Origin of the sequence: Micromonospora sp. NPDC049366 (assembly GCF_044466625.1) — a bacterium.
Taxonomy (GTDB): Bacteria; Actinomycetota; Actinomycetes; order Mycobacteriales; family Micromonosporaceae; genus Micromonospora.
This window is the reverse complement of the sequence record NZ_JBITMV010000011.1, coordinates 115,344-171,699: the sequence shown is the minus strand read 5'-3', so window position 1 is coordinate 171,699 and position 56,356 is coordinate 115,344. Positions and strand designations below refer to the sequence as shown.

Here is a 56,356-nt window from a genome sequence, read left to right as displayed (position 1 = left end):
GGGGAGACTTTCGGATCACAAGCGCTGGATGCGGAACGACCGGAAGGAACCGCGGTGGAGTACACATCCGGCGCCGCCTCCTGGCAGAAGGTGCTGCGACGCGCCGTCGCCGGGCTGGTGCCCCGCCGCAAGGGGCTCCGGCGACCCGGCTGGTCGGTCGGCGTGCCGCTCATCGCCGCCGCGGCCGGCCTGCTCTTCACCACCACCGCCACCACGGCCGGTGGCACCGCCCTGCGCGAGGACCGGCGCCCGCAGCTGAACCAGCTGATCGAGGAACGCCGGGAGCAGGTGGCCGCGAGCGAGCAGCGGGCCGCGACGCTCCGCCACGACCTGGAGGAGCGGACCAGCACCCTCGCCGAGCAGGACGGGCCGATCCGGGCCCAGCAGGGTCGCGCCCTGGCCGTCCGGGAGGCGGCCGGCTTCACCAGGCTGACCGGCCCCGGTGTGACCGTCGAGCTGAACGACGCGCCCGGCCGCGGCGACGGGCGACTGCCCGAAGGGGTGAGCAATGACGACCTGGTCGTCCACCAGGGGGACGTCCAGGCGGTGGTCAACGCGCTGTGGGCCGGCGGCGCCGAGGCAATGTCAATCATGAACGTCCGCGTGCTCGCCACGAGCGCGGTACGCTGCGTCGGTAACACCCTGCTGCTGCACGGCCGGGTGTACTCCCCGCCTTTCAAGATCGTAGCAATCGGCGATCCTGCCGCCCTGCAGGCGGCCCTCGCCGCATCTGAGGGAGTCCGGTGGTTCAAGGACGCGGTCGATCACTACCAGCTCGGCTACCAGGAGCGGGTCTCCACGGTGACCGTGCCGGCGTTCGAGGACTCGACCGCCCTACGTTCCGCGAAGGTGCCTGAATGAGCGCGGACGACCAGCCCGACGGCCGACACCGGGATCGCAGCGACGACCGGACGAGCTTCCTACCGAAGGTCGACCGACCCGAGGCCGCGCCGACCCGCGAGTCGGCGCCGCACCGCCCCGAATCCGCACCACCCCGCGAGTCGGCGACACGCCGCCCCGAGGGCTCGTCCCCCCGCGAGTCGGCGCCGCACCGCCCCGAGTCGCCGGCGCAACGGCCCGGCCGCAACGCCTGGCCCGATCCGGTCCTGCCGCCCCGCTCGCCGGCTCCGGCCGCGCCGGCGGTGCCGACCACGCCGCCCCCGACCGGGTTTTCCACGTACGTCTCCGGCCCGACGATCCCGGCTCCCGCAACGCCGACGGCCGCTTCCTGGCCGCCCGCGGCTGAGCCGACCTCGGCCCGGTCGGTCCCCGGCCGGGCCGGCACGAACCCCGCGCCCGCTCAACCGGGCGGTCTTGCCGAACCGGCAGGGCCCGCGAACCACGGCCGGTTCCCCGACGAACCCAACCGACCGCAGGCCACCGACCCGAGTCGCACCGCGCCGTCCACGAGCGGGGCGGCGACGAGCGGCCCCGCCACCGGCGGGCCGTCCGCACGCGACATAGCGCCCGGCAGGCTGCCCGCGAGCGGTCCGGCCACCGGTCTGCCATCGGCCAACGGTCTGCCGTCGGCCAGCGGTCCGGTGAACGCGCCGCCCCCGCCGTGGCCCGGTCTGACTGGCGCCACGCCCACGACTCCGCCCACGCCGTCCACCCGGCCCGCCCCGCCCGCGCCGCCCGCGCACCCGGCCCCGCCTGTGCACCCGGCCCGCCCGGCCGACCCGCCGGCGCCGTCAGCACCGGCTGGCGACCCGCTGGCACGCCGCGTTCGGCCGGCGGCCCCCGGCGCCGCCGCTACCGGGGGCGCGACCGGCCTTCCCGGCCCAGACGGCGCCACCGGCGCGAACGGCGCAGGCGGCACAGGCGGCCTTCCCGGCTCAGGCGGCTCCAGCGGCACAGCCGGTGCGAGCGGCACAGGCGGATTCGGCGCCCCGCTGGGTCCCCACAGCAGCCCCAGTAGCACCAGTGGCGCCAGCGGTTTCGGGGCAGCGGGCGGCGCGGCGCGCGGCCCCGCGTCCGGCACCGACGGGCTTCGCCCGCGCACGGGCGACGCCACGCCCAAGCAGCCGACGGCCACGGACGGGCCCACCGCGCTCCTTCCATCGGTCGGCCCACGAGGTGACCGGCCTTCCTCCGTCGCTGGTGCCGGACCGACCGCACCGGTCTCCCCGGCCGCCGACCCGGCAGCCACCGCCCTGATCCCGAAGGTGCCCGCCAGCGCGCCGCAGCACCCGGCGATCGACACGACCACGCTGATGGGGGCGGTGCCCCTGGCGCCCGAGAGTGACGAGCCGGCCGCCGGCGACGCCACCGAGCCGCCCCGTCCCCGGCGGGGCGAACGGGTCGTTCAGCTGCGGCCCGAGCAGACCGGCGAGGGGTACAAGAGCGTCTACTCCGAACTGACCCGGCCCTCGCTCGCCTCCCGCCTGCGCACCGGCATCCGGGTCAGCGGCGAGGTGCTGATCACCTTCGGCCTGGTGGTGCTCCTGTTCGCCGGCTACGAGGTCTGGGGCAAGTCGGCGATCGTCGACGCCCACCAGAACGACCTGAGCCAGCAGTTGGCCCAGGCGTGGGGGCCTACCGGCGACCCGACCGTCTCCGCGCCGGCCGCCGCCACCCCGTCGGCCAAGCCGTCGCCGCCGGTGCACGGCAAGCCGATCGCCGGGCTCTACATTCCGAAGCTCGACAAGAACTGGGTGGTCGTCGAGGGGGTCACGCAGGCCGACATCCGGTACGCGCCGGGCCACTACCCGAAGAGCGCGCTGCCGGGCCAGGTGGGCAACTTCTCCGTCGCCGGGCACCGTAACCGGGCCACCTTCTGGCGGCTGGACGAGCTCAACGACGGCGATGTGATCGTGGTCGAGAGCAAGACCGACTGGTACGTCTACAAGGTGTCGCAGTCCCGGATCGTCAAGCCGACCCAGGTCGAGGTGGTGGCTCCGGTCCCGGGCAAGCCGGGTGAGAAGCCCACCAAGCGGATGCTGACCCTGACCACGTGCAACCCCAAGTTCGACAATTACCAGCGCCTGATCATCCACGCCGAGCTGGAGCGCAGCCAGCCGAAGTCGGACGGTCGACCGGCGGAGCTGGGAGGCTGACCTCCGGTGTACGCGTTCATCTGGCGCAAGCTCCCGTTCGGCCTGGCCGGCAAGTTGACCGGTTCGGTGCTGCTCGGCGCCGCCACGGTGGCCCTGCTCTGGTTCGTGGTCTTCCCGTGGGCGGAGCCGCTGCTGCCCTTCGACGACGTGCAGGTCAGCCAGGACGCCGACCTGACCGACCCGGCCGGTGACGTGGTGCCGGGCAACGAACCGGGTGACGCCCCACCCGGCGACGAGCACGACCTGCCGTACGACACGGAGCGGAACAACGCCCCGCCCCCCTCTCCGAGCCGGTGAAACCATGCGCGTCCTGGTGATCGACAACTACGACTCGTTCGTCTTCAACCTCGTGCAGTACCTCGGCCAGCTCGGGGTGGACTGCGACGTACGCCGCAACGACGAGATCGACCTCGACGAGGTGGGCCGGGTCGGCGCGGCCGGCATCCTGCTCTCGCCGGGGCCCGGCAGCCCCGACCGTGCGGGCATTTGCCTGGACGTCATCCGCCGGTACGCGGGCGAGCTGCCGATCTTCGGCGTGTGCCTGGGTCACCAGGCGATCGGTGAGGCGTTCGGCGCGACCGTGGCCCGCGCCCCGGAGCTGCTGCACGGCAAGACCTCGGAGGTCCGTCACCGGTCGGTCGGCGTCCTCGCCGGCCTGCCGGACCCGTTCACCGCCACCCGCTACCACTCGCTCGCCGTCCTGCCCGAGACGCTGCCGGACGAGCTCGAGGTCACCGGCTGGACCGGGTCGGGGGTGGTGATGGCGATGCGACACCGCACCCTCCCGATCGAGGGCGTGCAGTTCCACCCCGAGTCGGTGCTGACCGAGGGTGGGCATCTGATGCTCGCGAACTGGCTGGCCGCCTGCGGTCACCCGGAGGCGCTGGACCGGGCGCCGGCCCTGGCCGCCGAGGTCGACGCCCGCCGCCAAGCCGCCTTCGTCACCACCTGACCCCATCACCCTCCCGCGCTACCCCTGGCGCCACCCGTTCGGCGATCTTGCACTTTTTGCCCGGGAATAAGGGGAAATTCGCCCGCGCGCAGGGCGGAACTGCAAGATCGACGCGCCGGGGAGGGGCAGGCGCGGGGCGACGAAGGGTTGTTACTCCTCGCCCGGGAGCCAGATGGGGGGCGTGCCGGGGGGAAGCGGCAGGCCGCTGCCACCGCCACCACCGTTGCCGGGCGTGCTCGGCGTCGTGCTCGGCGTCGGCGGGGGCGTGCCGGTCGGCGGCGCCTCCGGCTCGGGGATGCCGATCTCGATCGTCACCTGCCGGCCCTCGGGCAGCTCGGTGCCGGACTTCGGGTTCTGCCGCTGGACCCGGCCGGCCTGAGCCGCGGGCACCTCGTCACCGTCGATCACCCGCACGGTGTAGCCGGCGTCCTCGAGCTCCTTGCGAGCCTGTTCCTCCGTCGAGCCCTCCACGTTGGGGACCTTGCCGACGTTGCCCTTCGAGATGGTCAGGGTCACCTCGGTGCCCTCGGCCACCTGCTTGCCGACGGCCGGGGACACCCCGATGACGGTCCCCTTCTCCTTCGGGCTGTCCTTCTCGATCGGCTTGGCGACCCGGAACCCCTGGCTCTCGAGGAGACTCTTCGCCGTCTCGAACGGGGAGCCGTCCACGTTGGGGATGGCCTTCACGTTGGGGCCACCGCAGACCTGGACGGTCACCGTCCGGGTCGGCTCCAACCGGGTGTTCGGTTGCGGGTCCTGCCCGACGACCTTGCCCTTCTCACAGGTGGCGTTGAGGACCTGGTCACCGGCGCGCGGGACCAGGTTGGCCCGCTCGATCTCCGCGAACGCCTCCTGCTGGGTCAGCCCCGTCACCGTCGGGACACTCACCTGCTTGTCGCCCTGTCGGCTCCACAACAGCGCCGCGACCAGCGCGATCACCGCCAGGACGCCGACCGCGGCGAACGTGGCGATCAACCAGGACGACGCCTTGCGGCGGCGCGGGTCGCCGACCCGAGCCGGGATCTGCCGGGTGGACGTTGCAGCCCCACCCCCGGCGGGGTAGCCGGCCGCGCCCGCGGCGGGAGCCATCGGCATGGTCTCCTGCTCGCGCATCACCGGAGTGGCCAGGACCGGCCGCCCGGCGGCGGCGCGGAGCAGGTCGGCCCGCATCTCGCCGGCGCTCTGGTAGCGGTTGAGCGGGTTCTTCGACAACGCCTTCAGCACGATGGCGTCGATCGCCGGCGTGACCTCGGGGTTGATGTCGCTGGGCGTCGGCGGCGCCTCGCGTACGTGCTGGTAGGCGACGCTGACCGGGCTGTCGCCGACGAACGGCGGGTGACCGCAGAGCAGCTCGAAGAGCACGCAGCCGGCGGCGTAGACGTCGGAGCGGGCGTCGACCGCCTCGCCCCGGGCCTGCTCGGGCGAGAGGTACTGAGCCGTGCCGATCACCGCGCTGGTCTGCGTCATGGTGGTGGCGCCGCTGGCCAGGGCCCGCGCGATGCCGAAGTCCATGACCTTGACCTGGCCGGTCTGGGTCAGCATCACGTTGCCGGGCTTGATGTCCCGGTGGATGATGCCGTGCCGGTGGCTGAACTCCAGGGCCGCGCACATGTCGGCGCAGATCTCCAGGGCACGCCGGGGCTGGAGGCGTCCCTCGGCCCCGAGCACCTCCTTGAGGGTCCGCCCGTTCACGAACTCCATGACGATGAACGGCAGCGTCTCACCGGTCGGCGCGGTCTCCTCGCCGGTGTCGTAGACGGCCACGATCGCCGGGTGGTTCAGCGACGCCGCATTCTGCGCCTCACGGCGGAACCGCATCTGGAAGGTCGCGTCGCGGGCCAGGTCCGTCCGGAGCATCTTGATCGCGACGTCCCGACCGAGCCGGAGGTCGCGACCGCGGTGCACCTCGGCCATGCCGCCGTAGCCGAGCAGCTCGCCGACCTGGTACCTGCCACCGAGCAGGCGGGCCTGCGCTGTCATCGCGTTTGTCGTCCTTCGCTCGTCGTCGTCTCGCCGCTGGCCGGTTGGAGCCGTTCCTCCCGACGGTACGACGTCTGGGTCAGATCGTCGCGTCCGTCGGGCCGCAGCGCGCCGGACGTCACGGTCCGCGGGGCGGTCGCTCCGGGTTGACCGGACGACTGCGCCTTCCGCAGGTTGTAGGAAATCACGCCGGAGCAGAGCAGTACCAGTACCGCCAACAGGATGGCCACGAGCACCATCCCGGGCCGGGACCGGCCGGGGGCCGCCGGCGGCGGGCCGGGCTGGGGAGCGTACGCCGGTGCCGGGTCGTGCCGGGTCGGAGCCGGCGGCACGGGCGCGGCGCCGCGCGGGTAGCTGGCCGGTGTTGCCGGCGGCCGGGGCTGGGCCACGGCCGGGGCGACCGCGGTCGGGCGGTGCGGTGGGGCCGGCGCCACCGGGGCGGGCCGGGCAGCGTTGGCGGGCGGGTGGTGCGGGGCGGCCCGCGGACGGGACTGCTGGGCGGGCGGCACCTGGGCGCGACCCGGGGCGGCCGGTGAGGCCGGCACGCCGGAGATCGGGCGGGTTTGCCCGCCGGCTCGCGCCTGCTGGGAGAGCGCCGCCTTCAGCTGACGGGCCACCCCGGCGAGCGCGGCCGCGCTCGGCCACCGGGCCGCCGGGTCCTTGGCCATGGCCCGCTCGACCACGGCCCGGACCTGCGGCGGGATGTCCGCCGGCAGCGGGCGGGGGGCCTCCTGGACGTGCCGCATCGCGATCTCGAGGGGATTGTCACCCTCGAAGGGGCGTCGGCCGGCGAGGCACTGGTACGCGACCACGCCCAGCGCGTAGACGTCGGAGGCGGGTGACGCGACGCTGCCCATGGCCTGCTCGGGCGAGATGTACGAGGCGGTGCCGAGCACCGACCCGGCGGCGGTGAGCTGGCCCACCAGGTCCGAGCGGGCGATGCCGAAGTCGGTCAGCACCAGCGTGCCGTTGGGTCGGACGAGCAGGTTGCCCGGCTTGACGTCCCGGTGCACGATGCCCTTCTCGTGGGCGGCGTGCAGGGCGTCGGCGGCCTGGGCGACCAGGGCCATCGTGCGGGCCGGGGTGAGCCGGCCGACCCGGCTGAGCGTCGCCGACAGCGCGTCGCCCTCGACGTACTCCATCACGAGGAAGGCGATCTGCTGGTCGTTGCCGAAGTCGTAGACGTCGACGACGCCCGGGTGGTTGATGGTGGCCATCGTCCGGGCCTCACCGCGGAATCGCTCGGCGAAGCCCGGCTCGTCCAGCAGTGCCGGGAGCAGGCTCTTGACCGCGACCGTCCGACCGAGCACCTGGTCGGTGCCGCGCCACACGTCGCCCATGCCGCCGCTGGCGATCCGCTCGTCGAGACGGTAGCGGTTGCCGAGCTGGACACCGGGGCTGAGCATGTCAGCGGCCTCCCGGGTCGGCGATGGCGGCCCGCATGATCTGGCCGGCGATGCGCGCGGCCTCGGCGCTGCCGCCCGGCCCGGCCTGCTCCAGCTCGACGCAGACCGCCGAGACGGCGTTGCCGTTCTTGTCGATGGCGAAGCCGATGAACCAGCCGTGATCGGGCCGGTCGGGCGCGGACTGGGCGGTGCCCGTCTTGCCACCGACCGTGTAGCCGCTGATCTTGGCCCGGGTGCCGGTGCCCTTCTCGACCACGCTGACCATCATGTCGCGCAGGTCGCTGGCGACCTGCCCGCTGATCGGCTTCCGCAGCTCGCGCGGGTTGGCCGTGTAGTAGCTCGTGGTGCGGTCCGGGGCGAGCAGCTGTCGGACCAGGTACGGGCGCATCTGGCTGCCACCGTTGGCCACCGAGGCGGCGATCAGCGCGCCCTCCAGCGGGGTCATCCGGACGTTGTTCTGGCCGATGGAGGACTGCGCCAAGGCGGCCTGGTCGGTGCTGCCGTCCGGGTTCTGCATGTCCCCGGTCCGGCTGGGCACGGTGCGCAGCCCGTCCTCGCCGAGCTGGCCGACCGTCAGGTCCTCCTGCTCGAAGCCGAACTGCCGGGCCTTCTCCTTGATCGCGTCGGCGCCGAGCCGGACGCCCAGCTGCGCGAAGCCGGTGTTGCAGGACTCGGTGACCGCCTCCATCAGGGTGACCTGGGACTCGGGGCAGATCGATGCCGCGGCGTTGCGGATCGGCGTGCCCGAGGTCGGCGGCGTGTAGCTGGAGCCGGCCGGAATCTCGGTGTTCTTGCCGATCCCGTTCTCCAAGGCGGCGGCGGCCACCACGATCTTGAACGTGGAGCCCGGCGGCAGCGTCTCGGAGAGCGCCCGGTTCTTCAGCGGGCCCTCCGGGTCCTGCTCCAGCCGGCTGTACGCCGCCGCGGCCTCCCGGGTGTCGTGGCTGGCCAGCGGGTTCGGGTCGAAGCTGGGCATGGAGATCAGCGCCTGCACGGCCCCGGTCCGGGGATCGATGGCGATCGCCGCGCCCCGCTTCGCGCCGACCTGGTTGTTGCGCAGCTGGTCGTACGCCACGTCCTGGGCGCGCTTGGAGAGGGTGAGCAGCACGTTGCCGCCACCGGTCTGGTCACCGGTGAACATGTCCTTGATCCGGTCGCCGAGCAGCTGGTCGCTCGTGCCGGCGAGGAAGTCGTTCTCGGCCCGCTCGATGCCGGTGTCGCCCAGGTTGACCGGCTTGTAGCCGAGCACGTGCGCGTACTTGGGCCCGCCCGGGTAGCTGCGCAGGAACTTCAGCTTGCCGTCGGTCTCCTTGCTGAGTGCGACGGCGGTGCCGCCGGCCTCGATGTTGCCGCGCTTGCGCTCGTACTCGGCGACCTGGACCCGACCGTTGTAGTCGCTGTTGCGGTATTCGTCCGCCTTGTAGGCCTGGATCCAGTTGAGGTTCGCGAAGAGCAGGCCGAACAGGACGATCACGACGACGCCGACGCGGCGCAGCGGTGCGTTCACGGCTTGATCACCTCCGTGGGGGCACCGTGCAACTGCTCCGGGGGCCCGCTCGCCGGCCGCGCGGCCTTGCCGCCGCCCCCGGCCACCGGCCGCCGCGCGGCGTCCGAGACCCGGAGCAGCACGGCGATGAGCAGCCAGTTCGCCATCAGCGACGAGCCGCCGGCGGAGAGGAACGGGGTGGTCTGCCCGGTCAGCGGAATGAGCTTGCTGATCCCGCCGACGATCACGAACACCTGGAGGCCGAGGGTGAAGGCGAGGCCGCCCGCGAGCAGCTTGCCGAACGAGTCCCGGACGGCCAACGCGGCGCGCAGGCCCCGCTCCACGATGAGCAGGTAGACCACCAGCAGCGCGGAGAGCCCGAAGAGGCCGATCTCCTCACCGATGCCGGCGAAGATGAAGTCGTTCTGCACCTCGGGCAGGATGTCCGGCTGGCCGCCGCCCGGCCCGGCGCCGAAGAGCCCGCCGGTGCCCAGCGCGAGCAGGCCCTGCACCAACTGGTAGCCCTTGTCGGTCGGGTCGGCGAACGGGTCCAACCAGATCTGTGCCCGCAGGTAGAAGTTGGCGAAGGGCCCGCCGACCATCTCGCCGAGGAAGTAGGCGAGGTAGGCGCCGCCGAAGAACAGCACGAGACCGATGAGCAGCCAACTGACCCGCTCGGTGGCGATGTAGAGCGTCACCACGAACATGCCGAAGTAGAGCAGCGACGTGCCCAGGTCCTTCTCGAAGATCAGGACCAGGAGGCTGATCAGCCACACCACGACGACCGGACCGAGGTCGCGCCCGCGGGGGAAGTCGATGCCGAGGAACCGCCGACTGGCCAGCGAGAGCACCTCGCGCTTGCGGACCAGGTAGTAGGCGAAGAAGACCAGCAGCGCCAGCTTGGCGAACTCGCCGGGCTGGATCGAGAACGTGTCGCCGAACTTGATCCACAGCTTGGCGCCGTTGATCTCCGAGAAGCGGCGAGGCAGCACCGCCGGGATCATCACCAGCACGATGCCGCCGAGGCCCAGCGTGTACGCGTACCGGGAGACCGAACGATGGTCCCGCATGATCGCGAGCAGGGCGGCAGCGAGGATCACCGAGACCAGCGTCCAGGCCAGCTGCCGCCCGCCGATGCCGGCGAAGATGGCCAGGTCCTCCCGGTCCACCGGCAGCGCCTCGCCCAGGTCGATCCGGCGCAGGAAGCCCACCCCGAGGCCGTTGAGCAGCGCCACCGCCGGCAGCAGGGCCGGGTCGGCGAACGGGGCGAGGAACCGGATGACCAGGTGGAGGCCGAGGAAGACCGCGCCGAGCGCGGCGGCGGGCAGCCAGAAGTCCGGGGTGACCGTGTCCAGCATGTTCGCCTCGACGGTCGCCCCGTACGCGGCCACCAGCACCATGGCGAGCAGCAGCAGCGACAGCTCCGCGTTACGCCGGGACCGGGCGAGGCGTACGCCGGACTGCTCGCCCGCGATGGCGGGCGAGGCTGCCGGTGTGGCCGCTGCGGTCACGAAAGGGTCCTCGGAGTCGGGCCGGCGCTCACTCGGGCGACCGGCAGCCGGCCGGGTCGAGCGCCGGCGGAGCCGAGTCGGAGGGCGGGGCGTCGGGCGTGGCGGTCGGCTCACCGACTGCCACGCTGCTGCTCGGGCTGGGGTTGGCGACCGGGGTGCGGCTGCCGGTGGCCGGAGCGCCGGCCGTGGGGGTGGCGTCCACCCCGGGCGACGTCGCGACACCGCTCGGCGTCGGCGTGGGTGTGCCCGTCTCCGTGCCCGGCGACAGGCTCGGCGGGCAGATCGGCTTCAGGTTGGGGTTGGTCGGGCTGTCGCTGGTCAGCTCGGCCAGCCGCCGCGCGGCGTCGGGCTCACTCTTGGCGGGGATCCCCTGCTTGACCTGCTCCTGAGCGGCCAGGGTCAGGTCGTCCAGATCGGCGGGGCTGCGGGAGTGGACGCTGGAGAGGTCCATGCCGGCGATCTGGCCCTGTATCCCCCGGAACACGGCCACCTGGCCGTCCTCCGTGGCACCGACGTAGTACTGCCGCTGGGTGTAGCTCCAGCCGCCGAAGAGTCCGCCGCCGAGGATCACCAACAGGGCCACCGCCATGGCCGCGGCTCGGACCGGCCGGTGGCGGCGCCGCTCCGGCTCGTCGTCCGCCGATGCGGCGGGCTCCTCCGGCGCGGGGGGTCGGGGCGCGGAGAGCGCGGAGGCCCGGGCCGCCGGGGTGGAGTCGTCGGCCGCGGTGGCCATGCCCCGGTCCCGGGCGGCGGCGCCGCCCACGATCGGGGACGCCTCGACGATGTCCTGGTCGGTGGCGTCGGCGATGATCACCGTGATGTTGTCCGGGCCGCCGCCGCGCAGCGCGAGCTGCACCAGCCGCTCGACGCACTGCTGCGGGTCGGCGTAATCCCGCATGGTCTCGGCGATGGTGTCCGCGCTGACCACGCCGGAGAGCCCGTCGCTGCAGATCAGGTAGCGGTCGCCGGGCAGGACCTGGCGGACGGAGTATTCCGGGTCGATGTCCCGGCCGTCGAGCGCTCGGGTGAGCAGCGACCGCTGCGGGTGGCTGCTCGCCTCCTCGGCGCTGATGCGGCCCTCGTCGACCAGCATCTGGACGTACGTGTCGTCCTTGGTGATCTGCGCGAACTCACCTCCGCGCAGCAGGTAGGCCCGCGAGTCACCGATGTGCACCATGCCGATCTTGCTGCCACTGAAGAGCGTGGCGGTCAGCGTCGTGCCCATGCCCTCGAGCTGAGGGTTGGCGTCCACGGTCTCGCGGAGTTGTTGGTTGGCGGTGCCCACGGCCGAACGCAGCGCGTCGACGAGGGCGTCACCGGGGACGTCCTCGTCGAGCGGTGCCATGGCACCGATGACGATGTTGCTGGCGACGTCACCGGCGGCCATGCCGCCCATGCCGTCGGCAACGGCGAGTAGCCGCGGTCCGGCGTAGACGGAGTCCTGGTTACCGTCTCGGATCAGACCGCGGTCGCTGTGGGCCGCGTAGCGCAGGGTCAGAGTCATGGCCGTAATTCGAGGGAAGTGCGGCCGATCCGGATCGGCACGCCGAGGGGAACGGGGGTCGGTCCGGTGACCTTAGCGCGATCCAGATAGGTGCCGTTAGTCGAACCGAGGTCCTCGACGAACCACTGCCCGTCGCGCGGCACGAGCCGGGCGTGTCGCGCGGAGGCATAGTCGTCGGTGATCACGAGGGTGGAGTCCTCCGCCCGACCGATGGTGATCTGCGCTTCACCGAGCGTGATGCGGGTGCCGGCCAGTTGACCGGCCGTCACCACCAACTGGTGCGCCGCCCTGCCCCGCTTCACCTTCGCCGGTTTCGCGGGTTGCCCCGTCGACGCGCCGACGGCCCGGGGCGCGGCGACCAGCCGGCCCGAGCGGGCACCCGCGAAGAGGTCCCGGCGAATGACGCCGACCACTGTGAACACGAAGATCCACAGCAGGATCAGGAACCCGAACCGGGCAACGGTGATGACGAGCTCCGGCAAGGCGGATCAGCCGTCCACGCGGAAGGTCAGGGTGGTGGTGCCGAGCTGGATCATGTCGCCGGGGTTGAGCGCGACGGCGGAGACCCGCTGGCCGTTGACCATGGTGCCGTTGGTCGAGCCGAGGTCGGTCAGCACGACCTGACCGCCGTCGAAGTCCAGCCGGGCGTGGCGCCGGGAGATCCCGACGTCCGGCAGGCGCAGGTTGGCCTGGTCGCCGCGGCCGATGACCGTCGAGCCCATCTGCAGCGGGTAGGTGCGCCCGTCGCCGGAGACCAGCCGCACGTTGCGCCCGCCGCCGTGGCCGGGCGGGGGGCCGTAGCCGCCGCCCTGGTCGTACGCCGGGTAGGCGGGCGGGCCGGCGTCGTAGCCGGGGCCGGGCGCGGGGGCGACCTCGCCACCGGTGTAGACCTCGGCGGTGACCCGGAACATGCCGGTGTCCAGCCCCTCGCCGCGCTCGATCTCGACGATCACGTCGCCGTAGACCGTCCACGCCTGCTCGCCGATGAACTCCGCCTGCGACTGGGCCAGCTCCTGGGCCAGCGCGGCGGCGTACGGCGCCAGACGACTGTGGTCGTAGGGCGAGAGATCGATCACGTAGCGGTTGGGCACCAACGTGCGCCCACCGGCCAGGATGGCCTTGTGCGCCTCGGCCTCCCGCTGCATGGCGTTGAGGATCTCCACGGGGTGGACCACCCCTTTGAAGACCTTGGCGAAGGCCCCTTCGACCAGGCCTTCCAGACGCTTCTCGAAGCGTTGCAGCACGCTCACCGGCTCCTCCTCGGGTCCCGAGGACATGATGGTATCCGGCCGGCGCGCGCGCAGCTCACACGCCGCTCGGCCGCCTGCTCACGGCCCGTTCGGACGGGCCGCTTCTGTCGTGCTACTCTTTCGTCCGCCGCGAACGGTACTCGTTCGAGGCGATGACCGGGACAGCGTAATATGTTCCGGGCCCCGCCGGAGACGGCGAGGCCGGGGCGGATTACAGTGATCCGGTCGTGCCACGGGGAAGTGGCGGAATGGCAGACGCGCACGGTTCAGGTCCGTGTGCCCGAAAGGGCGTGGGGGTTCAACTCCCCCCTTCCCCACCAGAGTGAAGGGCTCCGCACATTGATGCGGGGCCCTTCCCGCATATTGGGGCATGTCGGGCGTCACGCTATGCTCCGATTCGTCTTCTGCCTCCGAGGAACCAGGAGTGGCGTGTGAGTGTCGCGTTGGTGACCGGGTCGGGCGGTCTGATCGGCTCCGAGGCGGCACGGCACTTCGCCGCCCTCGGTCTCGACGTGGTCGGCATCGACAACGACATGCGGCGGTACTTCTTCGGCGCGGACGGCTCCACTGCCTGGAGCCTGGAGCGGCTCGGCGCCGACCTCGGCGGGTCGTACACCCACTACTCGGTGGACATCCGGGACCGCGACGGCCTGGAGCAGATCTTCAAGAAGTACGGGGCCGACATCGCGGTGGTGATCCACAGCGCCGCCCAGCCGAGCCACGACTGGGCCGCCAAGGAGCCCTACACCGACTTCGACGTCAACGCCGGCGGCACGCTCAACATGCTGGAGAACACCCGCCGGCACGCCATCGACGCGCCCTTCATCCACTGCTCGACCAACAAGGTCTACGGGGACCGGCCGAACAGCCTGCCCCTCGTCGAGCTGGAGACCCGCTACGAGCTGCCCGAGGACCACCCGTTCCACGCGGGCATCACCGAGGAGATGTCGATCGACGAGTCGCTGCACTCGGTCTTCGGCGCCTCCAAGGTCGCGGCCGACGTGATGGTCCAGGAGTACGGCCGCTACTTCGACATGAAGACCGCCTGCTTCCGGGGCGGCACGCTGACCGGGCCGGCCCACTCGGCGGCCGAGCTGCACGGCTTCCTGGCCTACCTGATGCGCTGCGTGATGGAGGGCCGGACATACAACCTGTTCGGCTACAAGGGCAAGATGGTGCGCGACGCCATCCACTCCCACGACGTGCTGACCGCCTTCGAGGCGTTCTTCCGGGAGCCCCGGTCGGCGCAGGTCTACAACCTCGGCGGTGGCCGGCACTCGAACACCTCGCACATCGAGGCGTTCCGGATCGCCGAGCAGATCACCGGCCGCGAGGCCCAGATCAACTACGTCGACAAGGCGCGCACCGGCGACCACCAGTGGTACGTCAGCAGCATGGCCCGGTTCGAGGAGCACTACCCGAACTGGAAGATCACCTACGACGTGCCGATGATCCTGCGGGAGATCTACGAGGCCAACGTCGACAAGTGGGTGCCGACGGCATGAGCGGACACGGCAAGCGCAACGTCCTCGGCGTCCTGGTCGACGCCACCGACTACGCGGCCGCGACCGAGCAGGTGGTGACCGCCGCCCGTGAGCGCCGCCCGCTGGCGCTGACCGCGCTGGCCGTGCACGGGGTGATGACCGGTGTGCTCGACCCGGCCCACAACGCCCGACTCAACTCGTTCGACGTGGTCACCCCGGACGGGCAGCCGGTGCGCTGGGCGCTCAACCTGCTGCACCACGCCGGCCTGACCGACCGGGTCTACGGCCCGACCCTGACCCTGCACGTGCTGTCCCGCTTCGCCGACGAGGGCCTCCCGGTCTACCTCTACGGCTCGACCGAGGAGACCCTCGGACGGCTGATCCCGGCCCTGGAGCGGATGTTCCCGGCCCTGAAGATCGCTGGCGTGGAGCCGTCCAAGTTCCGTGCCGCCCAGCCGGGCGAAGACGCCGAGATCGCCGACCGGATCCGGGCCAGTGGGGCCCGGCTCGTCCTGGTCGGGCTCGGCTGCCCCCGCCAGGAGGTCTTCGCGTACGCCATGCGGCCCCTGCTGGACATGCCGCTGATGGCGGTCGGGGCGGCGTTCGACTACCACGCGGGGCTGCTGCACCAGCCTCCGTCGTGGATGCAGCGGGCGGGCCTGGAGTGGCTCTGGCGGCTCGGTCTGGAGCCGAAGCGGCTCTGGCGCCGGTACATCATCCTCAACCCGGCCTACCTGAGCCGACTCGCCGCCCAGAAGCTCGGCCTGTGGAAGGCCACCCCGCCGGCGCCGGCCACCGAGCGTCCCACCGGCTTCGCCGTCTGACCACGCTCCCGGCGGGCAACCGCCTCAGCCGAGCAGGGCCCGGACCTTCCGGGCCAGGTCGCGGGTGACGTCCGCGGTGTGCCTCGTCCGACGAGTCTCGCCGAAGGGCGAGCCCGGGCCGGTCACAGGGTGCGGGGCCCCTCCGATGACCGGAGAGGCCCCGCGATTCGCCTCGCTCAGAGGGTCAGGGTCCAGGTGTTGATGTAGCCGGTGTCACCGGCGTAGACGTCGCGCACCTGCAGACGCCAGGTGCCGTTCGCCGCCTCGCTCGACAGGTTGGCGGTGTAGGTGGTGTTGACGTTGTCGGCGCCGTCGAGGTAGCTGCTGTTCTTCAGCCGGTACGACGACCCGTCCGGGGCGACCAGGTCGATGACGAGGTCACCGCGGTAGGTGTGCACGATGTTCACCGCCACGGTCGACGACGACGAGGCGTTGCGGTTGCAGCCGGCGATCGCGATCGTGCTGGCCACCGTGGCGCCGGTGTCCGGGATCGCCACGTCGGTGCCGTTGGTGCCGGAGCAGCCGCCGCCACCCGAGCCGGTCACCGTCAGCGTGTACGTCGCCGTACGGGCGCCGGCCGCGCCGGTCCCGGTGATCGTGACCGGGTAGGTGCCGGCCGGGGTGCTCGCCGAGGTGGCGATGGTGAGGGTCGACGAGCCGCCGGAGGTCACCGTCGCCGGGCTGAACGACGCGGTCGCGCCGGCCGGCAGGCCGCTGGCGGAGAGGCTGACGGACTGGGCGGAGCCGGCGGTGGTGGCGGTGCCGACGGTGGCGGTCACCGAGCCGCCCGGCGCGGTGGAGCCGGAGGTCGGCGACACCGAGACCGAGAAGTCGTTGGCCGGCGGGGTCCCGTTGACCACGTAGAGCAGCTGGTTCGGGGTGCCGGTGCCCACGTTGGTCACCACGTTCGGCGTGGAGTTGCTGACCAGGTTGTCCCGTACCTGCTGCGGTGTCCAGGACGGGTTGGCCGAAAGCACGAGCGCCGCGGCCCCCGCGACGTGCGGGGACGCCATCGAGGTGCCGCTGATGGTGTTCGTCGCGCTGGCACTCGTGTACCACGCCGAGGTGATGTTCACGCCCGGCGCCAGGATGTCGACGCAGGTGCCGTAGTTGGAGAAGCTGGCGGCGGCGTCGTTGTTCTGGGTGGCGCCGACGGTGATCGCCGCCGGCACCCGGGCCGGAGAGTAGTTGCAGGCGTTCTGCCGGACACCGAGGGCGTTGCCGTTGCCGGCGGCCACTGCGTAGGTGATGCCGGAGTTGATCGAGTTGTTCACCGCCGTGTCGATCGAGCTGTTGGCGGACCCGCCGAGGCTCATGTTCGCCACCGCCGGCTTGACCGCGTTCGCGGTCACCCAGTCGATGCCGGCGACCACCTGGGCGTTGGTGCCGCTGCCCTGGCAGTTGAGCACCCGGACGCCGACGATCTGCACGCCCTTCGCCACACCGTACGCGGAGCCACCGACGGTGCCCGCGACGTGCGTGCCGTGACCGTTGCAGTCGTCGGCGGAGCCGCCGTCGACCGCGTCGTAACCGGAGACGGCGCGACCACCGAAGTCGTTGTGCCCGTAGAGCACGCCGGTGTCGATGATGTACGCGCGCACGTTGGACGCCGTGTTCGGGTAGGTGTAGGAGCTGTTCAGGGGCAGGTTCCGCTGGTCGATGCGGTCCAGGCCCCAGGACGGCGGGTTCGTCTGGGTGCCGGCGATCGAGACGGTGTGGTTCTGCTCGACGTACGCGACGGCGGGGTCGGCGGCGATCCGTGCGGCGGCCTTCGCGCCGACCCGGACCTCGAAGCCGCGCAGCGCCGCGCCGTAGGTGCGGGCGACCGTGCCGCCGTGCCGACCGACCAGCCGGCTGGCGTTGTCGCCGACCGCGTTGCGGCCGACGGCGGTGTCCTTGAAGACGACGATGTAGCTGTCGGCGACGGCCGTTTCCCCACCCGCCGCCCGGATGGTTCCCGTTGGTTCCGCGGCCAGCGCGGGTGTCGCGGCGGCCAGCATGCTCAGCGTGGCCACCCCGACGAGCACGGACCTGTGGGCAAGACCCATCTTGCTACCTCCCTCTCCGGCCGGCAGCCGCCCGAGGCGGGTCACGCTCAGATCGACGGCAGCCGATCTAGCCGAGAGTAGGTCAGGACGATGGCGAAGAGAAACATGTCGAATCTTTCATAACGCGGGAACGATGGCCCCTACGGGACGACGTCCGGGGCGAACAGGGGACACGCCCGGATTCACGGAGACCGAAATCGGGCAAGAGTGTCCAGCATGGAGAGCCACTTCGCCGTCGTCGTGCCGATCGCCGCCGTGTGGCTGGCCGCCGGCGTCCTCGCCGACGGACTCCCCGGGCTGGATCGCGCCTGCGCGCTACGTAGCCGCGCCGGATGGCTGCTCGTCCTGACCCTCACCGGCCTGACGTTGACCGCCGCCGTGCTGGGGGCCGGGCTGCTCAGCCCCGGCGGCGCCACGGCCGACCGGGCCGCGGCCGCGCTCGGCCTCGCCGCGCTGCCCGCGCTCGTGGCCGCGGCCTGCACCGTACGCCGGGTGCACCGGTTGTGGTCCGGCGCCGGCGCCTTCGCCACCGCACCGGACACGCCCGCGTCGCACGGCCTGCGTGCCGCCGCGGCGCACCCGCTGATCGGCCTGCCGCTGCAGGTCACCGGCCTGCTCACGGTGCCGGCGGTGATCACGGCGAGCGGCAGTGCCCTGTTCGCCGCACCGGGCGTCACCGGCCCGACGATCACCGTCGGGGCGGTCGCCGTCCTGGCCGTCGGGGTCCGGCACGCGCTGCGGCACAACCGGCTCGCCGAACGGGCCCGGCGGCCCGCGGCGGCGGAGCGTCGGCGTACGCCCGCAGCCCATCCGCGGCCGGCGGCGGGCCACCCGGAGCCGGCGGTTAGCCGCCCGATGCCGGCGGTGGCTCGCGCCGAGTCGCCGTCAACGCGTGCGGCCCGCGCCCTGCACGTATAGCAGTTCCAGGATGGCGCGGGTCGCCTCGAACCACCGGTCCAACCAGCCCGGAGGCGGCACGCTGCCCTTCGGCGGCAACTCCATCAGCAGGCCGCGCAGCAGCGGGTGGTCGACCAGCGACTCGCCCGGCTCGGTCGTCCAGCCGTGCGGCGGGAAGGACGGCTCGGTCAGCGGGTTCGGGTCCAGCGAGGGCAGCGAGAGCGGCGGGCCGGCCTGCTCGGGGGCCGGCGCGTCCCGCTCGTCCAGGTCGGAATCGGTCGAGATCACCTCGGTGAGGACGGTGTCCCGGCGCGCCCCGCGGTACTTGCCGCCGAACCGTTCCGGCTTCCCGGGACCGTTCGTGAGGTTGTCTGACCCGATCGTCGTCATCCGTCTCGCCTGCCTCGCTCGGTTGCGGATCCCTGCGGCGGGTTGTCGACCAGCGCCGTAACGACGGGTTCAACGAGGCGGGACGGATGTGGCGACGGGATTCCCGGCGGATCCTGGCCCGCACGGGCGACGACTGGCGGCGCGGCGCACGCGACTGATCCCCGTCCGGCAGATCCGGACGGGGATCGGTCCGTCAGTTGTCCACCCGGCGGCTCAGGCCGGGTCGAACGCGCCCTCCCGGGCGTGGGAGACGAACGCCCGCCAGTCGCCGGGCGCGAAGACCAGGGCCGGACCGGACTTGTCCTTCGAGTCCCGCACTCCGACCGCGCCGGTCACGTACGCCACCTCCACGCAGTTGTCACAGTTCGGTCCGCTCTTCGAGCTCTTGAACCACGTTGCCTGCGTCAGGTTCACGGAGAACCTCTTGGTCGCCATTTCCACAACGGCTCCTCTGCCAGTTTCGCGATGTGTGCGACGGACTCCTCCGGACGAATGGCCGCTGCTCGGATGTGATCGAAGATGAAGCTGTACTTCTGCAGTTCGTCGCTCTTCTCCAGGAAGAGCCCACCCGTGGCGTTCTCCGCGTACACGACATCCGGATCACCGGGCTCAGGGAAGCTGAGGATCGTGAAGGTCCCGTCCATGCCGGCGTGCGCCCCCACCTCGAACGGCAGGATCTGCAACGTCACGTTCGGCAGTTCGGCGACCTCGACCAGCCGCTTGAGCTGGCCACGCATCACCTCGTCCCCGCCCACCGGACGGCTCACCACCGCCTCATCGAGCACCACCCACAGATCGACCGGATCATCCTGTGTCAGCAACGACTGTCGACCGAGCCGGACACGGACACGTTGTGCGACCTGGTCCGGGGTGAAGTCCGGCCGGGCGGCCCGGATCATCGCGCTGGCGTACTCCTCGGTCTCCAGGAGACCGGGCACGACCTGCTGTTCGTACGCCCGGATGGAGCTGGCCGCCGCCTCGAGTCCGACGTACGCGCCGACCAGAACGGTGCTGTAGGGGTGCCACCAACCCTTCTGTCGGGCCTCCCGGGCGATCTGGACCAACTCGTCGCTCTCGGCGCCCACCACCCCGTAGATCCGGAGCATGTCCCGTACGTCGCGGGGGGTCGCCGTGGTGTGGCCGGTCTCGATGCGGGAGATCTTGGAAGCCGAGCACTCCAGCTGCTCGGCGACCACCTCGATGGTGATGCCCGCCGACTCGCGCTGCCGGCGCAGTTCCGCGCCGAGCCGCCGGCGCCGGATCGTCGGGCTGCGCCGTTCACTCACTGGGCCACCTCGGTCCCCACCGGCGGGCCCGGCCCGCTCTTCGTGCACTCGGGCACCTGCTGGGAACGCTGGCTGCTCGCCTCACCCGGCCTACCTCCGGTCGACGCGCCGATGCTCGCCGCCCGCCGCGGGCGCGACCCTCGACCGGCGGGCGTTTCGCGGCTTGGGGTGGTGCCGGTCCTCGACCGGCCGCGACGGGCGAAACCGGCCCTCAGTGTGCCGTCCGAACGCCAACGGCTACAAGCGCCGGTTTGCGGGACGCACTCATGTATCGGCAAAAGTCGACGTGCAACTTGCATCAAGCATGACTCTGGTGCACCCTGTCCGTATGGCACGGATTACTCACCGTCTCCACGCCAACCCGGCTGGTGATCATGCCGGTCGGGGCGGCTGGGCGACGGGGTGACCGGGCCTACGGCAACCAGAGCTGCACCGGGGTGAGACCCCGCCGCTGCACGCCAGTTGGCTGTGGCGGCGGGCGCGATACCCGGACGGCAGCATGGGTGATGGTCGGGTGGCGGCACGCCACCAGCGGGTACGGCCCGACCACCACCACCCGCATCACACCGGTCCGCGCGGCACGACCCCGTTCACCGGCCGAGACGTCCCCCGACCCGAATCGCCGGCACGTCCGCCGGCCGAACCTTTCAGGAGCCCATGTGCTTCCCCGCTCCGGTGACGTACTGCACGTGACTCGCGCGGCGAGCGTCCAGTTCCTCCGGCCCATCACGTTCCGCGTGATCAGGGTCCTCGACTGGCCGACCTACGACGGTTGGCTCTGGCTCGACGGCTACGAGTTGAACGCGGCGGGGGACGCGGTCAACCGGCGGTCGATCTTCGTACTGCGGGAGGGGCTGGAGCAACTGACCTCCGCCCCGGGGCCGCGCCCGCACACCGTGCGCCCGCGCCGGCCGCTCGCGCGTACGCCCGTTCGGGTGGGCTGAGCAGGCGAAACCGCTGCTGGCGGGCGTGCCGTCGCCATAGAATCGAGGCACGCCCACCCCGGCACGTTCCACCCCGCGCGTCAGGACCCCGACCCTGGGATGGTCATGGTCAATCTGCCCGCCGCGCGGCGGCACCACCGCTCACGTATCAGCTACGCCTTCGGCATCCTGGCGCTGTTCGGCGCCGCCACCACGCTCGCGCTCCTGGTCCGGGACCCCGCGCTCTCCTCCACCCAACTCCAGGAGCCGGTACCGGCACCGGAGATCACCGTGATCGGGGAGGGCGGCCCGCCCGAGCCCGAGGACGACGCCGGCTGGCACGGCAGCCCGGACGCCGCCGGCGGCATCGACGCGGGCTCGTCGAACGGCGCGGATGCCGGACCGGGCAGCGGCGTCACCACCGGAAACGGAGCCGGCTCGGGCTCCGACGCGCTCGCGGGCGACACCGCCCCGGCCGGCGGACCGCACTCGGCGGCGGACATTCGACGCTCGCTCTTCTGGTCCGGCGTCATCGGCCTGACCATCTCGTTGGTCGGGCTCGGCCTGGTCGGCACCCGACGACGAAGGTGGTGACCACGCCGGCCACGTCCGCAGATCGTGGAGACTGCCGGCTCCTCCGGGGGCACTGATCCTCCAAGATCCGCCCCGGCCCCCGACTGCCGGCCCCGAACGTCTCGGCGGTCAGGGCGTGGTGGTCGGCGTCGGGGTCGGCGTGGGCGCCTCCGACGAGGGGGACGGGTCTGCCTGGGAGATCAGGAGCAGGACCTCCTCGTCGTCGGCCACCAGCTCGCCCGGCCCGGGCTCACTGCTGATGACCACTCCCGGCGGCAGCTCGGACGGGCGGAACTGCACCCGGTGACGGATCCCCAGCTGATCGAGGAGGGACTCGGCCGCCTCCCTCGACAGCCCCGCCACCGGTGGCACGGGCGTTCCGGCCGCCTCGGTGGTGGGTGGCGCGCTGCTGGGCGGCTCACTCGTCGGCGCCTCCGACGTCGGCGGGGCACTCGTGCGGGCGGCCGTCGTCAGCGACGGCGACAGGGTGGGCTCGGGGCCGGGCCGATCATCGTCGGCACTGAGCACCAACCACACCGCGGTGCCGAGCAACGCGACCAGCAGCAGCGCCAGGATGCCCCAGAGGATCGGCAGCCACCAGCGACGGCCGCCCTGGTCCTCGGCGTACCACTCGGCGGCCGGATCCCGCTGGTCGGCCGGTCGGGGTGGCGGCACCTCGGCGCGCCCGGACCACGGCGCCGACCGCTCCGGCGGCAGCGGCGCGGTCCGATCCGCCGGCGGAGTGCGGTCCAGCGGCTGCGTGCGGTCGGACGGCTCCTCGGCCGGGCGAGGCAGGGGCCGGGTCTCGTCGCCGTCGTGGTCCCTGTTCGGTGGTTCCTGGCGCTCGTCGCTCATCGCACCGTCCTTCCCGAACCGGGCGGGCGCCCTGGCCCTCGACCGTCAACCTATCGGTCCACGCCACCATCGGTCGGTATCGCCTTGCCGACTTGTCCGGGACGGCACAGCGGCACGGTCGGGACGTTCGCCCCCGTCAGCGGGTCGATTTCGTCGTCGGCTCGTCGTCCGACGGGGCGCCGCACCAGATGTGAACCTCGTCGTTCCAGCGCGCCGTGCCTCCCCCCGGAGGGTCCTGCCGACTGACGGTGCCGTGCCGGCCGCTCGGGTAGCGCGGGTAGAAGCCCTCCTGGCCCAACGCCTCGGCCGCGTCGGCGCACTCCTCGCCGACGAGGTCCGGCACAGTGGTGGTCGGGGCCGGCCCGGTGACGTAGAGGGTCACCGTCGCCCCGCGCTTCACCTCGGCGCCGACCTCCGGCGAGGTCCGTTCGACCGTACGGCCGCTGCCGTCCCCGAATTCCAGGCGCCAGCCCAGCCGCCGTCCCTGCAGCTCGGACCGGGCCTTCACGAAGTCGAGGCCGATCACCGGCGGGACGGTCAGCCCGTTGCCGCTGGACGCGGAGGTCCGAGGAGCCGATGGGGCGCTCCGGGTGGCCGTGGGCCGGTGCGTGGGCCCGTCGCTGGGACCGCCGCTCGCGGTCGCCACCGCGAGCGGATTCTCCGGCGGTACGTCGTCCTCGCCGGCCAGCACCCAGCCACCGGTCGCACCGATGGCGGCGAGCAGCACCGCTGCCAGGCCGCCGCCCAGCACCAGGTGCAGCCGGTTCGAACCGGCCTCGCCGGCACCACCCGTGTTCCCGTCCGTCACACGCCACCGCCTCCGTCACCGGCGACCGTACCGGCCCCGGCCAAGCCGGCACCGCCGGCCGCCCAACCGCCCGTGCCACCACACACCGCCATGCCACCGCCACGGTCTGCCGAGCTTCCGCCGCCCTTGCCGGACAGCCGGTCGCCGATGGCTCGCCGCGCCGACGACGGGACGTTACGCTGCCCCGCATGGCCAGACGCGGCTGGGGAGGATCGATCGCGACCGCGATCGGCGTTGCTGCCGGCACCGGTGCCGCCCAACTGGGCTTCGGGTACGGCTTGGGCATCATCAACTGGGCGCCCACCGAGGCTGATGCGGCTCCGGCGGCCTGGGTGGCGAGCCTGGTCTGGGCCACCTGGATCGCGGCGACGTCGACCGTCCTCGGTGCGGTGTGCGCGCACCGGCTACACGAGCGGGCAACGGCCAGCGCCGACGCCCGAACCGGTCCCGCCACGACCGGCGCCGATGCTGCCCCGACCGGTCCCGCCACGGCCTCGGCCGGACCCGCTGGCACCGTCACGGCCGTCGTGGGCGGCGTCCCGGCCGGCTCCGGCGCGGCCTCCGCGGATTCCGCCGGCGTCCCGGCCGGTTCCGTCGAGAGGATCGCTGAGCAGCCCGCCGGAGGCGGGGCGCTGGCGCGGTTCGGTCTGGCCCTCGCCGCCGGCCTGGGTGCCCTGGTGACGGCCCTGCTGATCGCCGTTCCCGCCCGGGTCGCGGAGGCTCCGGACACGGCGACGCCGCAGCGGGTCGCCGCCGCGTACGCGATGATCGGCGTGGTGATCGGGGTGCTCTCCGCGTTCTGGGCGCTCCGGTCGCGGGCCGCCGCGAGCAACATCATCGCCACCGTGGCCTGGCTCTGGCTGCTCGCCGTGATCGCGGTCGTCGACGGAGTCCTCTCCGGTCGTGGTCTGACCACCGCGCAGCTCGGCATCTGGCAGATCAGCGCGGACCGGCCGGAGTTCTGGATCCGCGACTACCTCTACTGGCCGGGGGCCGTGTTGTCGCTCGGGTCCGCGCTGGTGATCAGTGTGCTGACCGCTCGGCGCGGGGCGCGGTCGGCCCGGCATCGCGTCGGCGCGACCGTCTCCGGTGGAGCCGGGCCGCTGCTCGTCGCGCTGGCGTACCTGCTGGCCGTGCCACGGCTCTCGGCGATCAGCCCGGAGCAGGTGTCGGCGCACCTCATCGCGCCGTACGCGGTGATCGGGGGCATCGGCGGCTCGGTGCTGATCGCGGCGCTCGCCCAGCGCGCCGACCGTCGGTCGACGGCCGCCACGGCGACGCGGACGCCGGTGGTCGAGGCCGCCCCGCCGCCCGCCCCGACCGAGCGGGCCGCGCCGACCGAGCCGGGGACGCCGACCGAGCTGGGCGCGTCGGGCGGCGTCGAGCCCGTGGCGTCCGGTCGGGCCAGGCGGGCCACCTCGGGACGCGCCCGGCGCCCGGTCACGACGCCCGAGGACGCCGCGACCGCGGCCGACGGCAGCGGATCCCCGAGCGGCGAGACCGTGGGCGTGACCGGGCCGCGGGTGCCGGCGCCCCGGGTCGGCGAGCAGGAGCAGCGGGAACCGGCCGGGGCGGACCAGGACGTGACCCCGACCAAGGGTGAGGGCCGGCGGACACGATCCCCACGCCGGTCGGACTGAGGACGGGTCAGTCCACCGGCCAGGTGTGCACCGGCTCGTTGCTGCGCTGCAGCTCGGCGTACCGCTGGACCATGTGGTGCAGGGCCGCGGCGCGGTCCATGCCCCGGTGGCGTTCGGCGGCCCAGACCGCCTCGGTCTGCCACACCGCGCCGTTGCGACCCGTCCGGCAGCGCTGCTCGATCACGCCGAGCAGCCGGTCCCGCTCGGCCGGCGCGACACCGAACCCGTCCAGCCCGGCGGCGGCCTTGGGCAGCAGGACGTCGAGGACGAGCTGGGTCACGGGCACGTCGCCGAGCCGGGGCCAGTGCAGGACGGCGTCCATGCCGCGCCGGGCGGCGGCGTGGAAGTTCTCCTCGGCGGAGCTGAAGGTGAGCTGACTCCAGATCGGCCGGTCCGCCTCGGCCAGCGCCCGCGCCAGGCCGAAGTAGAAGGCGGCGTTGGCCAGCATGTCGACCACGGTCGGGCCGGCCGGCAGCACACGGTTCTCGACCCGCAGGTGCGGGCGACCGTCCATGATGTCGTAGACCGGGCGGTTCCACCGGTAGACGGTGCCGTTGTGCAGCCGCAGCTCACCGAGCTGCGGCACGCCGCCGGCGTGCAGCACCTCCACCGGGTCCTCGTCCTCGCAGATCGGCAGCAGCGGCGGGAAGTAGCGGACGTTCTCCTCGAAGAGATCGAAGATCGACGTGATCCACCGCTCACCGAACCACACCCGGGGGCGTACGCCCTGGGCCTTCAGCTCGTCCGGGCGGGTGTCGGTCGCCTGCTCGAACAGGGCGATCCGGGTCTCCGCCCAGAGCTGCCGACCGTAGAGGAACGGCGAGTTCGCGCCGATCGCCACCTGGACGCCGGCGATGGCCTGGGACGCGTTCCAGTAGTCCGCGAAGCTGTCCGGCGCCACCTGGAGATGGAACTGGAGGCTGGTGCAGGCCGCCTCCGGCGCGATCGAGTCCGTGTGCGTCTGCAACCGCTCGACGCCCCGGATGTCGAGCTCGATGTCCTCGCCCCGGGCGCCGACGATCTGGTCGTTCAGCACCCGGTAGCGCTCGTTGGTGGAGAGGTTGTCGGCGACCAGGTGCCCCTCCGTGAGCGTGGGCAGGATGCCGACCAGCACGATCTTGGCGTCCGACTTGGCGGCCCGTTCGTCCGCGCGGGACAGGCTGCTGCGCAGGTCCTGCTCGTAGTCGGCGAAGCCCGCGCCCTCGATCAGCCGCGGCAACGCGTTCAGTTCCAGGTTGAACTGTCCCAGTTCGGTCTGGAAGAGCGGGTCGGCGATGTTGGCGAGGATCTCCTCATTGCGCATGGCCGGCTCGGCGGCCGAGTCGACCAGGTTCAGCTCGATCTCCAGCCCGGTCATCGGCCGGTCGGCGTCGAAGCCGAAGTCGTCCAGCATCAGGGCGAAGACGTCCAGACAGCGCCGGACCTTCTGCCGGTAGCGGACCCGGTCCTCGCGGGTGAAGGCGCCCTGCGAGACGTCCCTGCCCATGTGTCCTCCCGGCGCGAGGCGCGGTCGGGGCGGTGCCGCCCCGGACGCGCGTTGTCAGCCATCACGGTAGAAGCGCCCACCGCGCCAGGACCAGAGGCGGACTCGGGTATCCGGTGCGGAGACGGCCCCGGGCGGGACCCGGAGTGCGCTCCCGCCGGCATCTCTACCCCGCCTGACCTGCCCACCACCGTCCGAAGCGGCGAACTGGTCGTGACAATTCGCACGTACGACGACGCCGGGCCCGCGCCGACGTGCGGCGCGGGCCCGGCGTACGGGAGATCCGGTGGGATCAGGCCTGGCGGATGGCCTCGCCCTCGATCTCGATCTTGACCTTGCGGCTGACCAGCACGCCGCCCGTCTCCAGGGTGACGTTCCAGGTCAGGCCGAACTCCTCACGGTCGATCTCGGTGCTCGCGGAGAACCCGAAGATGTCCTGGCCGAAGGGGCTGCGGCCCACGCCCTCGAACTCGACCTCCAGCTCGACCGGCCGGGTGACGTCCTTGATGGTCAGCTCGCCGACGAGCACGAACTCGTTGCCGCTGTGGGACTTGACGCCGGTGCTGCGGAACTCCAGCGTCGGGTACTTCTCGACGTCGAGGAATTCGCCGCTGCGCAGGTGCCCGTCCCGGTCGGCCTGGTTGGTGTCGATGCTGGCGGCCTGCATGGTCGCGGTGACCGACGACTCCAGCGGGTTCTCGGCCACGGTGATCGTGGCGGTGGCGTCGGCGAACTGCCCACGGACCTTGCTCACCATCATGTGGCGCGCGACGAAGCCGACCCGCGCGTGCGCGGCGTCCAGCAGGTAGGTGCCGGGGGTGGGGATGGTGAGACCCTCCCAGTCGCGGGTGACCGACTCGGTGCTGCTGGTCATGGCGCTTCTCCTCCAGGGGGTGTTGAATGGCCCAACAACTGCCGCAGCAACTATAGTCAGAGCAATATTCCCCGTGTCAAGTACTGGTACGATGAACGGGTGAACAACGCGTTGGACGACCCTCGGATCACCGCCGTCGGTCTCCTCTACGAAGTGCACTCCGGGCTCTCCGCCCGGTTCGCCGCCCAGTTCGAGGAGCATGATCTTTCCGCGGTCGAGTTCGAGGTGCTGACCCGGCTGGCCCGGTCACCCGACAACCGGCTGCGAATGACCGACCTCGCGGCACAGACCTCCCTGTCCACCAGCGGCGTGACCCGCGTGGTCGACCGGATGGAGCGCGACGGCCTCCTGACGCGCAGCGCCTGTCCCACCGACCGGCGCAGCTCGTACGCGGTCGTCACCGCCGCCGGCATGCAACGGCTGGAGGACGTGCTCCCCGGGCACCTGCGCATCATCGAGGAGTGGTTCACCGGTCAGCTCGACCCGGAGGGCCTGCGGGCGCTGCTGGACGGGCTCCGGCGGGTGCGCGACGCGGTGCATCCCTGCGCGACCGCCGGCAGCGTCGGCCACCCGGAGGACCAGTCGGCCGCAGGCTGACCGCCGGCGGCCCGCTCAACCAGCGCCTGCCGGCGCCCGGACCGGCCGGCGGGTTCCGACCGGCAGAAAGACCGGCAGAACTGCCCGCGTCACTCGGACACATACCCCTACAACCGACAAAACCCCTCGTCACGGGTGGCTAGTGTGCGACGAGCGGGGATTCACCGGGGGGTGACGGCGCGGGCGAACAGCGAGGGGTAGCAACAGGGGGCTCTTCGCTCGCGCCACCCCGGCCCCGTGCCGTCACGCGCCCCACCCCGGCGCTCGGCCCCTCCTCCGGCCACTCGGCCCCGCCGTGACGCACGCTCAGTGGCTCGGGCCGCCCCGGGTCACGACCAGCGCATAGAGCAGGCCCTCCTCCTGCGGCAGCAGCCGGATCCCGTCCTCCCGGCACGCCCGGTCCAGACGGTCCAGGACCGCCGGGTCGCCGGTGCTGGCGGCCAGCCCGACCAGCGCCTCGACCACGTCCCGTCGGTCCTGCCCCTCCGCGCCCGCCTCGACGGCCGCCGCGAACCATTCCGCCGCCAACTCCCGGTCGCCCCGGTGCAGCGCGATGGTGCCCTCGATCAGCGCGCAGATCCCTTCCTCGGGATGTGCGCCTCCGCTCCACCCACCCGGATGGACGGTCTGCGGCGCGGCCCGCTGCCGGGGCACCCGGTTGTCCCGCCGAATCGGCCGCCCGACCGTCATCGGGCCGAACGCACGCAGCTCGGTCAGGACCTCGACGGCCTCCGCGGCGCGTCCGCCCTGGGCGAGCGCCATGCCGACCCGGCCGAGCACCCGACGCCGATGGCCAGGGTCGCCCAGCTCCGCGAGCACCGCCGCCGCACGGCGGCCCTGGTCGACGGCGTCGGCGTAGCGGCCCTCAAGGCGCGCCACCTCGGCCAGGTTGGCCCGCGTCAGCACCCGGAGCCGCTGCTCGCCGCACTGGGCGGAGAGCCGGTCGACCGCGGCGAGGCGACGGCGGGCGGCCGCGAGGTCGGCGGCCCGAAGCTCGTGCCAGGCGAGCTGGTTCTGCGCCACCGCCATGTCACGGATCCGCCCGTTGCGCGCGGCCAGCCGCAGCACCGACTCGGCCTGCTCCCGCGCCTCGTCCTGCTGCCCCACGCCGATCAGCAGGCCGCCGAGCACCGTACGCGCGGCCAGCTCGCCGGTCACGTCGCCCATCCGACGGAACACGTCGAGGGCAGCGCGCACGCCGCCCAACTCCTGCGCACCCGCCCCGTGCTCGGCGGCGAGCTGGGCCGCCCCGATCGACGCCCACGCCCGCAGCGGCGGGTCGGCGTCGGCCGTACGCGGGTCGGCCAGCAGCCGACGCAGCCACTGCCGCCCGGCCACGTCCCGGCCCCGGAACCGCCACCAGCGGGACAGCCCCGACGCCAACCGCAGGGCGGTCAACGGGTCGTCGTTGGCCGCGTGCGCCAGGGCGGAGCTGATGTCACTGCTCACCTCGTCGAGCCGGCGTACCGCCTCGCTCAGCCCGGCACCGACCAGATCCGGGGCGGTACGCCCCACCAGGCGGGCGATCACACCCGCGTGCCGTCGCCGGATGCAGGTCAACTCCCCGGCACCCGCCGCCTGCTCGGTGGCGAAGTCGCGAACGGCGTCCAGCAGACGGAACCGAGACCGCCCGGCGCCGCGTACGCCCAACAGGCCGAGCTCGGCGAGCCGGTCCAGCAACGGCACCGGGTCGACGGCGACCGTCCCCTCCGGATCGTCGTCCGCGGCGAGCATCTCCTCGGCCAGGTCGACCGACCAGCGGTTGCCGAACGCGGCCAGCCGGCGGAGGGCGGCCCGCTCGTGCGGGGCCAACAGCCGGTAGCTCGCCGCCACGGCGTCCCGCAGGGTGACCGCCACCGCCGGGCGGGACGGGTCCGCCCCGAGGGGCCGGTCCCACCCGTGGCGCGGTCCGGCGTCCCCGGGCGCGGCCAGGTCGAGGACGCGGTCGCCGTACCGGTCGAGCAGCTCGGTGACGTCGAGGATGCGGCCCCGGGCGGCCATCAGCTCGATGGCGAGCGGCAACCCGCCGAGCCGGCGGACCAGCGCGGCCAGGGCGGGCAGCTCGTCAGGGGCGGGCGGCTCGCGGCGTACCTGGGCGAGGCGGGCGGTGAACAGCGCGACCGCCGGCCACGCGGCCAGCGCCGCCGCCCCGGACCGGTCGGCTTCCGGCGGGGGCACCTCCAGCGGTACGACCGGCCAGACCCGCTCGCCGGGCAGGCCGACCGGATGCCGGCCGGTGACCAGCACCCGCAGCGACGGCACCGCGGCGACCAGTCGGTGCACCGCCTCGGCGACCGGGTCGGCGGCGCGCTCGGCGGCGTCGACCAGGAGCAGCGCCGGGCGGCCGGCGACCCGGGCGGCCAGCTCCGAGACGCGGGCCGCGCCGTGGACGGCCACCGAGGCGGCGAGCACGTCCGGCCCGTCCGACCCCTCGCCGACCAGGACACCCGCCACGCCGCCGGGGTGGTTGCCGGCGACCGCGTGCGCGACGGTCAGGGCCAGCGCGGTCTTGCCGACCCCGGCCAGCCCGACCAGGCTCACCAGCCGGGGGCCCGTCTCGTCGCTGAGCATGTCCACGAGTTCGGCCACGTCACGGTCCCGCCCGATCAGCTCGACGGGCGGCGGCAGCGCGATGGGTGCGCCGGCCGGGACCGGCTCACCGTCGTCGGCCGGGGCGGACGGCACGTCGGCGGCGGGGCCCCGGGTGCCGGTGACGAGCGCCGCCCGAGCGGCCGCGACGAAGGCCGCCCGGGTCGCGCCGTCGAGGTCGAGGGCGTCGGCCAGCAGGTCGACCGTCGTCCGCTGTGGTCGGGAGGAGTGGCCCCGCTCCAGGTCACGCACCGTCCGTACACCGATGCCGGCGCGGGACGCCAGCTCGGCCTGGGTCAGCCCGGCCGCCAGCCGGTGCCCACGCAGCAGGTCCGGGAGACCGGCACGACCGCTCTGAGCGGTCGATCGATCGTTCGCCGGAGTCATGGAGTGGAAGATTACGGACCGGCCCGGATCTCCGGCAGTCGAGCGTCGGGCTGCCGACGCGCCGGTGCCGATATCCGACAACGGCCGCGCCGGCCCGCCGGAGCCGGGCCCCGCCTCGGGGCGGTCGCCGGGCGGCGTCAGAGCCCGAGGTCGCGGGCGATGATCATTCGCTGGACCTCGCTGGTGCCCTCACCGATCTCCAGGATCTTGGAGTCCCGCCAGAACCGGGCGACCGGGTACTCGTTCATGAAGCCGTAGCCGCCGTGGATCTGGGTGGCCTCGCGCGCGTTGTCCACGGCGATCGTGCTCGCGTGCAGCTTGGCGATGGCCGCCTGCCGCTTGAAGGGCTCGCCGGCGAGCATCCGCGCGGCGGCGTCGTAGTAGGCGAGCCGGGCCGTGTGCGCCTTCGCCTCCATGTCCGCGATCTTGAACTGGATCGCCTGGTAGCTGCCGATCGACTGGCCGAAGGCCTGCCGCTCCTTCGCGTACGTCAGTGACTCGTCCACGCAGCCCTGAGCGAGGCCGACCGCCAGTGCGGCGATGGCGATGCGCCCCTCGTCGAGGATGCGCAGGAACTGGGCGAAGCCCCGGCCCCGCTCGCCGAGCAGGTTCCCGGCCGGCACCCGGCAGTCGTCGAAGGTCAGCTCGTGCGTGTCCGACGCGGACCAGCCGACCTTGGAGTAGCCGGGCGCGACGGTGAAGCCGGGGGTGCCGTTGGGGACGATGATCGTGGACAGCTCCTTGCTGCCGTCCGCGCGGACCCCGGTCACCGCGGTGACCGTCACCAGGGCGGTGATGTCGGTGCCCGAGTTGGTGATGAACGCCTTGGAGCCGTTGATCACCCACTCGTCGCCGTCCAGCACGGCGCGGGTCTGGGTGCCACCGGCGTCGGAGCCGGTGCCCGGCTCGGTGAGCCCGAAGCCGGCCAGGGCCTCACCGCTGAGCAGCTTCGGCAGCCACTGCGCCTTCTGCTCGGCCGTGCCGAAGCGGTAGATCGGCATGGCGCCGAGCGAGACGGCGGCCTCCAGCGTGATGGCCACGCTCGAGTCGACCCGGGCCAACTCCTCCAGGGCCAGGCAGAGCGCGAAGTAGTCGCCACCCATGCCGCCGTGCTCCTCGGGGAAGGGGAGCCCGAACAGGCCCATCTTGCCCATCTGCCGGATCACCTCGTACGGGAAGGTGTGCCTCTCGTAGTGCTCGGCGATGACCGGAGCGACCACCTCGCGGGCGAAGTCCCGCACGCTCTCCCGCAGCGCCTCTTGCTCCTCGGTGAGCCGGAAGTCCATGGGTTCCTCCTGTGGGACGGGCCCGCCGAGCGCTCGTGACGCCGGCCGGGACGGGTCGGTGCGGGTCAGACCGGGGTGACGCCGTGCCGCCGCCGCGAGAAGTGCCGTTCCTTGCCGCGCGCGGCCCTGAACCGGCGGACGAGTTCGTCCCGCAGGTCGTGCGGTTCAACGATCGCGTCGACGACCAGTTCGCTGGCGAGCCGGACGATGTCGATGTCGCGCTCGTACTCCTCACGCTTGGCGGCGACGAACGCGGCGCGCTCGACCTCGTCCTCGATCGCGGCGATCTTGTTGGCGTAGACGGCGTTCACCGCGGCCTCCGCGCCCATCACCGCGATCTTGGCGGTGGGCAGCGCGATGGTGGCGTCCGGCTCGAAGCCCGGCCCGGCCATCGCGTAGAGGCCGGCGCCGTACGCCTTGCGGACCACGACGCAGATCTTCGGCACGGTGGCCTCGGAGATCGCGGTGATCATCTTGGCGCCGTGCCGGATGATGCCCTGCTTCTCCACCGCGCTGCCGACCATGAACCCGGGCACGTCGCTCAGGAAGAGCAGCGGCACGTTGAACGCGTCGCAGAGCTGGACGAACCGGGTCGCCTTGTCGGCGGAGTCGACGAAGAGCACGCCGCCCTTGAACATCGAGTTGTTGCCGACCACGCCGACGACCTCGCCGTTCAGCCGGCCGAAGCCGATCGTCAGCTCCTTGGCCCACAGTGCCTGGATCTCGAAGAAGGAGCCCTCGTCGAGCAGGCCCTTGACGTACCGCCGCATGTCGAACGCCTGCCGCTCGCTCGCCGGCACCAGCGCGGCGAGGTCGGCCTTCTCCGGCGCGGGCGTGGCCTCGACGGCCGGCGGCTCCTGCGTCCAGTTGGCCGGCAGGTAGGACAGGTAGCGCTTCACCACGTCCAGGGCCTCGGCCTCGGTCTTGCAGAGGAAGTGCCCGACACCGGACTCGGCGCAGTGAACCTTGGCGCCACCCATCGCTTCGAGGGTGGTCTTCTCGCCGGTGACCATCTCGACCATCCGGTCGGAGCCGAGATACATGCTGGCGTTGCCGTCGACCATGGCGACCACGTCGCAGAACGCCGGGATGTACGCCCCGCCCGCCGCGCTCGGGCCGAACAGCGCGCAGACCTGCGGGATCGAACCGGACGCGCGGACCTGGTTCCAGAAGATCTTTCCGGCACCCCGGCGGCCGGGGAAGAGCTCGACCTGGTCGGTGATCCGGGCGCCGGCCGAGTCGACCAGGTAGACCATCGGCACGCCGGTCGTGTAGGCCCGCTCGATGACGCGGATGATCTTCTCGACGGTGCGCGCGCCCCAACTGCCCGCCTTGACGGTCGAGTCGTTCGCCATCAGGCACACCTGGCGGCCGTCGATGGTGGCGGTGCCGGTGACCACGCCGTCGGCGGGCAGGCCCTCGGCCAGCGCGTTGGCGTAGAGGCCGTCCTCGACGAAGCTGCCCTCGTCGACCAGGAGCGCGACCCGCTCCCGCGCGAACAGCTTGCCCTTGGCGGCGTTCGCCGCGTGGTACTTGTCCGCCCCGCCGGCCCGGGCCCGCTTGCGCAGCTGCTCCAGTGCCTCACCGTCGAGCGTCACGCCGACTCCCTCGCCGTACCGACCTGAACGATCGTTAGGCTATCGCATTTCGGCGACGTCGGACCACCCGGAGGCCGCACCCCGCGCGCGACCACCGACTCGACTCAAGACATTGAAATTAATAGATGTATATGCCTAGGCTCCTGACACCCCATCCGAATGGAGTCAGAGATGACCTCTCGCATCAAACGGTTCGCCGCCGCGTCGATCACGACGGCGGTCGCCACCCTCGGCGTCACGGTCGCCAACCCGTCGCCCGCCGCCGCCGCCATGACGATCTGCTACAACACCAGCCAGGCGCCCAGCTACGCCAGCATCGCCAACCAGGCCGCCTCGATCTGGAACAACGCCACCTCGAACCTGACGCTCACCGCCAACTGCGGCAGCAACCTGCGGATCTACCAGATCACCGGCGGCGGCTCGTACGCCGTGCGGACCAGCCTCGGCAACGGTCGCGTCTACATCGACACCCAGCAGGCCCAGCAGTACAGCCCGCTGCGGATCATGACCCACGAGATCGGGCACATCCTCGGCCTGCCGGACAACTACAACGGGAACTGCGCGATCCTGATGTCCGGCGGCAGCGCCGGCACCAGCTGCACCAACCCCTACCCGAGCAGCACCGAGGCGAACCGGGTCACCAACCTCTTCGCCGGCACCCGCAGCAGCGCCGCCGAGCGCGCCGCCGACGCCGGGACCATGATCTTCCAGGACAGCTGGCCGGCCGCGCCGGCGACGGTGGGCTGACGTCCCGTCCCGACCAGAGACGCCGGAGGGGCTGGCACCCGAGCCGCCCCTCCGGCGTCGCCGTCGGTCACGCCGGGCCCGACCCCTGCGGCGTCGCCGTCGGTCACCCGGGGCCGGCTCTTCGACGATCCGGCCGCTGTTACGCGGCGGTGAGGCGGGTGCGGGGGCCTGCGCGCAGCACACCGGACGGGAGCTGCCGGCCGACCAGCCGCTCGGCCAGCTCCGCCGCCTCGACGAGCGCGTCCAGGTCGATGCCGGTGTCGATGCCCATGTCGTGCAGCATGTGCACCGCCTCCTCGGTGGCCAGGTTGCCGCTCGCGCCCGGCGCGTACGGGCAGCCGCCGAGGCCGCCGACGCTCGCGTCGAACTCCGTCACCCCGAGCTCCAAGGCGGTGAGCAGGTTGGCCAGGGCGGTGCCCCGGGTGTTGTGGAAGTGCAGGAGCACCGGGACGTGGGCGTTGCGGTCACGTACCGCGGTCAGCAGGTCGCGGACCCGCCGGGGCGTACCCATGCCGGTGGTGTCGCCGAACGCCACCCGGTCCGCGCCGTCGCGGACGACGCGGTCGACGATGCCGGCGACCCGCTGCGGGTCGATGTCCCCCTCGTAGGGGCAGCCGAAGCTGGTCGCCACGATCACCTCGGCCCGGGCGCCCGCGCCGTGCAGCAGGTCGATCAGCTCGGCGATGTCGTCCAATGACTCCTCGGTGGACCGGTTGACGTTGCGCCGGTTGTGCATGTCGCTCGCCGAGACGACCACCTCGATCTCGGTGAACCCGGCGGCCAGGGCGCGCTGCGCCCCGCGCGTGTTCGGCACCAGCGCCGAGTAGCGCACGCCGTCGGCCCTGCGCGCGCGCTGCCACACCTCGTCCGCGTCGGCCATCTGCGGGATCGCCTTCGGGTGGACGAACGACACCGCCTCGATCCGCTGCACGCCGGTGCCGGAGAGCGCGTCGAGCAGTTGCACCTTGGCGTCGGTCGGGATCGGATCCTCGTTCTGCAGGCCGTCGCGGGGCCCGACCTCACGGATCGACACGGAGTTCGGCAGGCTCGTCATAAGGGGTCACCTCACTGTGACGCGGTGCTGGTCCTCGGTGCCCCCAGCATGTCACCCCCACCCGCCCCTCGGTCTCGCGTGATCATGAAGTTGTTGCCGCGACACGCCGATCCGGACGGCAACAACTTCGTGATCAGCGCGGAGGGGGGTCAACGGAGGCGGGTGACTATGGCGGTGTCGTAGTCGCCGCTGAGGAACTCGGGGTTCTCCAGCAGCTCGGCGAAGAAGGGCAGGTTGCACTTCGGGCCGGTGACCTCGAAGGCCGCCACCGCCGCCTTCGCCCGCTCGATCGCCTCGGCCCGGTCCGCGCCGCTGACGATCAACTTCGCCATCAGGCTGTCGTAGAACGGGGTGACCGTGTTGCCCGCGACGTACCCGGAATCGACCCGGACCCCCGCGCCGACCGGCTCGTTCCACACGCTGATCACACCCGGGCCGGGCAGGAAGCGCTTCGGGTCCTCGGCGTTCACACGCAGTTCGATGGCGTGACCGCGCGGGGCGAGGGCGTCCGGGTCGAACGTCGGGGCGAGACCCGACGCCACCCGCAGCTGCTCCTCCACCAGGTCCAGGCCGTAGACCAGCTCGGTCACCGGGTGCTCCACCTGCAGCCGGGTGTTCATCTCCAGGAAGAAGAACTCGTTCGTGCCCGGGTCGAACAGGCACTCGACCGTGCCCGCGTTGCGGTAGCCGACCGCCTCGCCGGCGCGTACCGCCGCCGCCAGGAACCGCTCCCGCAGCTCCGGCGTGAGCGCCGGGGACGGCGACTCCTCGACGAGCTTCTGGTTGCGCCGCTGCACCGAGCACTCCCGCTCGCCGAGCGCCACGACCCGCCCGTCGGCGAGGCCGAGGATCTGCACCTCGACGTGGCGTACCCGGGGGAAGTAACGCTCGATCAGCACGGACCCGTCACCGAACATCCGCTCGGCGAACGCGCGCACCTTGTCGTACTCGGTGCTCAGCGCGGCCTCGTCGACCGCCACGCCCATGCCCATGCCGCCACCGCCGGCCGCGGCCTTGACCATGACCGGGTAGCCGATCTCCGCCGCCGCAGCGACCGCGGCCGCCAGGTCGGCCGCCGGCTCGGTGGTGCCGGGCGCGACCGGGACACCGGCCGCCGCCATGAGATTCCGGGCATTGATCTTGTCGCCCATCGCGTCGATCGCGTCGGCGCCGGGTCCGACCCAGATCAGGCCGCTCGATTCGACCGTACGGGCGAAGTCCGCGTTCTCCGACAGGAACCCGTAGCCGGGGTGGATCGCCTGCGCACCGGTGGCCTTGGCGGCGGCGAGGATCGCCTCGGTGTTGCGGTAGCTCTGCGCCGGGTTGGCCGGGCCCACGCAGACCGCCTCGTCGGCCTCGGTGACGAAGGGCAGGTCGGCGTCGGCCTCGGAGTGCACCGCGATGGCGCGGACGCCGAGCCGCCTGGCGGTCCGGATGATCCGGCGGGCGATCTCGCCCCGGTTGGCCACCAGCAGTGAATCGATCATGGTTCCTCCCCAGTGTCCAGATGTCGGGACGCCTGTCAGGAAACCATGCCACCCCCACCCCCCACGAGCACCCTCACCCGGACCCTCCCCGGCCCCGGTCGGGCCGGCGAGGGGTGGGGGTCAGGCCAGGAGGGCGGCCAGGGTGGCGCCGCGCAGCAGTTCGGCGCGGCGGCGGCGGTCGACCTCGCCGCCGAGGAACGGCGTCGAGTTCATGAGACCGAACGCGGCGTGGGCCAGCACCCGCGCCTCGCCGGCCGACATGCCGGGATGCAGGGCGGTGAGCACGGTGACCCACTCCTCGACGTACATCCGCTGGAGCCGGCGGATGCGACGGCGCGGCTCGTCGGGGAGCCGGTCCAGCTCGTGCAGGTGCAGGGCGATGACCGCCGGGTTGGCCAGGGCGAAGTCGACGTGGAAGTCGATCAGCGACTCCAACGCGCCCCGGGGGTCGTCGGGGTGGCCGGCGGCCCGCTCCCGGCCGCCGGCGAGCAGTCCCTCGCTCACCGGGACGAGCGCGGCGACCAGCATCGCCTCCTTGCCGGCGAAGTGGTGGTAGAGCGCCGGCCCGGTGACGCCGGCGGCCGCACCGATGTCGTCCATGGAGACGCCGTGGTAGCCGCGGGCCGCGAAGAGACCGACCGCGATCTCCAGGATCTCGTCCTTGCGGGAGCGGCGACGACCCGCGCCCGCCGCGCCCCGTGCCTGCTGCTCCACGCTCACCGGGCAAGCGTAGACCTGTGGCAGCGCGAGGTGGAGGCGTGGTTACCGGGCGGTTGATCACACTTCACCGGGGCGGGCACGCCCACCGGCACGCCCGCCCCGCCTCGTTCAGTGCTCGTGGTCGAGCCCGTGCTCCGCGCGCAACGCGGTCGCCTCGTCCGGGCGGCCCAGCTCGTCGAGCGCCCTGGCGAGCAGCCAGGCGGCCTGCTGGGCCGGGCCACGGCCGGCGGGCAGCCCGCGCAGCACGTCCCGCAGCACCCGCTCCGCCTCCTCCGGCCGGCCCAGCCGCAGCAGCAACTCGCCGCCGAACACCTCGCTCTGCGCCGCCTCGCCGAACGCCTCGATCGACCGGAGCCGTTCGGGAACCCCGGCCAGCCGGTCCAGCGCCGCGTCCTCCCGGCCGTCGGCAGCCAGCACCCGTGCGCCCGCCTCGGCGGCGAGCGCCAGCTCATACGTCTCCGGCGGCGACAGGTCCGCCCCACCGGCCACGGTCGCCGCGCGACTGTCCAGCACCTCCAGCGTGCGCGCCGCCGCCGTGCCGTCGCCGGACCAGAGCCACGCGTGCACCTCCCGGCGGCGCGCCCGAAGCTCGTCCAGGCGCAGCCCCGCCAGCTCGTACGCCCGCGCGGCCGCCCCGAACCGCTGCGCGGCCAGAGCGTCGCGGTCGGCGTCGTAGAGGATCCCGCCGGCCTCCTCCAGCACCTGGCCCCGGTGCGGCAGGTTGTCGGGCCCGTCGAAGTTGGCGGCGAGCTGGTCGAGCAGCACCAGCGCCGGGTCGATCTCGCCGAGGCGCTGGTAGACGCCGGCGAGCAGGTGGCGACAGCGGTCCGCCTCGGCCTGCGCGCCGAGCCGGTCGAGCCCGAGCACCGCCTCCTCGGCGACCTCGGCCGCCTCGCCCAACCGTCCGGCCACGCGGTACGCGTTCGCCAGCTCCCAGCGCAGGAACGCGTCGCCCTCCGCCCCCTGCTCGACGCAGAGCGTCACCGCCTCGGCGAAGTCGTCCACCGCCTCACCCGCGCGTCCGGCCGCCATCAGCGCCCGGCCCCGCGCCACCCGGACGGGCAGCAGCGCGGCGGTCGGCGCGACGCGCAGCGCCTCGTCGCAGGCGTCGACCGCCTCCTCCGGGTCATCGGTGGCCCGGGCGTACGCCAGGGAGGCCGTCATCAGCAGCTCACCGACGCCCAGCTCCCGGGCCAGCCCACGGGTGTGCCCGGCCGCCGCCCGGAACTCGTCCTCCCGTTCCAGCTCTTCGAGCAGGTGCGTGCGGTGCAGCGCCACGCGCAGTGCCAGGTAGGGGTCGCCGCCGGCGTCGGCCGGCACCCGGTCGAGCGCGGCCAGCGCCTCGGCCCAGCGCTGCCCGTGCACCAGCGCCAACGCGACACGGTCGTGCCCGGCGGCCCGCAGCCGGGCGTCACCGATCGTCTCCAGCGCCTCGGCGGCGGCCGTGACCAGCGCCAACCCCTCCTCGGCGCCCTCGTCGGTCATGCTGAGCAGCACCCCGAGCCGACCGGTCACCACCTGGGCCCGGACCTCGTCGCCCAGCTCGCGGTACGCCGACAGCGCCAGCCGCGCGGTCTCGACCGCGGCCGGGTGGTCGCCGTCGTCGGTCAGCTCGGCCGAGCGCAGCTCCGTCCGGTGCGCGACGGTCGCCGGGGGCAGCTCGGTGCCGGCGAAGCGCTCGTCGTACGCGGCCAGCGCGGCCCGGAACGTGTCCGGGTCGTGCCGTCGCCAGTGGTCCTCGGCGAAGTGCAGCAGGTCGTCGGGGCTCGCGTCGGCGGGCACCTCGACGGGGGCGGGCGGGATCGCAACGGAGTCGTCGACGGGTGCCGCGCCGCCGGCTCCGGCCGACCCGACCGCGACGGTGGCGGGCCGGCGGCGCAGGCTCGCCGAGAGCGGCAGGTGCTCACCGGTCGGTCGGATCGCCAGTCGGGCGGCGACCAGCGCGGACTGATGCCCGGTGCCGTTGCGGGTGTCGAAGCGGACGGCCAGCGCGGTGGCGGTGTCGGCCAGTTCGTCGGCGAGCCGGGCCGCCGGGACGTCGGCAGCCGGTCGGTCGCCCGCCGCCCGCCGGTAGACGGTCATCTCGCCGTCCACCTGTCGGAGCGCGGCGGCCGCGGCGGCGGCGAAGTGCATGGCGGCGGCCGGCGAGGGCGCCCGGTCCAGCCAGTCGAGGTGCCGCTCGACCAGTTCGAGGGCGCGCGCCTCGTTGCCGGTCAACGTGCAGAACTCGATGTGCTGGCCGATGTCCCACAGGTCCGAGAGGTTGCCGCGCTGCCGCCGGTACGCCTCCCGGTGCGCGCCGCGCGCCTCGTCGTGCCGGCCGGTGCGCAGGTACGGCAGGAGCAGCGCGGTCAGGATCGCCTGCGGCTGCTCGTTGCAGCTGAGCCGCCCGGCGAGCACCGGTTCGGCGAGCGTCACCGCCTCGGCGTACGCGTCGGTGTCCGTCAGGTACTGCACCTGGGTGGTCGGGTCGCAGCCGGCGCAGTCGCTGAGGTCGTCGCGCGGGGTGGTCTGCCAGAGCCGGTACCAGTGGGCGGCGGCAGCGGTGTCACCGATGTGGTCGGCGACCCGGAACCGGTGCTTGTGGACGGCCTGGAGGCTGTGCCCGGCGGCTCGGTAGCGCCGTTCCATGTCGTCGAGCACGGCGTACGTGCGGTCGAGCGGCACCTCCGGGAACGTCAGCATCCCGTTGACCATGTATTTGAAGTGCCAGAGGAGCTGCCGGGAGTGCCGCGCGTGGTAGGGCTGCGGATCCCGGTCGAACTCGGAGAGGCACCAGGAGAACGTCACGAAGGACTTGGCCGGCTCGCCACCGTAGATGTAGGCGGTGGTCGCCTGCATCCGGGTGACGAAGGCCAGGTGCCGGTCGTCGGCCGCGTCGACCCGCCGGAGCAGCTGCTCCAGGGCGGCGATCTGCCCGGCGCCGTACGGCATGCCGTTGACCTCGCGCAGCACCCGCCACAGGTCCTCTTCGCTGGTGGTCACCGCTCACTCCTGTCCCGGTACGGCCCGGCCGAGCAGGCCGAGGAAGGAACTGTTCAGCAGCGCGGCGTCGGCCGCGCGGATCGGGTGGTGGCCGAGCAGCAACGCCTGCCCGTAGAGCGCCTCCACGGCGAGCCCGACCAGCTGCGGGTCGGTCAGCGTGGTGACCCGGCGGACCAGCGGGTTGCGGTGGTTGAGCACCAGCTGCGGCCGGTCCGGCGGCGCGGACGCGGCCAGCGCGTCGAGCACACCGCCCCACAGCTCGTCGGCCCGGTCGCGACTGGACGCGAGCTGGTCGTTGAACGCGGCCGAGCGGCTGATCAGGTAGAGCGCGGGCAGCGACACCGGGTCGTACGCGCGGATCACCACCTCGCAGCCGGTGCGCTCCAGGGACCGCTGGGCGGCGGCGAGGAACGGCCGCAGGGCCAGCTCGACCTGCGGGTCGAGGGCGTCGAACCGGGTGGTCAGGTCGCTCGGCTCCAGCCGTTCGATGAGCACCGACCGGTCGATGGTGGGCAGCCGCTCGATCAGCTCGGTGTCGTAGGTGTAGCCGCCGTTGACCACCGCCAGATCCTGCGCCGCCGCCACGGCGGCGAGCTGACGGAACTCGTCGAGGCTGGCCGCGTAGCGGATCAGGCCGTGCCGGGCGCGGAACTCGGCCAGGGTGAGCGTGCCGACGTTGGTGTCCATCGGCCACCACTGGTCGACCAGGCGGAGCATCTCGTCGTCGCGCAGCGCGAGCGCCTTGACCCCGAGGTGGTGCACCTGGAGGAACTCGGCGAGCCGGCGCGGGTCGTGCTTCGCCAGCCGGACCAGCCATCCGCGTACCTGGTCGCCGAGCGCCTCCCGGACTGCGGTGAGCAGGGTGTCCTCGTAGAGGGCCTCCCGACTGGCGGTCGGGCGCAGCTCGCTCGCGTCGACCACGCAGTGTGCGAAGAACGCCCAGTCGGGCAGCAGGCCGTCGGCGTGCTCGGTGAGCAGCATCCGCTTGAGATAGACGCGGTGGCCGGTGCGGGCCGCCGGGTTGACCGGCTCGGGCAGGACGAACGCGACGCCGGTCAACCCCGCCTCCGGCACCGACAGCGGCAGCACGTCGAAGGGGTCGAAGCCGAGCGTCTCCCGCGCGTAGCGGATCAGGGCGGCCCGGTCCACCGGCGCTCCCGGCTCGGTCGGCCACGGTGGCGGCCCGGCGGTGGTGACGACGTCGCCGACGCGCACGGTGACCGGCAGCAGCGAGCCGAAGAGCCGCGCCAGCTCGGTGACGGTGGGGGTGGCGTACCACTGCTCGGCGTCGCGGCGCGGGACCAGCGTCACGGTGGTGCCCGGCTCGCCGCGCTCCTCGCCGGGCGCGGCCGGCTCGACCGCGTAGCGACCGTCGGAGTGGCCGGTCCACCGCACCGTCGGCTGGTCGCCGTGCCGGGTGAGCACCCGGATCTCGTCGGCCACCAGGAAACAGGAGAGCAGGCCGATGCCGAACTGGCCGAGGAACTCGTGCCGGGAGAAGCCCAGGTCGTCGCGCTTGGAGCTGCGGCCGATGGTGGCGAGCAGCTCGTGCACCTGCGCCTCGGTGAGCCCGATCCCGGTGTCGTGCACCCGCAGTGTGCCGTCGCCGGTCAGCTCGGGCGGTTCGACACGGATCAGCGCGGGCGCGTCGGGCTCGGTGGCCCGCCGCGCGGTGATCGCGTCGACCGCGTTCTGGAGCAGCTCGCGGACGTAGACCCGCGGACTGCCGTAGAGATGGTGACTGAGCAGGTCGACCACGCCTCGGAGGTCGACCTGAAAGGTGTGATCCACGAGTGGAAGCTCCCCGGTCCGATGCCGGCGCCAACCGTACCGATGATCACCGACAGCCGCGTCCCCCTTTCATCCGGCGGGGTTGACCCTCGACCGGGTCGAGACCGCACGATCGCCGCCATGCCCGACTCCCGGCTCGGCCGCGACTACCACCTGCTCTGGTCCGCCACCGTCTCCTCCCGCTTCGGCGACGCGTTGCGTACGCCGGCCCTGGCTCTGCTGGCCGCGACGGTGACCCGCGACGCCCGGGTGATCGCCGCGGTCACCGTGGCCGCGCAGGTGCCGCCGCTGCTCCTCGGCCTGCTCGGCGGCGTGTACGCGGACCGCTGGGACCGCCGCCGGACGATGGCCGCGGTGGACGGGCTGCGGGCCGTCGTGGTGGCCGCGCTCGCGGTGGCGATCGCCCTGGACGGGGTGGGCATCGTGACGCTGCTGGTGGCGGCGTTCCTGCTCGCCGCGCTGGGCACTCTCTTCGACGCGGCCTCGTTCGCGCTGCTGCCCGCGCTGGTGCCGCCGGCGGCGCTGCCCCGGGCCAACGGCCGGTTGCAGGCGGGCGCGGCGGTGGCGGGCGGGTTCCTCGGCGCGCCCGCCGCCGGACTGCTGTTCACGGCCGCACCGGCCCTCCCGTTCGCCGCCGACGCCGTGACGTTCGCCGTCGCCGCCGCGCTGGTGCTAGCCGTCTCCACCGCCCCGCGATCGGGCATGTCGCGCCCCGACACGGCGGGCCGTGACCGCACGGTCGGGGCAACGGGTAGCGGGCGCGCGTCCGTGTGGGCGGATGTTCGGGAGGGGCTGCGGTTCGTTCGCGGAGAGCCCACGCTGTTGCGGATCAATCTGCTGACCGCCGCCAGCAACCTGGCGATCAGCGGGCTGCTGGCGGTCCTGGTGCTCTACGCGCTGGACGTGCTGCGGGTGCCGCCGGCCGGCTACGGGCTGTTCGTCGCCGCCGCCGTCCTGGGCGGGGTCGCCGGTGCGCTCGGCTCGGGACGGCTCGCGGCCCGGCTGGGCACGGTGCCCGCCCTGCGTACGGTGCTCGCCGTGCAGACGGGCGCCCTGACCGGGTTCGCGGTGGCCCGGCACCCGCTGCCGGCCGGGCTGGCGCTGGCCGTGTTCGCCGCGGGCACGTCGGTGTGGAACAGCCTCTGGGCGTCGTACGGGCAGCAGCGCGTGCCGGCCCGGCTGCTCGGTCGGGTGGGTTCCGTGCAGCGGATGCTCGGTCTGGTCACCGCGCCCCTCGGCGCCGCGCTCGCCGGACTGGTCGGCGCGGCGTACGGGACGGCACCCGTGGCGGTGGCGGCGGCCGGCACGTTCGGGCTGGTCACCCTCGCGGCGTGGCGGGTGCTGCGACCGGCCGCTCCGGCACCGGACCCCGCTCGCGATGGGACAGCCCGGAGAGACGCAGGGCGATCCGCTGCCGGACCGGCGGCAGGGCGCCGAGCACCCGGAGCAGCACGTCCCGCACCGGTCGACCGGCCGGGGGGCAGGGTGGCCAGCCGGGTGAGCCCGGCGGCGAAGCTCAGGACGTCCTCGGCCATGGGGCGCTGCCGGGCGGCGTACGCGTCGAGGAGTCCGTCCGGTCCTCCGGCGAGCACGTCGGCCAGCGCGGTGCCGGCGGCGACCGCGTCGCAGATCCCCAGGTTCATGCCCTGCCCGCCGGCCGGGCTGTGGACGTGCCCGGCGTCGCCGGCGAGCAGCACCGGCCCGGACCGGAACGTGTCGGCGATCCGGTGGTGCACCCGGAACCGGGAGCCCCAGAGCACCTCGGTCACCCGGTCGGGTCGCCGCGCGGGCCCGCGCTCGTCGAGCAGCGCCTGAAGGTGGGCCAGGTCGGGTTGGGCGGGCGCGGTCGGCACGGCGGCGACCAGACGGACGACTCCGTCCGGCAGCGGCGCCCAGACCAGCGGCCCGGGGCGGGCCAGGAAGAGGGCGGCCTCGTCGCGGGGCAGGGCACTGTGCACCCGGACGTCGGCGAGCACGAACGACTCGACGGCGGTCGGGCCGGCGAAGCCGATGCCGCTCAGCTCGCGGACGGCGCTGTGCAGGCCGTCCGCGCCGACCACGAACCGGGCCCGCACCTCGCCGCGGTCGGTCCCGGCGACGATCCCGTCGGCGGTGCGGGTCAGGCCGGTCAACCGGCACGGCCGCCGCACCCGCACCCCGAGGTCGGCCAGCCGCGCGGTGAGCACCGCCTCGGTGACCGCCTGGGAGACCAGCAGCGCGTAGGGGAACCGGGTCGGCAGCCGGTGGAACGGCACCGCGAGCAGCACCCGGTCCCGGTCCCGCACGGTGAACCGCGGCGCCCGGACGCCCTGGGCGACGAGCGGCGCCGCGGCGTCGATCCGGTCCAGCACCTCCAGGGTGTACGCGTGGACGACCGCCGCGCGGGAGGTCAGCGGGGGCTGTTCCTGCTGGTCGACCACGGTCACGTCGACGCCGCGCCGGGCGAGGGTGAGCGCGGTGGCGAGGCCGGTCGGGCCGCCTCCCACCACGAGGACGTCGGTGCGTTGGGGCAGCATGGCCCACCTCCGAATGCCAACGGCCGTTTGCCAACACTTGTTGGCGCAACGGTAGAGGTGGGCCTCCGTCGATGTCAACGCTTGTTGGCCTACAGTCGTGGGCATGACCGCCGCCGCACCCCGTGCCCGCCGCTCCGACGCCACCCGAGCCGCCATCCTGCGGGCCGCTCGGGAACGATTCGCCGCCGACGGCTACGACCGGGCCACCATCCGCGCCATCGCCGCCGACGCCCGGATCGACCCGTCGATGGTGATGCGCTACTACGGCAGCAAGGAGGGACTGTTCGCGGCGGCGGCCGAGTTCGACCTGCGCCTGCCCGACCTGGCCGACGTGCCGCCGCAGCGGCTGGGGCAGGTGCTGGTGCGGCACTTCCTCGACCGGTGGGAGGGGGACGAGACCCTCGCCGCGCTGCTGCGCGCCGCCAGCACGAATCCCGGCGCCGCCGAGCGGATCCGCGACATCTTCGCCAACCAGCTCACCGACGCGGTGGCCCGGTTCGGCACCGACCCGGCGAGCACCGCGCGGCGGGCCGGGCTGGTGGCCAGTCAGACCCTCGGCCTGGCCTTCGCCCGGTACATCGTCCGGCTGCCGCCGGTGGTGGACATGACACCCGACGAGCTGGTCGCGTGGCTCGCGCCGACCCTCCAGCGCTACCTGACCGGACGACCCCAGGAGTGACGAACGGCGACGGCCCGCCCCCGGGTCGGGGACGGGCCGTCGGAGGCCAACTGTCAGGGGTTCAGCCCGCCGGGCTGGTCACCCTTCACGACGGGGGCCCGCACCAGGTTGCCCCACTCGGTCCACGAGCCGTCGTAGTTGCGCACCTGCGGATAACCGAGCAGGTGGCGCAGCACGAACCAGGTGTGGCTGGACCGCTCCCCGATCCGGCAGTAGGCCACGATGTCGTCGTCCGCCGTCAGCCCGAGCTGGTCGGCGTAGATCGCCCGCAGCTCGTCGGCGGACTTGAACGTGCCGTCCTCGTTGGCCGCCGACTTCCACGGCTTGTTGACCGCGCCGGGGATGTGCCCGCCGCGCAGCGCGCCCTCCTGCGGGTAGTCCGGCATGTGCAGCATCTCGCCCGTGTACTCACCCGGGGACCGCACGTCGACCAGCGGCCGGCCGGCGGCCACGTGCGCCATCACCTGCTCGCGGTAAGCCCGCAGCGGCGCGTCGTCCCGCTGCGGAACCGGGTAGTCGGCCCGCGGCCGGGACACCTTGTCCCGGCTGAGCTCGCGCCCCTCGGCGATCCACTTCTGCCGGCCGCCGTCGAGCAGCCGCACATCCTGGTGGCCGAAGAGCGAGAAGACCCAGAGGGCGTACGCGGCCCACCAGTTGAAGTTGTCGCCGTAGAACACCACCGTGTCGTCGCGGCCGATGCCCTTGGCGGCACACAGCTCGGCGAAGCTCTTGGCGTCGAGGTAGTCCCGGGTCACCTGGTCGTTCAGTTCCAGGTGCCAGTCCACCTTCACGGCACCCGGGATGTGACCGGTGTCGTAGAGCAGGACGTCCTCGTCGGACTCGATGACGACGAGGCCCTCGTCGCCCAGGTGCTCGGCCAGCCACTCGGTCGTGACCAGCCGCTGCGGATCCGCGTACGCCTGCAGGCGCGGATCAGGATCGCTCGGCACAGACATGATCCCCAACCTACGCCGGATCACGGTGACCAACCGGAAAACGTGACCGGCCCCCCATCCGTTGCGGGTTGGGGGGCCGGCTCGACGGACGGTCAGCCAGCCACGGTGGGTCATCCCTCATCCACCTTTCCCCGAATGTCCCCGCGCTCGATCGACGGGGGCAGCGGATGCGATCCGGGCCGGCGGACATCAGGCGATCCCGATTCATCTAACGGGCGGGACCCTCGAAGCGGCTCTTTTCGGTCTTCGCGCCGCCAACCTGCCGGGCTCGGGGAGGGGCGTGGGTCAGTCGCCGACCGGGCCGAGCGCCGGGCGCTTCGCGGTGACGGTGTCGCCGGACGAGCGGCCGGTCAGCCGACGCTTGATCCACGGTGCCAGGTGCTGCCCGGCCCAGCGCAGGTCCGCTGCCCGTGCCGCGAGCCACGGCGACGGTGCCGGGTGCTCCGGCACCAGCAGCCACTCCTCGTCGCAGCCCACCCCGAGTGCGGTCAGCACCTGCCCGGCGACCCGGCGGTGCCCGGCCGGCGAGAGGTGCAGCCGGTCGGTGCTCCACAGCAGCGGGTTGTGGTACGTGTCGTCTGCGTACAGGTCGATGAGGATCGCGCCGTGCCGGTCGGCGATCTCGCCGGCCAACTGGTTGAGCAGGGTGACCCGGGGCACAACGAGCCGCTGGCCGGGCAGGTGCGCCATCACGTCGGCGAAGCGGAACAGGATGACGTCGGCGCCGGTGCCGCGAAGGCGGCCCACCACCTCGTCGAAGCGGGCGACGAACGCGTGCGCGTCGAAGGACCGGCGCAGCACGTCATTGCCGCCGGCCGCGAAGCTGATCAGGTCCGGCTTCATGGCGATCGCCTCGGGCACCTGGTTGGCCACGACGTTCGGGAAGAGCCGGCCACGGATGGCGAGGTTCGCGTACCGGAAGTCGGGGCCCGCCTCGGCGGCGAGCCGGGTGGCGACCAGGTCGGCCCACCCCCGGTAGGTGCCGTTCGGGTAGGGGTCGTCCATTCCCTCGGTGAAGCTGTCTCCGACCGCCACGAAGCTCCGCCAACGCATCGCGCCCCCCTCACCGCTCTTCGTTGCCTGCGGCGACCAGTTTGGCACCGCGAGCCGCACCGGTGGCTCCCTCCGCCGGGCAACGTGGCACAACTCATCGCGGCACGCTACCGGGCGGGCGGCTCGACGATGGGCTTGCGGTACGACCTCCGGGCCACGAACCGCTGAGGCGAGATCGACTCGGCGGGCGGGGGCGCCGAGGGTCAGGCGGCCACCCCGATGATCTGCTCGTCGTTCAGCTCCGCCGGCTCGACGACCTCGCTGATCTTCCGGCCCGTCGCGTCGACCAACACCAGCGCGAACCCGTCGCCCGACTTCACCCGGGCCACCAGCGTCCCGTCCGCCTGGAAGTACGCCTGCCACAGCTCCCGACCGCCGAGCGGCAGCTGGACCTCCTCGCCGGTGCGGGTGTCGAGCACGACGTTGACGCGCAGATCGCGGGCCACATCGCCGCCCGGCTCGTCGGCGCCGCGCCGGAGAAGCGCGATCCGTCCCCCGTCGGGCGAGAGGCTGGCCAGGTCGAGGCTGCCAGGGGCCGCCTCGCCACCCAGCCCGGGAACGGCACGCCGGACCGGGCCGTCGAAGCGGGCGAGCAGCACCTTGCCCGTCGAGCCGTCGGCGTACGCGAAGAACTCGCCGCTCGCGGACCAGACCGGGTGGCACCCCTCGGTGCCGGGCAGCTCGGTGAACTCGTTGCTGCCGACATCCAGAACGCCGACCTGCGTGATGGCGGGCTCGGCAGCGGTGACCACCGCGATCGTGAGCTCGCGCGAGTCCGGTGACCAGGCGGGGTTCCAGCAGGCCGGGTCGACCCCGTCCCGGATCTTCCTCTTGCCGGAGCCGTCCACGTCGGACGTGTAGAGCGCACCGCCCGACACCCAGGCGAGCGTCCGGCCGTTCGGTGCGACCACCATGTTCAGCCTGGTCGCCTCGCGGGGGAGTTCGGTGGACCGTTCCACCTTGCCGCCCGGCCGCCAAGAGTGGACGAAGCCGTGGCGCTCGTCGCCCGGAGAGTCAGCGGCGGTGCCGTAGACGACCCGACCGATGGTCGCGGCGGACGGGTCCGTCGTCACGGTGCTGCTCGTGTTCGGGGCGACCGGCGGCGACATCGACGGGGTGGAGAGCCCCGGCGGGTTGACGTTCGCCGACGGGGAGTCGGCGGGACGCGGGGAGTCGCCGGGGATCGACGGCGCGGTCGCGTCAGGGCGGATGGCGAAGGCGGTGCCGGCCGCCACGCCGACGAGCACGAGCGCCGCGGCCGAGGTCGCGACGACCCGCTGGATGCCGAGCCGGCGGGAGGTCCGCAGGGCGCGGTCCCGCAGGTCGACCGGGGTGACCTCGTCGGCCAGGCCGGCCAGGTCGAGCCGGAGACGGTCGTCGTTCATCGGACGGTTCCTTCCAGGACGTACAGCTCGGCGAGTTCGGGGGCGACGCCGCGCAGCTTGGCCAGGGCCTTGGAGGTCTGGCTCTTGACGGTGCCGACGGTGACCCCGAGCAGTTCGGCGGCCTCTGCCTCGGTCCGGTCCTCGAAGAAGCGCAGCACCAGCACGGCGCGCTGCTTCGGGGAGAGCTTGGCCAGCGCGGCCCGCAGGGTGAGTCGCAGCGTCGTCTGCTGGGCGTGATCGGGAGCCGAGCCTCCTCCGCGCGGCTCGGGCAGCTCGCCCGTCATCGACTCCGCGACCCGGCGGCGACGCCACCAGGAGACCTGGAGGTGGTACATCGTCCTGCGGGTGTACGCCTCGGCGTTGCCGGTGTGGTGCAGACGGCTCCACGAGCGATGCGTCCGGGCCAACGCCGACTGCACGAGATCCTCGGCAAGGTGCTGGTCACCGGTCAGCAGGTAGGCCGAGCGCAGCAGCGCCGGCGTTCGGGTACGGACGAACGAGTCGAACTCACTCAGCTGAGGGTCCACACGAGCCGATCCTTGGAGTTGGTGGTGCACGGCATTCCGATGCCATCCCAGACGTCTGCCCGGCCACCGGTGGTTGCCGCCCGGAACGCCGATCACCGACAGTCTCGGCCGTCGACCTGGCCGAATTGCGTCGCCACCCCGGACAAGCCGGTCGTACGCTGCGCCAATGCTGCTACGGATGTCGACCCTGCTGCTGCGGACCCTGCGCGAGGATCCGGCCGACGCGGAGGTGCCGAGCCATCGGCTGCTCCTGCGCGCCGGTTACATCCGACGCGCCGCGCCGGGCGGCTACACCTGGCTGCCGCTGGGCAAGCTGGTGCTGGACCGGATCACCGAGGTCATCCGCTCGGAGATCACCGCGATCGGCGACCAGGAGGTGCACTTCCCGGCGCTGCTGCCGGCGGAGCCGTATCGGACCAGTGGCCGGTGGACGGAGTACGGCGACGACATCTTCACCCTCGCCGACCGCAAGGGCGCCGAGCACCTGCTCGCCCCGACCCATGAGGAGTTGGCCGCGCTGCTGGTGAAGGACCTCTTCACCTCCTACCGGGACTTCCCGGTGACGTTGTTCCAGGTGCAGACGAAGTTCCGGGACGAGGCCCGGCCGAGGGCCGGCGTGCTGCGCGGGCGGGAGTTCCTGATGAAGGACGCCTACTCGTTCGACCTGGACGAGGCGGGGCTGCAGGCCGCGTACGACCGGCACCGGGGCGCGTACCGGCGGATCTTCGACCGGCTCGGCCTGGACTACACGGTGGTGCGGGCGATGTCCGGCGCGATGGGCGGCTCGGCGTCCGAGGAGTTCCTGGCCGCGACGCCGGTCGGTGAGGACACCTTCGTCGGCTGCACCTCGTGCGACTACGCGGCGAACACGGAGGCGGTGAGCACCCCGACGCCGGCTGCGGCCGACCCGGACGCGCACCCGCCGGTGGAGGTGCACGACACCCCGGACACGCCGACCATCGCCAGCCTGGTGGAGTTGGCCAACACCCGCCGGCTCGGCGGCCGGGACTACTGGACGGCCGGCGACACGCTGAAGAACGTCGTGCTGACCGTACGCCGGCCGGGCGCGGACTTGGCCGAGCCGCTGGTGATCGGCGTACCGGGCGACCGGGAGGTCGACCTGAAGCGAGTCGAGGCGGCGCTCGCCCCGGCGGCGGTGGCCGTCTTCGAGGACTGGGACGCCCACCCGGAGCTGGTACGCGGTTACATCGGTCCGCAGATCATGGCCAAGCTCGGCGTCCGCTACCTGGTCGACCCGCGGGTCGCGCCCGGGTCGGCCTGGCTGACCGGGGCGAACGAGCCGGGCCGGCACGCCACCCACGTGGTCAGCGGTCGGGACTTCACGCCGGACGGCACGATCGAGGCCGCCGACGTCCGGGCCGGCGACCCCTGCCCGTCCTGCTCCTCGGGCGAGCTGACGATCCGGCGGGGCATCGAGGTCGGGCACATCTTCCAGCTCGGCCGCCGCTACACCGACGCGTTCGCGGTGGACGTGCTCGGCCCGGCGGGCAAGCCGGTCCGGCCCACCATGGGCTGCTACGGCATCGGGGTGTCGCGGGCGGTGGCCGCGGTCGCCGAACAGCACCACGACGACCGGGGACTGGTCTGGCCGGCCGCGATCGCGCCGTGCGACGTACACCTGGTGGCGGCCGGCAAGGGGCCGCAGCTGGAAGCGGCGGTCGACCTCGGCGGGCAGCTCGCGGCGGCGGGCCTGCGGGTGCTGGTCGACGACCGCACCGGCGTCTCCGCCGGGGTGAAGTTCGCCGACGCCGAGCTGATCGGCATCCCCCGCACCGTCGTGGTCGGGCGCCGGCTCGCCGAGGGGTACGTCGAGCTGCGCGACCGGGCCACCGGCGAGCGGAGCGAGCTGCCGGTGCCGGAGCTGGTGGACACACTGGTGGGTGACGTCCGCCGGGACCGGGTGTAGCGAGGCCGTCACCGGGTACCGCACCTGGATAACTGTTTGTGTTTTCGGAGGCTCTCATGACCGGTTACCGGGTCGCCGACGTGATGACCAGGCAGGTCGTCTACCTGTCCGCGGACACCACGCTCGACGAAGCAGCGAAGGTGATGAAGGAGGCCGACATCGGCGACGTCGTCGTCACCGACGGCGCCAGCCTCGCCGGCATGCTCACCGACCGGGACATCGTGGTCCGGGCCGTCGCGGAACGCGCCGACCCGGCCAGCACGACGATCGGCGCGATCATCACCCGCGAGGTTGTGATGATCGAGCAGCACGCGACGGCCGGCGAGGCGGCCGCGCTGATGCGGGAACGCGGCATCCGGCGGGTGCTGGTCTGCGACAGCGACCGCAAGCTGGTCGGGATCGTCTCGCTGGGTGACCTGGCGATGCAGCTCGACCCCCAGTCGGCGCTCAGCGAGATCAGCGAACAGGCGCCGACAGTGTGACCGGGGCCCCTGCCGTAACGGTGGGGGCCCCTGATCACCGGCGGTAGCCTTCGAGTCATGTCCGCCATGCCGGCCAGGTTGGCCGAGATCGTCGACGAGTTCGCCGCCGCCCCCCGGGAGGTGGTGCTGGAGATGTTGCTCGAATACGCCGACGTCATCCCACCCCTGCCACCCGACAGCACCGAGCGGGAGGGCATGGAGCAGGTGCCGGAGTGCCAGACCGCGTTCTTCCTGCGTGCCCGGGTGACTCCGGAGAAGACGGTGGAGACGCTCTTCGACTGCCCGCCCGAGGCGCCCACCACCCGGGCGTTCGCCGGCATCCTCGCCGAAGGGCTGGCCGGGGCGAGCGCCGACGAGGTGCTCGCCGTGCCGGACGACCTCTACCAGCGGATGGGGCTCGCCCAGGCGATCAGCCCGCTGCGCGTACGCGGCGGCACCGCGATCCTGGCCCGGCTCAAGCGCCAGGTCCGGGAACAACTGGGCTGAACGGGAAGTTGGCACCGGTCATGGAGATCGAGATCTACGCCGATGTGGTGTGTCCCTGGTGCTACATCGGCAAGCGCCGGCTGGACGAGGCCGTCGCCGCGTACGACGGTGACGTCACCGTCCGCTACCGGCCGTTCCAGCTCGACCCGACGCCGGTGCCCGAGCCGCTGCCGGTGCCGCAGGCCCTGGCCGCGAAGTTCGGCGGCCCCGACACCGCCCGCCAGATGATCGACCGGGTGACCCAGGTGGCCGCGGGCGCGGGTCTCACGCTCGACTACGACCGGGCGCTCGCCGCCAACACCTTCGACGCGCACCGGCTCGTGCGCTACGCGGGTGAGCGCGGCAAGGCCGGCGAGATGCTCGACGCTCTCTACCGGGCACACTTCGTCGACGGGGTCGACGTCGGCTCGCCCGACGCCCTCGCCGGGCTGGCCGAGCAGGTCGGCCTCGACGCCGCCGACGCCCGCCGCTACCTCGACTCCGAGGAGGGCACCAAGGAGCTCGCCGCCGACCTGGCCTCCGCCCACGATCTGGGCGTCAACAGCGTGCCGACCTTCGTGCTCGCCGGCAAGTACGCCGTCCAGGGCGCCCAGGACACCGCGACCCTGCTCGCCGCGTTCGCCGAGGTGGAGCGCCGGGAGTCCGCCGACAACTGAGCCCGACCAGGGCCGGACCGTCGATGCATCGGCGCCGATGATGTTTCATGTGAAACGACATCGATCCCGATGGCTGGCCGGTCCGGCCCTTCCGGTTCTCGGCGGCCGGATCCGACGGGTCTCGGCGGGCCGCCGGGTCCGACGGGCTCGGGTTGCGCCGCAGCGTCCGCACGGCGGCACGGCACGTCAGGCCGGGCGGGCGAGATCCTCGATGACCCGGGCGCCCGGCAGCGCGCCGAGCGCCGGCCCGGGAAGCGCGATCTTGCTGTGCCGGACCCCCGAGCCGATGATCACGTGCGGCGTGGCGATGACCCGCGCGTCGACCAGGATCGGCCACTCCTCCGGCAAGCCGATCGGCGTGATGCCGCCGTACTCCATGCCGGTCAGCTCGACCGCGTCCGCCATCGGCGCGAAGCTGGCCTTGCGCACGTCGAGCGCCCGGCGGGCCACCCCGTTCACATCGGCCCGGGTGGTGGCGAGGATGACACAGGCCGCGTAGCGGACCACGCCCTCCCGCTTGCCGGCCACCACCACGCAGTTGGCCGAGACGTCCAGCCCCACCTCGTACGCCGCGCAGAACGCGGCGGTGTCGGCGAGGTCGGCGTCGATCGGCGCGACCAGCACGTCGTCCACGTCGACCGGCGCGTCGGCGGGCCACTGCCCGAGCGCCGCGGCGACCGGCGGTGCGAGCAGGTCCGGGCGGGTGCGGGCCGGTTCTGTCTTCAGCGTCCCCATCACGGGTGCGATCCTCGCACCCGTGACCCGGTGTCGCCCACCGAAGTCCACGGCGGCGCGCGGACGCCGGTCAGCTGCCGGCGAGGAAGGCGTTCTCCTTGAGGAACGTGCGGTCCCGGTTGGCGGCGAGCTCCTCGGCCCGCAGCGCCTGGGCGCGGCGGACCTCCAGGTCCTCCAAGGCGTGCCGGACGGCGACCCGGATCACGCCGTAGAGGAAGACGAAACCGAAGCAGTAGAGGATGACGGCCATGACGACAGCGAACATGCGGTCACGCTAAGCCGAACGTGAACGGTGCACGCTCTCATCTCCGGGCGGTTCCCCCGTACGTGTCGGCGAGGTAGTCGGCCCACGTCCGCGCTCCCCGGGGCAGGGCCTCGGTGATCAGGCCGCCCTCGCGCAGGGACCGACCGAGGCGCCCCGGCAGGCGCACCGGCAGCAGCGGCCGGCGCGAGTGGCGGGCGGCCCGCCAGGCGCGTACGGCCTGGTCGAAGCGGAGGACCTCCGGGCCCCCGTACTCCTCGATGCCGCGCAGCGGGCCCGCGACCAGGCGGGCCACCAGCCGCGCCGCCACCTCGCGCGGGTCGACCGGCTGGGCCAGGACGTTCCGGTCGCCGATCGTGGGCCCCAACCGGCTGGACACGACCAGCAGCTCGTCGAGGAACTCCGGGAACTGGGTGGCCCGCAGCACCGACCAGGGCACCGGACCGGCCGCGACGACCTGCTCGGCGGCGAGCTTGTGCCGGTAGTACGGCATGGGCACCCGGTCGACACCGACGATCGAGGTGTAGACGAGATGCCGCACGTCGGCCTGCCCGGCGGCGACCACCAGCCGGCGGGTGCCCAGCACGTCCACCTCGTACGTCCGCCCACCCGTGGGCGACGACGCCAGGTGCAGAACGGCGTCCACTCCGGCGACCGCCTCGTCCAGCCCTTCGCCGGTGGCCAGGTCGACGACGACCCACTCGACGTCCGGGTCCGTACGCGGCCGGCGACTCGTCGCCCGTACGGCGATCCCGTCACTGCGCAGCCGCGCCACCACGGCCCGGCCCAGACGTCCTCCGGCCCCCGTTACCAGCACCTTCATCTCGTCCTCCTTCGACGGCTCTCCGTCGCCCTGACGGCACGGTCGCTCGTGGCGTGACGGGCTGTGCGGCAGCTCACCGGCCCCACCGCCACCGTTTAGCGCAGCAGGTCCAGCACGGTCACCAGCGCGAAGAACGCGATCACCACCTCGCTGACCACCCAGGCGTGCCGGTTGGCCCAGCCGCGGATCCGGGGCAGCGTCACGGCCGCGTGCCGTCCGGCGATCAGCAGCACGAGCAGCGGCAAGGCGAGGAGCAGCAAGGTCAGCAGCACGAACGGCAGCAGGTGCCACCACGCCAGACCGTGCCGGGCGGAACTGGCGCCGACGGCCGCCATCGCCAGGTCGTCGGTCGGGGAGGTGGCGACGAGCACGGCACCGAGTCGTGCCGCGGTCGCCGGGGCGGCGCGCTGGAACCGCTGCATCCAGCGCGGCGGGCCGGTCTCGTGGCGACGCAGATAGACGATCACCGCGAGGACGACCAGCAGCCCCAGCACCGCCCAGTCGATCCGGGTGGCCGTGCGCTGCAACCGGCTGACATGGCTCTCCGCGTCGCCGACCGGGCCACCCAGCACCCGGGTGACCAGCCAGCTCACCGTCACCCCGGCGAGCACGACCGCGCCCGTCCCGCCCAGGTAACCGAGCGAGGCGGCACGTGGTCGCTCGGCCGAGGCCAGCAGCACCGCCGCGACGATCTGCGTCCCGGCGACCATGACCACGGCCAGCGGCAGGATGGTCAGGAAGTTCATCGCCCGCCCATCCTCCCGGCCCCCCCGCCCACCTCGCCGGACCTTCGAGGGATTACCTCACCCCGCCCACCGTCGAGTCGAGGCCGAGCTGGGCAGTGCCGGGGCCGAGTGGGCCGGGGGTCACCGGTGTGGGGCGAGCGGGGTCACTCGGGGGGCGAGGGTGGCGCCCAGTAGGGCCAGGCCGGCGGCGACCGCCAGGGTCACCAGGTAGTCGCGCGGGCCCGGCGCCGATCCGGCCGCCAGCACCGCCCCGGTCAGGGCCAACACGGTCGCCGCGAACAGCGAGTCGCCCAGTTGCAGCGACGAACTGCTGCGTCCCTGCTCGCCGGGGGCGGACAGCTCCAGCGTGAGCACCGACAGGGACGGATAGAGCAGCCCCATGCCGAGCCCGGCCAGGGCCCACCCCAGCACGCCCACCGCGACCGGCACCCCGGGGGCGACGGTGCCGGCCACGGTCGCGATGCCGGCGGTGATCAGGGCCAGGCTGGTGCGCGGCAGGGTGGCCCGGGAGGCCGGCTTCGGGATCCGTCCCTGGATCCACGAGCCCACCGACCAGGACAGCGCCCCGACCGTGAGGACCAGCCCGGCCGCGGTGGGGGTGAAGCCGCGTTCCCGGGAGAGCATCAGCGGGATGACCACCTCGGCGCCGACG

General features: G+C 73.1%; 49 protein-coding genes, 1 tRNA gene and 2 pseudogenes (1 of these 52 running past the window's edge). 19 read left to right on the top strand and 33 right to left on the bottom strand.

The features are described from left to right. Positions 1 to 54: 54 nt before the first annotated feature. The 4 genes from ACIBTV_RS17645 (at position 55) to ACIBTV_RS17630 (ending at position 4,008) form a co-directional block, all read left to right on the top strand. The gene (locus ACIBTV_RS17645; protein ID WP_396706042.1) at positions 55 to 861 is read left to right on the top strand and encodes a DUF881 domain-containing protein; all 807 of its coding nucleotides are present in this window, start codon (positions 55 to 57) and stop codon (positions 859 to 861) included. A 1,304-nt stretch (positions 862 to 2,165) separates the two neighbouring features. After that, the gene (locus ACIBTV_RS17640) at positions 2,166 to 3,056 is read left to right on the top strand and encodes a class E sortase (RefSeq protein ID WP_396706040.1); all 891 of its coding nucleotides are present in this window, start codon (positions 2,166 to 2,168) and stop codon (positions 3,054 to 3,056) included. Positions 3,057 to 3,062: 6 nt separating this feature from the next. Next, positions 3,063 to 3,353: a hypothetical protein gene (locus ACIBTV_RS17635; RefSeq protein WP_396706038.1), complete on the top strand. Its 291-nt coding sequence runs from the start codon at positions 3,063 to 3,065 to the stop codon at positions 3,351 to 3,353. 4 nt (positions 3,354 to 3,357) lie between these two features. After that, positions 3,358 to 4,008 carry an aminodeoxychorismate/anthranilate synthase component II gene (locus ACIBTV_RS17630; RefSeq protein WP_396706036.1) on the top strand — a complete coding sequence of 217 codons (651 nt, stop codon included), beginning with the start codon at positions 3,358 to 3,360 and terminating at the stop codon, positions 4,006 to 4,008. 150 nt (positions 4,009 to 4,158) lie between these two features. Here the strand turns inward: ACIBTV_RS17630 and pknB are convergent, their stop codons facing one another. From pknB to ACIBTV_RS17595, 7 genes are read right to left on the bottom strand one after another with little or no spacing between them, the layout of a single operon-like run. Further along, positions 4,159 to 5,988: a Stk1 family PASTA domain-containing Ser/Thr kinase gene (pknB, locus tag ACIBTV_RS17625; RefSeq protein WP_396706035.1), complete on the bottom strand. Its 1,830-nt coding sequence runs from the start codon at positions 5,986 to 5,988 to the stop codon at positions 4,159 to 4,161. Further along, positions 5,985 to 7,394 (bottom strand): protein kinase, encoded by a 1,410-nt coding sequence (locus ACIBTV_RS17620; RefSeq protein ID WP_396706033.1) that lies wholly within the window; start codon positions 7,392 to 7,394, stop codon positions 5,985 to 5,987. Before ACIBTV_RS17620 ends, pknB begins: the two co-directional genes overlap by 4 nt. Before the next feature lies 1 nt (position 7,395). Continuing rightward, the gene (locus tag ACIBTV_RS17615) at positions 7,396 to 8,901 is read right to left on the bottom strand and encodes a peptidoglycan D,D-transpeptidase FtsI family protein (protein WP_396706032.1); all 1,506 of its coding nucleotides are present in this window, start codon (positions 8,899 to 8,901) and stop codon (positions 7,396 to 7,398) included. Next, positions 8,898 to 10,391: an FtsW/RodA/SpoVE family cell cycle protein gene (locus ACIBTV_RS17610; RefSeq protein WP_396706030.1), complete on the bottom strand. Its 1,494-nt coding sequence runs from the start codon at positions 10,389 to 10,391 to the stop codon at positions 8,898 to 8,900. The genes ACIBTV_RS17615 and ACIBTV_RS17610 overlap by 4 nt, the downstream gene beginning before the upstream one ends. A 28-nt stretch (positions 10,392 to 10,419) precedes the next feature. Further along, positions 10,420 to 11,895 (bottom strand): protein phosphatase 2C domain-containing protein, encoded by a 1,476-nt coding sequence (locus ACIBTV_RS17605; RefSeq protein ID WP_396706028.1) that lies wholly within the window; start codon positions 11,893 to 11,895, stop codon positions 10,420 to 10,422. Continuing rightward, positions 11,892 to 12,377, bottom strand: coding sequence for an FHA domain-containing protein (locus ACIBTV_RS17600; protein ID WP_088996760.1), 486 nt, complete (start codon positions 12,375 to 12,377; stop codon positions 11,892 to 11,894). The genes ACIBTV_RS17605 and ACIBTV_RS17600 overlap by 4 nt, the downstream gene beginning before the upstream one ends. Before the next feature lie 6 nt (positions 12,378 to 12,383). Continuing rightward, positions 12,384 to 13,172 (bottom strand): DUF3662 and FHA domain-containing protein, encoded by a 789-nt coding sequence (locus tag ACIBTV_RS17595; protein ID WP_091593696.1) that lies wholly within the window; start codon positions 13,170 to 13,172, stop codon positions 12,384 to 12,386. A 207-nt stretch (positions 13,173 to 13,379) separates the two neighbouring features. Between ACIBTV_RS17595 and ACIBTV_RS17590 the strand changes: the two genes are divergently transcribed. From ACIBTV_RS17590 to ACIBTV_RS17580, 3 genes are all read left to right on the top strand, one after another. Beyond that, positions 13,380 to 13,465: transfer RNA gene (locus ACIBTV_RS17590), tRNA-Leu, on the top strand. A 111-nt stretch (positions 13,466 to 13,576) separates the two neighbouring features. Continuing rightward, positions 13,577 to 14,650: an NAD-dependent epimerase/dehydratase family protein gene (locus ACIBTV_RS17585; protein WP_396706026.1), complete on the top strand. Its 1,074-nt coding sequence runs from the start codon at positions 13,577 to 13,579 to the stop codon at positions 14,648 to 14,650. Then, a complete protein-coding gene (locus ACIBTV_RS17580) occupies positions 14,647 to 15,453 on the top strand; it encodes a WecB/TagA/CpsF family glycosyltransferase (protein ID WP_396706024.1) in 807 nt (268 codons plus the stop codon). The genes ACIBTV_RS17585 and ACIBTV_RS17580 overlap by 4 nt, the downstream gene beginning before the upstream one ends. A gap of 176 nt (positions 15,454 to 15,629) precedes the next feature. Here the strand turns inward: ACIBTV_RS17580 and ACIBTV_RS17575 are convergent, their stop codons facing one another. Next, entirely contained in the window at positions 15,630 to 17,501 is a 1,872-nt protein-coding gene (locus ACIBTV_RS17575) for a S8 family peptidase (protein ID WP_396706023.1), read from the bottom strand. A gap of 216 nt (positions 17,502 to 17,717) precedes the next feature. Between ACIBTV_RS17575 and ACIBTV_RS17570 the strand changes: the two genes are divergently transcribed. Next, positions 17,718 to 18,419 carry a hypothetical protein gene (locus tag ACIBTV_RS17570; protein WP_396706022.1) on the top strand — a complete coding sequence of 234 codons (702 nt, stop codon included), beginning with the start codon at positions 17,718 to 17,720 and terminating at the stop codon, positions 18,417 to 18,419. Here the strand turns inward: ACIBTV_RS17570 and ACIBTV_RS17565 are convergent. The 3 genes from ACIBTV_RS17565 to ACIBTV_RS17555 all read right to left on the bottom strand — a co-directional run bounded on the left by ACIBTV_RS17565 (position 18,387) and on the right by ACIBTV_RS17555 (position 20,074). Continuing rightward, complete coding sequence (locus tag ACIBTV_RS17565) at positions 18,387 to 18,788, bottom strand: hypothetical protein (RefSeq protein WP_396706020.1); 402 nt, start codon at positions 18,786 to 18,788, stop codon at positions 18,387 to 18,389. The two genes, ACIBTV_RS17570 and ACIBTV_RS17565, sit on opposite strands and share 33 nt — an antisense overlap. A 213-nt stretch (positions 18,789 to 19,001) precedes the next feature. After that, entirely contained in the window at positions 19,002 to 19,223 is a 222-nt protein-coding gene (locus tag ACIBTV_RS17560; RefSeq protein WP_396706018.1) for a DUF397 domain-containing protein, read from the bottom strand. Then, complete coding sequence (locus ACIBTV_RS17555) at positions 19,199 to 20,074, bottom strand: helix-turn-helix transcriptional regulator (RefSeq protein ID WP_091593710.1); 876 nt, start codon at positions 20,072 to 20,074, stop codon at positions 19,199 to 19,201. Before ACIBTV_RS17555 ends, ACIBTV_RS17560 begins: the two co-directional genes overlap by 25 nt. Before the next feature lie 659 nt (positions 20,075 to 20,733). Between ACIBTV_RS17555 and ACIBTV_RS17550 the strand changes: the two genes are divergently transcribed. Then, the gene (locus ACIBTV_RS17550) at positions 20,734 to 21,018 is read left to right on the top strand and encodes a hypothetical protein (RefSeq protein ID WP_396706017.1); all 285 of its coding nucleotides are present in this window, start codon (positions 20,734 to 20,736) and stop codon (positions 21,016 to 21,018) included. A gap of 99 nt (positions 21,019 to 21,117) precedes the next feature. After that, the gene (locus ACIBTV_RS17545; protein ID WP_396706016.1) at positions 21,118 to 21,591 is read left to right on the top strand and encodes a hypothetical protein; all 474 of its coding nucleotides are present in this window, start codon (positions 21,118 to 21,120) and stop codon (positions 21,589 to 21,591) included. A 108-nt stretch (positions 21,592 to 21,699) separates the two neighbouring features. Here the strand turns inward: ACIBTV_RS17545 and ACIBTV_RS17540 are convergent, their stop codons facing one another. Continuing rightward, complete coding sequence (locus ACIBTV_RS17540) at positions 21,700 to 22,425, bottom strand: PASTA domain-containing protein (protein ID WP_396706014.1); 726 nt, start codon at positions 22,423 to 22,425, stop codon at positions 21,700 to 21,702. Positions 22,426 to 22,561: 136 nt separating this feature from the next. Further along, positions 22,562 to 23,233 carry a PASTA domain-containing protein gene (locus ACIBTV_RS17535; RefSeq protein ID WP_396706012.1) on the bottom strand — a complete coding sequence of 224 codons (672 nt, stop codon included), beginning with the start codon at positions 23,231 to 23,233 and terminating at the stop codon, positions 22,562 to 22,564. Between the two features lie 188 nt (positions 23,234 to 23,421). On the opposite strand from ACIBTV_RS17535, the gene ACIBTV_RS17530 reads away from it, so the two are divergent. Further along, a complete protein-coding gene (locus tag ACIBTV_RS17530) occupies positions 23,422 to 24,873 on the top strand; it encodes a hypothetical protein (protein WP_396706010.1) in 1,452 nt (483 codons plus the stop codon). Between the two features lie 7 nt (positions 24,874 to 24,880). On the opposite strand, the gene ACIBTV_RS17525 is transcribed toward ACIBTV_RS17530, so the two are convergent. Together ACIBTV_RS17525 and ACIBTV_RS17520 are read right to left on the bottom strand one after the other, a co-directional pair. Further along, entirely contained in the window at positions 24,881 to 26,359 is a 1,479-nt protein-coding gene (locus tag ACIBTV_RS17525) for a glutamate--cysteine ligase (RefSeq protein ID WP_396706008.1), read from the bottom strand. A 289-nt stretch (positions 26,360 to 26,648) separates the two neighbouring features. Then, complete coding sequence (locus tag ACIBTV_RS17520) at positions 26,649 to 27,230, bottom strand: YceI family protein (protein ID WP_396706006.1); 582 nt, start codon at positions 27,228 to 27,230, stop codon at positions 26,649 to 26,651. A 99-nt stretch (positions 27,231 to 27,329) separates the two neighbouring features. Here ACIBTV_RS17520 and ACIBTV_RS17515 point away from each other — a divergent pair, with 99 nt between their 5' ends. Beyond that, on the top strand, positions 27,330 to 27,827 hold the full coding sequence (locus tag ACIBTV_RS17515) for a MarR family winged helix-turn-helix transcriptional regulator (RefSeq protein WP_396706005.1): 498 nt from the start codon (positions 27,330 to 27,332) through the stop codon (positions 27,825 to 27,827). A 306-nt stretch (positions 27,828 to 28,133) separates the two neighbouring features. Here the strand turns inward: ACIBTV_RS17515 and ACIBTV_RS17510 are convergent, their stop codons facing one another. From ACIBTV_RS17510 to ACIBTV_RS17500, 3 genes are all read right to left on the bottom strand, one after another. Beyond that, the gene (locus ACIBTV_RS17510) at positions 28,134 to 30,803 is read right to left on the bottom strand and encodes an ATP-binding protein (protein WP_396706003.1); all 2,670 of its coding nucleotides are present in this window, start codon (positions 30,801 to 30,803) and stop codon (positions 28,134 to 28,136) included. Positions 30,804 to 30,940: 137 nt separating this feature from the next. Continuing rightward, the gene (locus tag ACIBTV_RS17505) at positions 30,941 to 32,089 is read right to left on the bottom strand and encodes an acyl-CoA dehydrogenase family protein (RefSeq protein ID WP_396706001.1); all 1,149 of its coding nucleotides are present in this window, start codon (positions 32,087 to 32,089) and stop codon (positions 30,941 to 30,943) included. A 65-nt stretch (positions 32,090 to 32,154) separates the two neighbouring features. After that, the gene (locus ACIBTV_RS17500) at positions 32,155 to 33,687 is read right to left on the bottom strand and encodes an acyl-CoA carboxylase subunit beta (RefSeq protein ID WP_396705999.1); all 1,533 of its coding nucleotides are present in this window, start codon (positions 33,685 to 33,687) and stop codon (positions 32,155 to 32,157) included. Between the two features lie 171 nt (positions 33,688 to 33,858). On the opposite strand from ACIBTV_RS17500, the gene ACIBTV_RS17495 reads away from it, so the two are divergent. Further along, positions 33,859 to 34,434, top strand: a complete 576-nt coding sequence (locus ACIBTV_RS17495) for a snapalysin family zinc-dependent metalloprotease (RefSeq protein WP_396705997.1) — start codon at positions 33,859 to 33,861, stop codon at positions 34,432 to 34,434. Between the two features lie 139 nt (positions 34,435 to 34,573). Here the strand turns inward: ACIBTV_RS17495 and ACIBTV_RS17490 are convergent, their stop codons facing one another. From ACIBTV_RS17490 to ACIBTV_RS17470, 5 genes are all read right to left on the bottom strand, one after another. Next, positions 34,574 to 35,488, bottom strand: coding sequence for a hydroxymethylglutaryl-CoA lyase (locus ACIBTV_RS17490; protein WP_396705995.1), 915 nt, complete (start codon positions 35,486 to 35,488; stop codon positions 34,574 to 34,576). 149 nt (positions 35,489 to 35,637) lie between these two features. Next, on the bottom strand, positions 35,638 to 36,975 hold the full coding sequence (locus tag ACIBTV_RS17485) for an acetyl/propionyl/methylcrotonyl-CoA carboxylase subunit alpha (RefSeq protein ID WP_396705993.1): 1,338 nt from the start codon (positions 36,973 to 36,975) through the stop codon (positions 35,638 to 35,640). Positions 36,976 to 37,095: 120 nt separating this feature from the next. After that, entirely contained in the window at positions 37,096 to 37,695 is a 600-nt protein-coding gene (locus ACIBTV_RS17480; protein WP_396705991.1) for a TetR/AcrR family transcriptional regulator, read from the bottom strand. Positions 37,696 to 37,803: 108 nt separating this feature from the next. Further along, a complete protein-coding gene (locus ACIBTV_RS17475; RefSeq protein WP_396705989.1) occupies positions 37,804 to 40,680 on the bottom strand; it encodes a hypothetical protein in 2,877 nt (958 codons plus the stop codon). Between the two features lie 3 nt (positions 40,681 to 40,683). Beyond that, a complete protein-coding gene (locus tag ACIBTV_RS17470; protein ID WP_396705988.1) occupies positions 40,684 to 42,471 on the bottom strand; it encodes an HSP90 family protein in 1,788 nt (595 codons plus the stop codon). On the opposite strand from ACIBTV_RS17470, the pseudogene ACIBTV_RS17465 reads away from it, so the two are divergent. Further along, positions 42,415 to 43,749: pseudogene (locus tag ACIBTV_RS17465) on the top strand (MFS transporter); the annotation flags it as partial. The gene ACIBTV_RS17470 and the pseudogene ACIBTV_RS17465 sit on opposite strands and share 57 nt — an antisense overlap. 293 nt (positions 43,750 to 44,042) lie before the next feature. Here ACIBTV_RS17465 and ACIBTV_RS17460 read toward each other — a convergent pair. Continuing rightward, positions 44,043 to 44,987 (bottom strand): annotated as a pseudogene (locus ACIBTV_RS17460) (FAD-dependent oxidoreductase); the annotation flags it as partial. A gap of 103 nt (positions 44,988 to 45,090) precedes the next feature. Here ACIBTV_RS17460 and ACIBTV_RS17455 point away from each other — a divergent pair. Further along, complete coding sequence (locus ACIBTV_RS17455; protein ID WP_396705986.1) at positions 45,091 to 45,666, top strand: TetR family transcriptional regulator; 576 nt, start codon at positions 45,091 to 45,093, stop codon at positions 45,664 to 45,666. A gap of 53 nt (positions 45,667 to 45,719) precedes the next feature. Here the strand turns inward: ACIBTV_RS17455 and ACIBTV_RS17450 are convergent, their stop codons facing one another. From ACIBTV_RS17450 to ACIBTV_RS17435, 4 genes are all read right to left on the bottom strand, one after another. Continuing rightward, a complete protein-coding gene (locus ACIBTV_RS17450) occupies positions 45,720 to 46,622 on the bottom strand; it encodes a sulfurtransferase (RefSeq protein WP_396705984.1) in 903 nt (300 codons plus the stop codon). A 285-nt stretch (positions 46,623 to 46,907) separates the two neighbouring features. Next, positions 46,908 to 47,675, bottom strand: coding sequence for an SGNH/GDSL hydrolase family protein (locus ACIBTV_RS17445; protein WP_396705982.1), 768 nt, complete (start codon positions 47,673 to 47,675; stop codon positions 46,908 to 46,910). A 203-nt stretch (positions 47,676 to 47,878) separates the two neighbouring features. Next, positions 47,879 to 49,060, bottom strand: a complete 1,182-nt coding sequence (locus ACIBTV_RS17440; RefSeq protein ID WP_396705980.1) for a hypothetical protein — start codon at positions 49,058 to 49,060, stop codon at positions 47,879 to 47,881. Then, positions 49,057 to 49,587, bottom strand: a complete 531-nt coding sequence (locus tag ACIBTV_RS17435) for a SigE family RNA polymerase sigma factor (RefSeq protein WP_396705978.1) — start codon at positions 49,585 to 49,587, stop codon at positions 49,057 to 49,059. The genes ACIBTV_RS17440 and ACIBTV_RS17435 overlap by 4 nt, the downstream gene beginning before the upstream one ends. 166 nt (positions 49,588 to 49,753) lie before the next feature. Between ACIBTV_RS17435 and ACIBTV_RS17430 the strand changes: the two genes are divergently transcribed. The 4 genes from ACIBTV_RS17430 to ACIBTV_RS17415 are packed head-to-tail and all read left to right on the top strand — an operon-like array spanning position 49,754 to position 53,138. Next, on the top strand, positions 49,754 to 51,514 hold the full coding sequence (locus ACIBTV_RS17430; protein ID WP_396705976.1) for a proline--tRNA ligase: 1,761 nt from the start codon (positions 49,754 to 49,756) through the stop codon (positions 51,512 to 51,514). A 56-nt stretch (positions 51,515 to 51,570) separates the two neighbouring features. Then, positions 51,571 to 51,996 (top strand): CBS domain-containing protein, encoded by a 426-nt coding sequence (locus tag ACIBTV_RS17425; RefSeq protein ID WP_396705974.1) that lies wholly within the window; start codon positions 51,571 to 51,573, stop codon positions 51,994 to 51,996. Between the two features lie 57 nt (positions 51,997 to 52,053). Then, positions 52,054 to 52,482, top strand: a complete 429-nt coding sequence (locus ACIBTV_RS17420) for a SufE family protein (RefSeq protein WP_396705973.1) — start codon at positions 52,054 to 52,056, stop codon at positions 52,480 to 52,482. Between the two features lie 20 nt (positions 52,483 to 52,502). Further along, positions 52,503 to 53,138: a DsbA family protein gene (locus ACIBTV_RS17415; protein WP_396705971.1), complete on the top strand. Its 636-nt coding sequence runs from the start codon at positions 52,503 to 52,505 to the stop codon at positions 53,136 to 53,138. A gap of 186 nt (positions 53,139 to 53,324) precedes the next feature. Here the strand turns inward: ACIBTV_RS17415 and ACIBTV_RS17410 are convergent, their stop codons facing one another. From ACIBTV_RS17410 to ACIBTV_RS17390, 5 genes are all read right to left on the bottom strand, one after another. Then, on the bottom strand, positions 53,325 to 53,873 hold the full coding sequence (locus tag ACIBTV_RS17410; protein WP_396705969.1) for a YbaK/EbsC family protein: 549 nt from the start codon (positions 53,871 to 53,873) through the stop codon (positions 53,325 to 53,327). Between the two features lie 70 nt (positions 53,874 to 53,943). Next, complete coding sequence (locus ACIBTV_RS17405) at positions 53,944 to 54,138, bottom strand: hypothetical protein (protein WP_091593766.1); 195 nt, start codon at positions 54,136 to 54,138, stop codon at positions 53,944 to 53,946. Between the two features lie 37 nt (positions 54,139 to 54,175). Beyond that, positions 54,176 to 54,958 carry an SDR family oxidoreductase gene (locus ACIBTV_RS17400; RefSeq protein WP_396705967.1) on the bottom strand — a complete coding sequence of 261 codons (783 nt, stop codon included), beginning with the start codon at positions 54,956 to 54,958 and terminating at the stop codon, positions 54,176 to 54,178. Positions 54,959 to 55,053: 95 nt separating this feature from the next. Beyond that, on the bottom strand, positions 55,054 to 55,704 hold the full coding sequence (locus tag ACIBTV_RS17395; RefSeq protein ID WP_396705965.1) for a GAP family protein: 651 nt from the start codon (positions 55,702 to 55,704) through the stop codon (positions 55,054 to 55,056). Between the two features lie 120 nt (positions 55,705 to 55,824). Next, a protein-coding gene (locus tag ACIBTV_RS17390; protein ID WP_396705963.1) for an MFS transporter crosses the window boundary here: on the bottom strand, positions 55,825 to 56,356 show its 3' portion. It continues 845 nt past the right edge of the window; 532 of the gene's 1,377 nt are visible here — the last part of the coding sequence; the start codon falls outside the window, past its right edge; its stop codon occupies positions 55,825 to 55,827.

Excerpts from the sequence above, each read along its gene's own strand:
- ACIBTV_RS17630 (WP_396706036.1), top strand. The coding sequence starts at position 3,358 with ATGCGCGTCCTGGTGATCGACAACTACGACTCGTTCGTCTTCAACCTC.
- pknB (WP_396706035.1), bottom strand. The coding sequence starts at position 5,988 with ATGACAGCGCAGGCCCGCCTGCTCGGTGGCAGGTACCAGGTCGGCGAG.
- ACIBTV_RS17620 (WP_396706033.1), bottom strand. The coding sequence starts at position 7,394 with ATGCTCAGCCCCGGTGTCCAGCTCGGCAACCGCTACCGTCTCGACGAG.
- ACIBTV_RS17605 (WP_396706028.1), bottom strand. The coding sequence starts at position 11,895 with ATGACTCTGACCCTGCGCTACGCGGCCCACAGCGACCGCGGTCTGATC.
- ACIBTV_RS17595 (WP_091593696.1), bottom strand. The coding sequence starts at position 13,172 with ATGTCCTCGGGACCCGAGGAGGAGCCGGTGAGCGTGCTGCAACGCTTC.
- ACIBTV_RS17580 (WP_396706024.1), top strand. The coding sequence starts at position 14,647 with ATGAGCGGACACGGCAAGCGCAACGTCCTCGGCGTCCTGGTCGACGCC.
- ACIBTV_RS17575 (WP_396706023.1), bottom strand. The coding sequence starts at position 17,501 with ATGGGTCTTGCCCACAGGTCCGTGCTCGTCGGGGTGGCCACGCTGAGC.
- ACIBTV_RS17570 (WP_396706022.1), top strand. The coding sequence starts at position 17,718 with ATGGAGAGCCACTTCGCCGTCGTCGTGCCGATCGCCGCCGTGTGGCTG.
- ACIBTV_RS17565 (WP_396706020.1), bottom strand. The coding sequence starts at position 18,788 with ATGACGACGATCGGGTCAGACAACCTCACGAACGGTCCCGGGAAGCCG.
- ACIBTV_RS17560 (WP_396706018.1), bottom strand. The coding sequence starts at position 19,223 with ATGGCGACCAAGAGGTTCTCCGTGAACCTGACGCAGGCAACGTGGTTC.
- ACIBTV_RS17545 (WP_396706016.1), top strand. The coding sequence starts at position 21,118 with ATGGTCATGGTCAATCTGCCCGCCGCGCGGCGGCACCACCGCTCACGT.
- ACIBTV_RS17540 (WP_396706014.1), bottom strand. The coding sequence starts at position 22,425 with ATGAGCGACGAGCGCCAGGAACCACCGAACAGGGACCACGACGGCGAC.
- ACIBTV_RS17530 (WP_396706010.1), top strand. The coding sequence starts at position 23,422 with ATGGCCAGACGCGGCTGGGGAGGATCGATCGCGACCGCGATCGGCGTT.
- ACIBTV_RS17525 (WP_396706008.1), bottom strand. The coding sequence starts at position 26,359 with ATGGGCAGGGACGTCTCGCAGGGCGCCTTCACCCGCGAGGACCGGGTC.
- ACIBTV_RS17520 (WP_396706006.1), bottom strand. The coding sequence starts at position 27,230 with ATGACCAGCAGCACCGAGTCGGTCACCCGCGACTGGGAGGGTCTCACC.
- ACIBTV_RS17510 (WP_396706003.1), bottom strand. The coding sequence starts at position 30,803 with ATGACTCCGGCGAACGATCGATCGACCGCTCAGAGCGGTCGTGCCGGT.
- ACIBTV_RS17505 (WP_396706001.1), bottom strand. The coding sequence starts at position 32,089 with ATGGACTTCCGGCTCACCGAGGAGCAAGAGGCGCTGCGGGAGAGCGTG.
- ACIBTV_RS17495 (WP_396705997.1), top strand. The coding sequence starts at position 33,859 with ATGACCTCTCGCATCAAACGGTTCGCCGCCGCGTCGATCACGACGGCG.
- ACIBTV_RS17490 (WP_396705995.1), bottom strand. The coding sequence starts at position 35,488 with ATGACGAGCCTGCCGAACTCCGTGTCGATCCGTGAGGTCGGGCCCCGC.
- ACIBTV_RS17485 (WP_396705993.1), bottom strand. The coding sequence starts at position 36,975 with ATGATCGATTCACTGCTGGTGGCCAACCGGGGCGAGATCGCCCGCCGG.
- ACIBTV_RS17455 (WP_396705986.1), top strand. The coding sequence starts at position 45,091 with ATGACCGCCGCCGCACCCCGTGCCCGCCGCTCCGACGCCACCCGAGCC.
- ACIBTV_RS17450 (WP_396705984.1), bottom strand. The coding sequence starts at position 46,622 with ATGTCTGTGCCGAGCGATCCTGATCCGCGCCTGCAGGCGTACGCGGAT.
- ACIBTV_RS17445 (WP_396705982.1), bottom strand. The coding sequence starts at position 47,675 with ATGCGTTGGCGGAGCTTCGTGGCGGTCGGAGACAGCTTCACCGAGGGA.
- ACIBTV_RS17440 (WP_396705980.1), bottom strand. The coding sequence starts at position 49,060 with ATGAACGACGACCGTCTCCGGCTCGACCTGGCCGGCCTGGCCGACGAG.
- ACIBTV_RS17430 (WP_396705976.1), top strand. The coding sequence starts at position 49,754 with ATGCTGCTACGGATGTCGACCCTGCTGCTGCGGACCCTGCGCGAGGAT.
- ACIBTV_RS17425 (WP_396705974.1), top strand. The coding sequence starts at position 51,571 with ATGACCGGTTACCGGGTCGCCGACGTGATGACCAGGCAGGTCGTCTAC.
- ACIBTV_RS17420 (WP_396705973.1), top strand. The coding sequence starts at position 52,054 with ATGTCCGCCATGCCGGCCAGGTTGGCCGAGATCGTCGACGAGTTCGCC.
- ACIBTV_RS17415 (WP_396705971.1), top strand. The coding sequence starts at position 52,503 with ATGGAGATCGAGATCTACGCCGATGTGGTGTGTCCCTGGTGCTACATC.
- ACIBTV_RS17410 (WP_396705969.1), bottom strand. The coding sequence starts at position 53,873 with ATGGGGACGCTGAAGACAGAACCGGCCCGCACCCGCCCGGACCTGCTC.
- ACIBTV_RS17405 (WP_091593766.1), bottom strand. The coding sequence starts at position 54,138 with ATGTTCGCTGTCGTCATGGCCGTCATCCTCTACTGCTTCGGTTTCGTC.
- ACIBTV_RS17400 (WP_396705967.1), bottom strand. The coding sequence starts at position 54,958 with ATGAAGGTGCTGGTAACGGGGGCCGGAGGACGTCTGGGCCGGGCCGTG.
- ACIBTV_RS17395 (WP_396705965.1), bottom strand. The coding sequence starts at position 55,704 with ATGAACTTCCTGACCATCCTGCCGCTGGCCGTGGTCATGGTCGCCGGG.